45 protein-coding genes and 2 tRNA genes (2 of these 47 running past the window's edge) are annotated in these 57,671 nt (G+C 60.1%); 21 read left to right on the forward strand and 26 right to left on the reverse strand.

The genetic code is table 11. The features are described from left to right. A protein-coding gene (gene pgi, locus H3U90_RS01900; RefSeq protein ID WP_198176825.1) for a glucose-6-phosphate isomerase crosses the window boundary here: on the reverse strand, positions 1–665 show its 5' end (the start). Its footprint begins 1,033 nt before the window's first position; only the first 665 of its 1,698 coding nucleotides appear in the window; it begins with the start codon at positions 663–665; its stop codon lies off the left edge, out of view. A gap of 129 nt (positions 666–794) precedes the next feature. Continuing rightward, the gene (locus H3U90_RS01905) at positions 795–1,919 is read right to left on the reverse strand and encodes a mannose-1-phosphate guanylyltransferase (protein ID WP_198176826.1); all 1,125 of its coding nucleotides are present in this window, start codon (positions 1,917–1,919) and stop codon (positions 795–797) included. A 122-nt stretch (positions 1,920–2,041) separates the two neighbouring features. On the opposite strand from H3U90_RS01905, the gene H3U90_RS01910 reads away from it, so the two are divergent. Continuing rightward, positions 2,042–2,114: transfer RNA gene (locus H3U90_RS01910), tRNA-Thr, on the forward strand. A gap of 40 nt (positions 2,115–2,154) precedes the next feature. Continuing rightward, a tRNA-Leu gene (locus tag H3U90_RS01915) sits at positions 2,155–2,235 on the forward strand. A gap of 53 nt (positions 2,236–2,288) precedes the next feature. Here H3U90_RS01915 and H3U90_RS08265 read toward each other — a convergent pair. The 8 genes from H3U90_RS08265 to H3U90_RS01955 all read right to left on the reverse strand — a co-directional run bounded on the left by H3U90_RS08265 (position 2,289) and on the right by H3U90_RS01955 (position 20,800). After that, positions 2,289–4,130 carry a hypothetical protein gene (locus H3U90_RS08265; protein WP_232341291.1) on the reverse strand — a complete coding sequence of 614 codons (1,842 nt, stop codon included), beginning with the start codon at positions 4,128–4,130 and terminating at the stop codon, positions 2,289–2,291. 1,516 nt (positions 4,131–5,646) lie between these two features. After that, the gene (locus H3U90_RS01925) at positions 5,647–8,577 is read right to left on the reverse strand and encodes a hypothetical protein (protein WP_332460571.1); all 2,931 of its coding nucleotides are present in this window, start codon (positions 8,575–8,577) and stop codon (positions 5,647–5,649) included. Between the two features lie 312 nt (positions 8,578–8,889). Continuing rightward, positions 8,890–11,751, reverse strand: coding sequence for a hypothetical protein (locus tag H3U90_RS01930; RefSeq protein WP_332460572.1), 2,862 nt, complete (start codon positions 11,749–11,751; stop codon positions 8,890–8,892). Between the two features lie 431 nt (positions 11,752–12,182). Continuing rightward, positions 12,183–15,044 carry a hypothetical protein gene (locus H3U90_RS01935; RefSeq protein ID WP_332460573.1) on the reverse strand — a complete coding sequence of 954 codons (2,862 nt, stop codon included), beginning with the start codon at positions 15,042–15,044 and terminating at the stop codon, positions 12,183–12,185. A 435-nt stretch (positions 15,045–15,479) separates the two neighbouring features. Then, positions 15,480–18,434: a hypothetical protein gene (locus H3U90_RS01940; protein WP_198176831.1), complete on the reverse strand. Its 2,955-nt coding sequence runs from the start codon at positions 18,432–18,434 to the stop codon at positions 15,480–15,482. A 174-nt stretch (positions 18,435–18,608) separates the two neighbouring features. Continuing rightward, positions 18,609–19,295, reverse strand: coding sequence for an RdgB/HAM1 family non-canonical purine NTP pyrophosphatase (gene rdgB, locus H3U90_RS01945; RefSeq protein ID WP_198176832.1), 687 nt, complete (start codon positions 19,293–19,295; stop codon positions 18,609–18,611). Positions 19,296–19,330: 35 nt separating this feature from the next. After that, positions 19,331–20,095, reverse strand: a complete 765-nt coding sequence (gene rph / locus H3U90_RS01950; protein WP_198176833.1) for a ribonuclease PH — start codon at positions 20,093–20,095, stop codon at positions 19,331–19,333. 66 nt (positions 20,096–20,161) lie between these two features. Further along, the gene (locus tag H3U90_RS01955) at positions 20,162–20,800 is read right to left on the reverse strand and encodes a Pr6Pr family membrane protein (protein WP_198176834.1); all 639 of its coding nucleotides are present in this window, start codon (positions 20,798–20,800) and stop codon (positions 20,162–20,164) included. 106 nt (positions 20,801–20,906) lie between these two features. Between H3U90_RS01955 and H3U90_RS01960 the strand changes: the two genes are divergently transcribed. Both H3U90_RS01960 and H3U90_RS01965 read left to right on the forward strand, forming a co-directional pair. Beyond that, positions 20,907–22,253: a nicotinate phosphoribosyltransferase gene (locus H3U90_RS01960; RefSeq protein WP_198176835.1), complete on the forward strand. Its 1,347-nt coding sequence runs from the start codon at positions 20,907–20,909 to the stop codon at positions 22,251–22,253. Next, positions 22,253–23,272: an aldo/keto reductase gene (locus H3U90_RS01965; protein ID WP_198176836.1), complete on the forward strand. Its 1,020-nt coding sequence runs from the start codon at positions 22,253–22,255 to the stop codon at positions 23,270–23,272. The genes H3U90_RS01960 and H3U90_RS01965 overlap by 1 nt, the downstream gene beginning before the upstream one ends. Positions 23,273–23,297: 25 nt before the next feature. On the opposite strand, the gene H3U90_RS01970 is transcribed toward H3U90_RS01965, so the two are convergent. After that, complete coding sequence (locus H3U90_RS01970) at positions 23,298–23,609, reverse strand: DUF3039 domain-containing protein (RefSeq protein ID WP_024627652.1); 312 nt, start codon at positions 23,607–23,609, stop codon at positions 23,298–23,300. Between the two features lie 62 nt (positions 23,610–23,671). Between H3U90_RS01970 and coaD the strand changes: the two genes are divergently transcribed. The 8 genes from coaD to H3U90_RS02010 all read left to right on the forward strand — a co-directional run bounded on the left by coaD (position 23,672) and on the right by H3U90_RS02010 (position 31,367). Continuing rightward, a complete protein-coding gene (gene coaD, locus H3U90_RS01975) occupies positions 23,672–24,184 on the forward strand; it encodes a pantetheine-phosphate adenylyltransferase (protein WP_154313169.1) in 513 nt (170 codons plus the stop codon). Continuing rightward, complete coding sequence (locus tag H3U90_RS01980; protein WP_154313170.1) at positions 24,181–24,870, forward strand: cell division protein; 690 nt, start codon at positions 24,181–24,183, stop codon at positions 24,868–24,870. The genes coaD and H3U90_RS01980 overlap by 4 nt, the downstream gene beginning before the upstream one ends. After that, positions 24,867–25,487, forward strand: a complete 621-nt coding sequence (locus tag H3U90_RS01985) for a YceD family protein (RefSeq protein WP_154313171.1) — start codon at positions 24,867–24,869, stop codon at positions 25,485–25,487. The genes H3U90_RS01980 and H3U90_RS01985 overlap by 4 nt, the downstream gene beginning before the upstream one ends. 64 nt (positions 25,488–25,551) lie before the next feature. Beyond that, complete coding sequence (rpmF, locus tag H3U90_RS01990; RefSeq protein WP_015021378.1) at positions 25,552–25,746, forward strand: 50S ribosomal protein L32; 195 nt, start codon at positions 25,552–25,554, stop codon at positions 25,744–25,746. 142 nt (positions 25,747–25,888) lie between these two features. After that, positions 25,889–26,650 carry a ribonuclease III gene (gene rnc, locus H3U90_RS01995; RefSeq protein ID WP_198177576.1) on the forward strand — a complete coding sequence of 254 codons (762 nt, stop codon included), beginning with the start codon at positions 25,889–25,891 and terminating at the stop codon, positions 26,648–26,650. A 217-nt stretch (positions 26,651–26,867) separates the two neighbouring features. Further along, a complete protein-coding gene (locus H3U90_RS02000; RefSeq protein ID WP_198176837.1) occupies positions 26,868–28,808 on the forward strand; it encodes an acetolactate synthase large subunit in 1,941 nt (646 codons plus the stop codon). A 14-nt stretch (positions 28,809–28,822) separates the two neighbouring features. Next, positions 28,823–29,377: an acetolactate synthase small subunit gene (gene ilvN / locus H3U90_RS02005; protein WP_029677724.1), complete on the forward strand. Its 555-nt coding sequence runs from the start codon at positions 28,823–28,825 to the stop codon at positions 29,375–29,377. A 43-nt stretch (positions 29,378–29,420) separates the two neighbouring features. Further along, positions 29,421–31,367 carry an ATP-binding cassette domain-containing protein gene (locus H3U90_RS02010; protein ID WP_198176838.1) on the forward strand — a complete coding sequence of 649 codons (1,947 nt, stop codon included), beginning with the start codon at positions 29,421–29,423 and terminating at the stop codon, positions 31,365–31,367. 2 nt (positions 31,368–31,369) lie between these two features. On the opposite strand, the gene H3U90_RS02015 is transcribed toward H3U90_RS02010, so the two are convergent. Next, positions 31,370–32,095, reverse strand: a complete 726-nt coding sequence (locus tag H3U90_RS02015; RefSeq protein ID WP_154313175.1) for a type 1 glutamine amidotransferase — start codon at positions 32,093–32,095, stop codon at positions 31,370–31,372. A gap of 91 nt (positions 32,096–32,186) precedes the next feature. Here H3U90_RS02015 and cysS point away from each other — a divergent pair, with 91 nt between their 5' ends. After that, a complete protein-coding gene (gene cysS / locus H3U90_RS02020; protein ID WP_198176839.1) occupies positions 32,187–33,764 on the forward strand; it encodes a cysteine--tRNA ligase in 1,578 nt (525 codons plus the stop codon). Positions 33,765–33,768: 4 nt separating this feature from the next. Then, positions 33,769–34,779 carry a LacI family DNA-binding transcriptional regulator gene (locus tag H3U90_RS02025; RefSeq protein ID WP_198176840.1) on the forward strand — a complete coding sequence of 337 codons (1,011 nt, stop codon included), beginning with the start codon at positions 33,769–33,771 and terminating at the stop codon, positions 34,777–34,779. Positions 34,780–34,781: 2 nt separating this feature from the next. Here the strand turns inward: H3U90_RS02025 and H3U90_RS02030 are convergent, their stop codons facing one another. The 8 genes from H3U90_RS02030 to H3U90_RS02065 all read right to left on the reverse strand — a co-directional run bounded on the left by H3U90_RS02030 (position 34,782) and on the right by H3U90_RS02065 (position 43,077). Next, a complete protein-coding gene (locus H3U90_RS02030) occupies positions 34,782–35,906 on the reverse strand; it encodes a glycoside hydrolase family 172 protein (RefSeq protein ID WP_232340623.1) in 1,125 nt (374 codons plus the stop codon). Positions 35,907–36,005: 99 nt separating this feature from the next. Beyond that, positions 36,006–36,887 (reverse strand): carbohydrate ABC transporter permease, encoded by an 882-nt coding sequence (locus H3U90_RS02035; protein WP_198176842.1) that lies wholly within the window; start codon positions 36,885–36,887, stop codon positions 36,006–36,008. A gap of 20 nt (positions 36,888–36,907) precedes the next feature. Next, positions 36,908–37,843 (reverse strand): carbohydrate ABC transporter permease, encoded by a 936-nt coding sequence (locus H3U90_RS02040; protein ID WP_198176843.1) that lies wholly within the window; start codon positions 37,841–37,843, stop codon positions 36,908–36,910. A 31-nt stretch (positions 37,844–37,874) separates the two neighbouring features. Beyond that, positions 37,875–39,185 (reverse strand): ABC transporter substrate-binding protein, encoded by a 1,311-nt coding sequence (locus H3U90_RS02045; RefSeq protein ID WP_198176844.1) that lies wholly within the window; start codon positions 39,183–39,185, stop codon positions 37,875–37,877. Between the two features lie 288 nt (positions 39,186–39,473). Next, complete coding sequence (locus tag H3U90_RS02050; RefSeq protein ID WP_198176845.1) at positions 39,474–39,929, reverse strand: hypothetical protein; 456 nt, start codon at positions 39,927–39,929, stop codon at positions 39,474–39,476. Between the two features lie 19 nt (positions 39,930–39,948). Beyond that, a complete protein-coding gene (locus H3U90_RS02055; RefSeq protein WP_232339242.1) occupies positions 39,949–40,893 on the reverse strand; it encodes a carbohydrate ABC transporter permease in 945 nt (314 codons plus the stop codon). A 1-nt stretch (position 40,894) separates the two neighbouring features. After that, a complete protein-coding gene (locus H3U90_RS02060) occupies positions 40,895–41,821 on the reverse strand; it encodes a carbohydrate ABC transporter permease (RefSeq protein WP_229281630.1) in 927 nt (308 codons plus the stop codon). Then, positions 41,818–43,077, reverse strand: coding sequence for an ABC transporter substrate-binding protein (locus tag H3U90_RS02065; RefSeq protein WP_198176846.1), 1,260 nt, complete (start codon positions 43,075–43,077; stop codon positions 41,818–41,820). Before H3U90_RS02065 ends, H3U90_RS02060 begins: the two co-directional genes overlap by 4 nt. A gap of 312 nt (positions 43,078–43,389) precedes the next feature. On the opposite strand from H3U90_RS02065, the gene ffh reads away from it, so the two are divergent. From ffh to rimM, 5 genes are all read left to right on the forward strand, one after another. Further along, positions 43,390–45,006 carry a signal recognition particle protein gene (gene ffh, locus H3U90_RS02070; RefSeq protein ID WP_198176847.1) on the forward strand — a complete coding sequence of 539 codons (1,617 nt, stop codon included), beginning with the start codon at positions 43,390–43,392 and terminating at the stop codon, positions 45,004–45,006. A gap of 29 nt (positions 45,007–45,035) precedes the next feature. After that, positions 45,036–45,998, forward strand: coding sequence for an endonuclease/exonuclease/phosphatase family protein (locus H3U90_RS02075; RefSeq protein ID WP_198176848.1), 963 nt, complete (start codon positions 45,036–45,038; stop codon positions 45,996–45,998). 171 nt (positions 45,999–46,169) lie between these two features. Beyond that, positions 46,170–46,628 carry a 30S ribosomal protein S16 gene (gene rpsP, locus H3U90_RS02080; protein WP_029677710.1) on the forward strand — a complete coding sequence of 153 codons (459 nt, stop codon included), beginning with the start codon at positions 46,170–46,172 and terminating at the stop codon, positions 46,626–46,628. 35 nt (positions 46,629–46,663) lie between these two features. Then, positions 46,664–46,897: an RNA-binding protein gene (locus tag H3U90_RS02085; RefSeq protein WP_015021362.1), complete on the forward strand. Its 234-nt coding sequence runs from the start codon at positions 46,664–46,666 to the stop codon at positions 46,895–46,897. Next, on the forward strand, positions 46,894–47,499 hold the full coding sequence (gene rimM, locus H3U90_RS02090) for a ribosome maturation factor RimM (protein WP_198176849.1): 606 nt from the start codon (positions 46,894–46,896) through the stop codon (positions 47,497–47,499). The genes H3U90_RS02085 and rimM overlap by 4 nt, the downstream gene beginning before the upstream one ends. A gap of 105 nt (positions 47,500–47,604) precedes the next feature. Here rimM and H3U90_RS02095 read toward each other — a convergent pair whose 3' ends face one another. The 3 genes from H3U90_RS02095 to H3U90_RS02105 are packed head-to-tail and all read right to left on the reverse strand — an operon-like array spanning position 47,605 to position 50,626. Next, complete coding sequence (locus H3U90_RS02095; protein WP_024627630.1) at positions 47,605–48,309, reverse strand: LutC/YkgG family protein; 705 nt, start codon at positions 48,307–48,309, stop codon at positions 47,605–47,607. Beyond that, complete coding sequence (locus H3U90_RS02100; protein ID WP_082069326.1) at positions 48,306–49,811, reverse strand: LutB/LldF family L-lactate oxidation iron-sulfur protein; 1,506 nt, start codon at positions 49,809–49,811, stop codon at positions 48,306–48,308. The genes H3U90_RS02095 and H3U90_RS02100 overlap by 4 nt, the downstream gene beginning before the upstream one ends. After that, positions 49,808–50,626, reverse strand: coding sequence for a (Fe-S)-binding protein (locus H3U90_RS02105; protein ID WP_121914381.1), 819 nt, complete (start codon positions 50,624–50,626; stop codon positions 49,808–49,810). The genes H3U90_RS02100 and H3U90_RS02105 overlap by 4 nt, the downstream gene beginning before the upstream one ends. Before the next feature lie 359 nt (positions 50,627–50,985). Here H3U90_RS02105 and H3U90_RS02110 point away from each other — a divergent pair, with 359 nt between their 5' ends. After that, positions 50,986–52,002, forward strand: a complete 1,017-nt coding sequence (locus H3U90_RS02110) for a YdcF family protein (protein ID WP_232340516.1) — start codon at positions 50,986–50,988, stop codon at positions 52,000–52,002. A 31-nt stretch (positions 52,003–52,033) separates the two neighbouring features. On the opposite strand, the gene H3U90_RS02115 is transcribed toward H3U90_RS02110, so the two are convergent. Then, positions 52,034–53,437 (reverse strand): MFS transporter, encoded by a 1,404-nt coding sequence (locus H3U90_RS02115; RefSeq protein WP_198176850.1) that lies wholly within the window; start codon positions 53,435–53,437, stop codon positions 52,034–52,036. A 281-nt stretch (positions 53,438–53,718) separates the two neighbouring features. Here H3U90_RS02115 and trmD point away from each other — a divergent pair, with 281 nt between their 5' ends. Then, entirely contained in the window at positions 53,719–54,711 is a 993-nt protein-coding gene (trmD, locus tag H3U90_RS02120) for a tRNA (guanosine(37)-N1)-methyltransferase TrmD (RefSeq protein ID WP_198176851.1), read from the forward strand. Here the strand turns inward: trmD and rsmD are convergent. Together rsmD and H3U90_RS02130 are read right to left on the reverse strand one after the other, a co-directional pair. After that, the gene (gene rsmD / locus H3U90_RS02125; protein WP_198176852.1) at positions 54,693–55,292 is read right to left on the reverse strand and encodes a 16S rRNA (guanine(966)-N(2))-methyltransferase RsmD; all 600 of its coding nucleotides are present in this window, start codon (positions 55,290–55,292) and stop codon (positions 54,693–54,695) included. The genes trmD and rsmD overlap by 19 nt on opposite strands. Before the next feature lie 16 nt (positions 55,293–55,308). Beyond that, positions 55,309–57,671: the 3' portion of an ATP-dependent DNA helicase RecG gene (locus H3U90_RS02130; RefSeq protein WP_198176853.1), read on the reverse strand. It continues 115 nt past the right edge of the window; the window shows 2,363 of its 2,478 coding nt (coding positions 116–2,478); its start codon lies off the right edge, out of view — the gene reads right to left on this strand; the stop codon is at positions 55,309–55,311.

A 57,671-nucleotide genomic window follows, 5' to 3' on the forward strand; every position in this document is an offset into this window, starting at 1 on the left:
GTCTCCAGGGTGGTGAAGGTCTTGGAGACGATGATGAAGAGCGTGGTCTCCGGATCCAGATCGCGCGTCTTCTCGGCCAAATCGTTGGGGTCGATGTTGGAGATGTAGCGGGCGCTGATGCCGGCATCCGCATAAGGCTTGAGAGCCTCATAGGCCATGACCGGGCCAAGGTCGGAGCCGCCGATGCCGATGTTGACCACAGTGGTGATCCGCTTGCCGGTCAGACCGGTCCAGCTGCCCGAACGGACCTGGTCGGCAAAGGCGTAGATGCGCTTGAGTGTGTCGCGGACGTCACCCACCACATCCTGGCCGTCCACCATCAGCCGGCCGCGGTCCTCCTCCGGGCGGCGCAGCGCTGTATGCAGGACGGCCCTGTCTTCGGTGTTGTTGATGTGCTCGCCGTTGAACATGGCCTCGATCCGCTCCTCAAGGCCGACCTCGCGGCCCAGCTGGGCCAGCAGGGACAGGGTCTCGGGCTGAATCAGGTTCTTGGACAGGTCAATATAGAGATCACCCAGCTCGAAGCTGAGCTTTTCGGTGCGCTGGGGGTCCTTGGCGAACCATGCGCGCAGATCGATCCCCTGGCGCTGCATGTCGTCGAAGTGCTGGTGCAAGGCCGCCCAGGCCTTGGTGCTGGTAGCGTCCACTGGAGGATTGATGGCCATGGTTGTTCGGGTCCTTTCATGAGGTGATGCCCGGTCTGACGAGCACCCGGTTCTGTAACCCAAACTACTCACAAAAGCAGACAGAAGACAACAAAATCGGTCAATCTTCTTAACCGATCCGGATTGCTCTCAGAGTATGTCGTCACAGCCGTACTGGGCCAGCTTGGCCACCATGTCCTTGACTTCCTGACTGCGGGCCCGGGGGGCCACCAGGAGCGCGTCGGGAGTGTCGACGACAATCATGTCATCCACACCGAGAAGGGCGACCGTGCGTTCGGAGCCTGGCACGACCATGTCTCCAGCGGAATCCAGATACATGACCCGGTCGGCATCCCCAAGAATCTTGATGTTGCGCCTGTTGGAGGACGGCAGCAGACCCGCCACTGAATTGAAGTCGCCGATGTCATCCCAATCGAAACCCCCGGGAACAACCGCCACGCCGCCGGCCGCCGATAGGGGCTCGGCCACGGCATAGTCAAAGGCAATCTTCTCGATGCCCGGCCAATGCTCCTCCATAGCCTGGCTACGGGCCTGCCCGCCCTGATCCCAGACCTGGGCGATGGCCATGACGGCGGCGTGGAGCTCCGGCTTGTAACGACGAAGGCAGTCCAGGAGCACCTGCGCCTGCATGACGAACATGCCGGCATTCCAGCGATACTCTCCTGTGGACAGGTAGGCCTGTGCCGTGGAGGCATCCGGTTTCTCGACGAATTCGCTGACCAGGCGGGCATCAGGGGCACCGGGAATGCGATCGGCCAGGGAGGGGCCTTGGTGGATGTAGCCGAAAGCTGTTGAGGGACGGGATGCTGCGATACCGATGGTGGTCACATAACCGGCTCGGGCCGCTGCCACCGCCTGCCCCACTGAGGCCGCGAATGCCTTGTCGTCTCGTATGACGTGGTCGGCGGCGAAGGAGCCCACGATGATTTCCCCGCCGTGCCGCTGTGCCAGCACAGCAGTAGCCAGGGCAATGGCCGCCGTGGAATCGCGAGGAACAGGCTCGGCGAAGAGCGCGTCCTCAGCCAGATCAGGAAGCTGCTGACGCACCTGGTCCACATGCCGCTGGCCAGTGGAGACGACCACATGGTCGGCCCCGCAGATGCCGGACAGCCGGTCAAAGGTGCCCTGGATCATTGTTCTGCCTGATCCCAACAGATCGTAGAGGAACTTGGGCCGGTCCTGGCGGCTCAATGGCCAGAGCCGGGTACCCACGCCACCGGCCGGAATGACGGCATAGAAATCATCGAGATCCATGCCCTCCATTGTGTCAAGAAGCTTGTACACCCTTGGCCCGAAGCTCAAGGCGTTTTTATCGCGCGCATCCAGTATGATGTAGCATGTTGTCTTCTTCCGGCAGGTCCGGACGGGAGGCGAAGGCCACTTTAGCTCAGTTGGCAGAGCGTCTCACTCGTAATGAGAAGGTCGACAGTTCGATTCTGTCAAGTGGCTCTTCCACCAGTTGCCCTTTCAACGGCAGGGCATATCGTACGCGCGAGTGGCGTAATGGTAGCCGCGCAGGATTTAGGTTCCTGTGTCTTCGGACGTGTGGGTTCGAGTCCCATCTCGCGCACGGGAATTAAGAACAGGGCCTGCAAGAACAGGCCCTGTCTGATGCTTCCCGGCTCAGTGGCGGCTTTCCTGCCTGTTCCTCAGGCAGGCCACGAAGCCGACCAGGCCCAACGCCATAAGCGACAGGATCCTGAGCACCGAAAGCGGCCATCCGCCGGTCAGCGGCAAAGCCGAGTTGGAAGGACGGAACTCCAGCTCATGCGACACCGGGGCCGACTGGTTTCCGCCCTGGAACCCGCCTTGCGCATCAGGACCCTCGGCATCGTCGGAAAGCACCTGAGCAGTAAACTCACCCTGGTTGACACCCTCAGGCGGAGTCGCCTGCCATGAACCCTGGTCCCCCACAATGACATCGGTGCTGCTGCTATTGCCATTGCCGGGCCAGGTTATATGGACCACGGTCCCCTTGGTCTCCGGAACCTTCGTATCCCCGTCCACATATTTATAGGCTTTCCCTGCCACCTGGAAGACGTCGTACCGCTCCAAGGCCAGCGTGGTGGGCGTCATGTCGACCTTCCGCTCGATGGACGCCGAGCCCGAACGGATGTTCATCGGGTTGATCATCTCAACCTGGAAGGTATAGGTCTGCGTCTCGTCGCTGCCGTTGTAGCCAGCGAACTTGTCAGCAGGAATATCCAGCGACCAGGACCAGGTGGAATCCGCCGTTTTGGTCAAGCCCAGCATAAGACCTGTCGCGGAATCCGCGACGGAAGACACAGTGCTGACCGCCGCATCCCTCTGGAAGGTGTTGGCCGAGGTGGTCACCAGGGGCGTCCAGTCCGAGTCAGCATTCTGCTTCATGGAAACAGCCATCCTGGAATCCGTCATCCCCAGCCCTCCCGAGGACCAGGCCGTATACACAGGCGACACCTCACCCTTGAATGTGACCACCGAATCCGCAGGGAGACTCCCATTTACCGTGTGGGGCACGGTGACCGAGAACTTGCTCGCATCCGGGACGTTCTCGCCTGAGACGAAATAAGCCGTGCCGATATTCGAGAAGAAGGAGGTCAGGCCGAACCCGGAGATAGACTCAGTTACCCAGGCATGATAACGTCTGTAGCCGCTGTACTTGTTGCCCGGATCCGGGGACGGATACAGCTTGTTCGTGTCGTGTATCCGCCAGGAACCCCCCTGCTTGCTACCGGTGTCGACCTCGCATGCGGTTTCGCCCAACCTGAATCCCCATGTGTCCGAGCTTTTCACCAGGTCATCGCCATTCGTGCCCTGCCCCTCCGCAATAGGATTATTGGGATCCTCGCCGTAGAGAACGACCTTGTTGGGACGCGCAGGATCCTTGGAGGGCGTACACTCACCGCTGATTACCGGATCAAGCTTGGTCGTATACACGCTCCCAGAAGCATCCAAACCGGCATCCGCGTCATTCTCGATCTTGGTGATCGTAGGATCATCGGGGCGAGGCACATCATACTTATAGAAGGCACTGTTGATTGTCCAGCCCGCAGAAATATTCGTATCCTTCTCCACGGCGGACATACCATCGTTTATCCCTACAAGACCAGCGCTCTTGGGGTCGTACACTTCAGGACTTACGGTGCAAGCGCTGCCATCCCGGTTCGTGGTGACAGGCCAGGTGACCATCTTGAAATAGCCATCAAGATCCTGCTTCTCCTTGGCCACCTTGAAATCAATCCCGCCATCATCCTTCTGAGCAGGCATGGGATTGCCATCCTTGTCAGTGGCAAACAGCACGTTGGGGTTGTCGAGATATTGAGGATCCTTTGGACTCACGTTGAAAGCGGAATACTTACTGACTTGGGCCGCCTTGCTGGTCGTGGTAGTCGCCGTATTGGGAGACGGCTGCTGGCCTGTCACCAGGACCGGCTCGGGGGTCAGCTCATTGACCGGCACCCACTCGCTATCCTTCAGAGCCACCCACTGGTAATAATACGAATTGGTCTCAGAACAGATGCCATCAGGATTGTCATTTGTACTGCCACGCGGATTCAGCCAGTATACGAAGAAAGACCGTGCCGGTGCTGTGCCCGGAGCAGTACCGGCGATTGGCCCAGTAACATTGCTCTTATAATCAGGAAAACCGTAATCCGTCACCATGCCCCAATTAGCCTGATTGTTTTGGTAGAGATTTGGATTGTAGTCCCAACCGACCCAGGAATACGGGCCACTGCACTTCATATCCTCTTTGCTGTCCAAGCAGTAACCCATATACACTTTCATCTGTTTATCCTGGGACATGCTCGCTGTGATATTTGAATATCTATCCTGAGCCTGTAAATCACTCATGGAAGCCGGATCGAAATTTGTGCAGTTATTGGTTGTCCAGGACCAGGAAGAATTGCCGCAGGACAGGGCGGTATTCTGGTCACCAACGATGGCAAAGACATTCAAGGGCTCGGGGTGACCGCCAACCGCAAATTTTGCGGGATCTGGAGACTTATCCTTAATGTTCATATCACCCTCAATGGATATGGTCAGGTAGTCATACAAACCAGAATTGATGATCTTGTGAACGGTGAAGAACTCATCCTGATTCCTGGCCCAGGCTAGGGCGCCATCATAAGCGTTGGCATTTTTATTGCTGTCTACGTAATCGTCCGGGGTAATAGTGTTCATATACCGCACGCGTCTGTAATAGTCAGGATTTTCAGAACCAACAAACTGATATATGAAAGACAAATTGCATTGTGACGGATTTTTGGTATCAGTCCCACCAACACCGACGCAATCCGGTTTAAATTCATTGTGCTTTACGCGCAGTATGAAGTCCATGCGCAGCTCATCCTGGTAGGCATCGATCCTGTCGTTGAAGGCCATCATCCTATAGAGCTTCGGTGTTCTACTGGCTGTTTCGTCCTGTCCATCGACGGCATTGGCCCGATTGGCCGAAAGGGCGCTCAGCCCCAACGGAACAACCATAGCCAGAGTCGCCAGAAGGGTTACCAGAACGGCGATGATCGAACGGCTGACATGCTGCGGACCCTTGACGCTCCGTTCCTGTAATCGCTTCAATACAATACCCCCAAAATCAAGATACAATCATGCTTTAAAATGGCTAGACTTTGCTCTTTTAATCTGTCCCCAATTGCTTCGACTCTATCATAGAGATAAAAAAATAGCATCTTCGCTTTTTCCATACATGCTCCACGAGCACTGGAATTGCAACCATTAGCCGGGATTCCGATAGGGTGTGTCACGACCGGTATTGCGCAACAGTTTATGGTCTTCATCTGGCTGGTCTGGGTTGGAGGTGGAGGCCACTTTGTCATGGAAAGGTCGACAGTTCGTTTCTGTCAAGCGACTCTTCCACCAGTGGGCTTCAGACGTATGGGCACGAGTCCAATCTCATTCACAGGAAACACAAGCAGGGCCTGCCCTCACCCCCAAATTCCTTGGAGATGAGCACAGACCCTGCCTTATGCCCGACGGAGAATCAGTATCGGCTCTCCTGCCTGTTCCTCAGGCAGGCCACAAAGCCGGCCAGACCCAGTATCAGCATCAACAGGATCTTGAGCACGGAAAGCGGCCATCCTCCAGCGAAGGGTAGGGCAGAATTAGACGGCCGGAATTCCAGCTCATGCGACACCGCAGCTGACTCGTTTCCTCCCTTGAAGTTGCCACTTTGAGGATCAATGCTTTCGGCATCATCGGAGGCAACCTGAGCGGTGAATCGCCCCTGATTGATGCCCTCAGGAGGAGTCGCCTGCCATGAACCCTGATCCCCCACGGCGACATCGGTGCTGCTATTGCCGGGCCAGGTTATATGGACCATGGTGCCTTTGGTCTCAGGAACCCTAGTGTTGCCGTTGACATACTTATAGGCCTTGCCCGCCACTTGGAAGACATCGTACCGCTGCAAGGCCAGAGTAGTTGGCGTCATGTCGACCGTCCGGTTGATGGAAGCCGGATCCGAAGGGACATTCAGAGGGTTGATCATCTTGACCTGGAAGGTATACTTCTCTGTCTCGTCATCACCGTTGTAGCCGGTGAACCTGTCAGCGGGTATGTTCAAGGTCCAGGACCAGGTGGAAGCCGTCGTCTTGACAATATTAAGCACAGAGCCCGATGTGGGGTTCGTGGCGGAAGACTTGGTGCCGACTGCTGCATCCCTCTGGAAGGTATTGGCCGGAGTGGTCAGCAAGGGCGTCCAATCCGAAGCAGTGTTCTGCTTCATGGAAACGGCCATCTTGGAATCAGTCATCCCCAGCCCTCCCGAGGACCAGGCTGTATATATAGGTGAAACAGTCCCCTTGACAGTGACGACCGAGTTCGCCGGCAGAATACCGTTTTTCGTATGGGGGACTGTGACAGAGAGCTTGCCGTCCGGAGCATTTTCGTTGGAGACGAAATAGGCTGTGCCTATATTCGAGAAGAAGGAGGTCAAGCCGAACCCGGAGGCGGACTCAGTCACCCAGGCATGATAGCGCCTGTAACCGTTGTACTTGTTGCCGGGATCCGGCGACGGATACTGTTTATTGGTGTCCTGTATCTGCCAGGAGCCTCCCTGCTTGCTCTTGGGATCGACCTTGCATACGGTCTCTCCCAGCTTGAACCCCCAGGAGTCCGAGCTTTTCACCAGATCGTCACTGCTCTTGCTCTGCCCCTCTTTGAAGGGATTGCCGGGATCCTCTCCGAACAAGGTAACCGTGTTGGGATGTGTGTCATCTTTGGAGGGAGTGCACTCACCGCTGACCACCGGATCAAGCTTGCCAGTATAGACGCTTCCTGAGGTATTCAATGAGCCATCGGTGTCATTCTGAATGTTGGTGATGGTCGGATCATCGGGACGAGGCACATCATACTTATAGAAGGCGGTATCGATGGTCCATCCTGCAGTCAGGTTCTCATCTTTCTTCGCGTCAGACATGCCATCATCGATGCCCGCGAGGCCCTTGCGCATTGGGTTGTATACTTCGGGATTGACGTTGCAGTTGTTGTCGGTGCCGGTGTCATTCAGGTTCTTGGTCACAGGCCAGGTAACCAGCTTGAAATAGCCGTCCAGACCCTGGTCTTCCTTGGCCTTCTTGAAGTCAATGGAGCCATCAGCATTCTGAGCGGGCATAGGCTGGCCGTTCTTGTCCGTGGCAAACATCTCATTGGGATTACTCGGTTTTTTAGGCAAATTGAACGCCGCATTATCGTCGACTATTCCTTGGGTCCAATAAGTGGATGTCAGTGTGTTCGGGCTTGGCTTCTGACCCTCCACCAAGATCGGCTCAGGAGTCAGATCATCGACAGGCACCCATTGGGTGTTGTTTTTGAGACCTACCCATTGATAGTAATATGAGGTGGTCTCGGAGCAAATACCCTTGCCGATATTGCCTCCACGAGGGTTTTCCCAGTACACGAAGAAAGAGCGGGCCGGTGCCACCCCTGGTTGAGTACCGTTGACATTTCCAACAATGTTTCCATTATCAACGTCAGAATAGGCGGGAAAGCCATAATCGGTCACCATGCCCCAGTTAGCTTGATTCCCACCGTAGAGCTTCGGCTGGTCATCCCATCCGATCCAAGAGTATGGCCCGCTGCATTGAAGATTAGCATCCGAGCCTAGGCAGTCCCCCATATACAGCTTGAAGTTCTTGCCGTTCGCCGTTAAAGATTCGGTAATATTCGACACCCTGTCCGGCGTATTAATCATGGTTTTAGAATCGAAACTGCCACACTCATCAACTCCGGAATTCCAATTCCACGGAGAACCGGGGCTACCACACGACAGCGCTCCCTGCTGTTGGCCAACGACCGCGAAGACATTTAAGGGCTCGCTTGTACCACCAGCTTTATAGTATGAAGAATCTGAGGAACTATCCCTGAGGTTCAAATCGCCTTCAAGGGAAATGGCAAGGTAGTCATATAAACCAGAATTTATTATCTTATGTACTGTGAAGTATTCTTCTCTATTTTGCGCCCACTTGTAGGCTCCAGACCAAGGCTTACTCGTAGACGATGCTGAAGCTATAGTGTTCAAATACTTTATCCTGCGATACCAGGTTTTATTCTGCGAACCCCAGAACGGATATACAAAGGATAAATTACAAGTGCCCTGGGTATCAGCACCGTTGGTAGCATTGGCGCAATTAGGATTGAAATCGTTGTGCCTCACACGCAAGATGAAATCCATGCGCAGCTCATCCTGCCAGGAATCAATCTTGTCGTTGTAACCAAGCATCTTATAGAGCAGCGGCTTCCTGCTAGCTGTCTCGCCTTGACCAGCGATGGCATTGGCTTGGTTTGCCGACAGAGCGCTGAGCCCGAGCGGAACAACCATGGCCAGGGTCGCCAGAAGGGTTATCAAAAGAGCAACTATGGGGCGATCCACATGCCGTGGACCCTTATTGCCCTGTTCTTGCAATCGGTTCAACACGTTACCCCCACACCTCAATGCAACCATCTCCAGAATCAGATGGACTGCACGCTTGATTGGTCCCCGGTGCAGGCCACGAAACCCTAGAGCACAAGTGCTACATCCTCATTTATGGCATCTTCTCTTCCCCTTACATGCTTTAAGAGTACCGAGGCTGAAAGCGTGATCTGGGATTCAGATAGGGTGTTTCGCGGCCGTCCACCATCTTGACTAAGGACTGTCTGCATGGGTAATGAGGTCGGTTGGGCAACGGCAGGACCCCACCCATCCTCTCAACTCCGTGGGGTGGGGGGACCTGTCTTATGTCCTGGTTCAGTGCCGGCTTTCCTGCTTGTTCCTCAGACAAGCCACAAAGCCAGCCAGGCCCAGGGCCATCAGCAGCATGATCTTGAGCACCGAAAGCGGCCATCCGCCGGTCAGAGGCAAAGCCGAGTTGGAAGGCCGGAACTCCAGCGTGTGCGACACCGGGGCCGACTGATTCCCGCCCTGGAACCTGCCTTGGGCATCAGGGCCCTCGGCATCATCGGAATGCACCTGAGCAGAGAACTGCCCCTGGTTGATCCCCTCAGGCGGAGTCGCCTGCCACGAACCTTCGTCCCCCACAACGACATCCGTGCCGCTGCCGCCGGGCCAGGCTATATGCACCATAGTCCCCTTGGCCTCGGGAACCTTCGTATCCCCGTCCACATACTTGTAGGCTTTCCCTGCCACCTGGAAGACGTCGTACCGTTCCAGGACCAGCGTGGTGGGTGTCATGTCGACCTTCCGCTCGATGGACGCCGGGGCCGAACGGATGTTCACCGGATTGACCATTTCAACGCGGAAATCATACATCTGTGTCTCGTCACTGCCGTTGTAACCGCTGAATTTGTCAGCAGGGATGTTCAGCGTCCAGGACCAGGTGGAAGCTGCTATCTTGGTCAAGCTAAGCGTGAGGCCCGTCGTGGAATCCGAGACGGAAGAAGGGGTGCCGGCCGCCGCGTCCCGTAGGAAGGTGTTGGCCGGAGTAGTAGCCAAGGCCGTCCAGTCCGAGGCGGTCTTCTGCTTCATCGAAACAGCCATCCTTGAATCCGTCATCCCTAGTGCTCCCGAGGACCAGGCAGTATATACAGGCGACACCTCACCCTTGAACACGACGACCGAGTCCTCCGGCAGGCTCCCGTTGACCGTATGGGGCACCGTGACCGAGAACTTGCTGGCATCTGGCACGTTCTCCCCCGAGACGAAATAGGCCGTCCCAACGTTCGAGAAGAAGGAGGTCAAGCCGAATCCGGAGATAGACTCGATCACCCAGGCATGATAACGTCTGTAGCCGCTGTACTTGTTGCCCGGATCCGGGGACGGATACAGCTTGTTCGTGTCGTGTATCCGCCAGGAACCCCCCTGCTTGCTACCGGTGTCGACCTTGCACTCAACTTCACCCAACCAGAACCCCCACGTGTCCGCGGCTTTCACCAGGTCATCGCCATTCGCGCCCTGCCCCTCCGCAATCGGATTATTGGGATCCTCGCCGTAGAGAACGACCTTGTTGGGACGCGCAGGATCCTTAGAAGGCGTGCACTCACCACTGATCACCGGATCAAGCTTCGACGTATACACACTCCCCGAAGCATCCAAAGCACTGTCGGCGTCATTTTCGATCTTGGTGATCGTCGGATCATCGGGACGAGGCACATCATACTTATAGAAGGCACTGTTAATCGTCCAGCCCGCTGAAATATTTCGTTCTATATCCGAGCTGTTCATGCCGTCACGTATCCCGACGAGGCCCTTTTGATCAGGGTTGTACACTTCAGGGCTGACGGTACAAGCGCTGCCATCCCGATTGGTGGTAACAGGCCAGGTGACCATCTTGAAGTAACCGTCAAGATCCTGCTTCTCCTTGGCCTCCTTGAAATCAATCCCGCCGTCAGCCTTCTGAGCAGGCATAGGCTGGCCATCCTTGTCAGTGGCAAACATCTCATTGGGATTATCCGGCTGTTTGGGCAAGTTGAAAGCCGAATACTTACTGACTTGGGCCGCCTTGCTGGTCGTGGTAGTCGCCGTATTGGGAGACGGCTGCTGGCCGGTCACCAGGACCGGCTCGGGGGTCAGCTCATCAACAGGCACCCACTCGCTATCCTTCAGAGCCACCCACTGGTAATAATACGAATTGGTCTCAGAACATATGCCATCAGGGTTAGCTTTGGTACTGCCACGCACATTGAGCCAGTACACGAAGAACGACCGCGCCGGAGCTGTGCCCGGAGCAGTGCCGGCAATGGCCCCAGTAGCATTACTCTTGTAGTCAGGGAAACCATAATCCGTCACCATGCCCCAGTTGGCCTGATTGTTTCCATAGAGATTTGGGTTGCTGTCCCAACCAACCCAGGAATACGGGCCGCTGCACTGAAGATCAGCACCCGTGCCCAGGCATTCTTGCATATACAGGGTGAAGTTCTTGCCGTTGGCCGTCAAGGCTGAAGTAATGTTGGATACCCTATCCGGCGCATTGATCATGGTGTCAGGTACAAAATTGCGACAATTATCGATTCCGGTGCTCCAGCTCCATGGACTACCGGGACGAAGGCAGGATAGGGCGTCGTCCTGTTTACCAACAACCGCGTAGATATTCACCGGCTCGCTGGCCCCACCAGGCTGATAATATGATGCATCGGCAGAATTCTTAAGCGCCAGATCACCCTCGATGGAAATGGTCAGATAGTCATATAAACCGGAGTTGATTATCGTGTGCACAGTGAAGTACTCATCTTGGTTTTGTGCCCACTTGTAGGCTCCGGACCAGGGCTGATCCGAGGATGACGCTGAAGCTATGGTGTTCAGATACTTTATCCTGCGATAAAAGGAAGTGTCATCTGAACCCTTGTACTGATAGACAAAGGCCAAATTGCAATTGCCCTTGGTATCGGCACCCTTGGTACCATCGGCGCAAGAGGGATCAAACTCCTTGTGTTTCACCCGCAGGATGAAGTCCATGCGCAGCTCATCCTGGTAGGAATCAAGCTTGTTGTTGTAGCCCAACATCCTATAGAGCAGCGGCTTCCTGCTGGCCGTCTCGTCCTGTCCATCGATGGCGTTGGCTTGGTTGGCCGAAAGAGCGCTCAGCCCCAGCGGAACAACCATAGCCAACGTCACCAGAAGGGTTACCAGAACGGCGATGATCGGACGGCTCACACCTTGTGAACCCTTAGCGCTCCGTTCTTGCAAACGCTTCAATACAATACCCCCCAGATCACAATGAAATCATGCTCCAGACCAGATAGAACAGATCAACTCTGCTTTTGACTTACCCCCAATTAAGGCAACTGCGCATAGAGCACAACAATGCGTCTAAATTTTTCTTTGCCTTTTCAAGGCTACAGAAATGAAGGGTGAAATCTGGGATTCAAGTCGGGTGTTTTGCGGCCGTTCAAGTTCTTGACCCCGACAGGCCCAGCACCCAGCTGGCGAGAAGCAATATGTTGTCTTCTTTCAGGCTGGTCCGGATTGGGGCGGATGCTGCTTTGGCAACGGCAACAGCATGGGGATTTTTTAAAAAGCAGGACCTGCCCTCATCTGCCAAATTGCTTGCAGGTGGGGACAGGCCCTGCCTTATGCTGCCGGGGTCAGTGGCGGCTTTCCTGCTTGTTCCTCAGGCAGGCCACAAAGCCGACCAGGCCCAACGCCATAAGCGACAGGATCCTGAGCACCGAAAGCGGCCATCCGCCGGTCAGCGGCAAAGCCGAGTTGGAAGGACGGAACTCCAACGCATGCGACACCGAAGCCGACTGATTGCCGCCCTGGAACCCGCCCTTGGGGTCAGCGCTCTCGGCATCATCGGAAAGCACCTGAGCAGTGAACTCCCCCTGATTGACGCCCTCAGGAGGAACCGCCTGCCACAAGCCCTGATCACCAACAGTCACATCCGTGCCAGTATTGTCAGGCCAAGTCACATGCACCACGGTCCCCTTGGTCTCGGGGACCTTCGTGTCCCCGTCCACATACTTGTAGGCTTTGCCAGCCACCTGGAAGACGTCGTACCGCTCCAAGGTCAGCGTGGTGGGCGTCATGTCGACCTTCCGCTCGATGGACGCCGGGCCCGAACGAATGTTCATCGGGTTGATCATCTCAACCTGAAAGTCATACATCTGAGTCTCATCGCCGCCGTTGTAACCGCTGAATTTGTCGGCAGGGATGTTCAGCGACCACGACCAATTGGAATCCGCCGTCTTGGTCAAGCTAAGCGTGAGGCCCGTCGTGGAATCCGTGACAGCTGACGGAGTATTGACCGCCGCATCCCTCTGGAAAGTGTTGGCCGGAGTAGTCAGCAGGCTGGTCCAGTCCGAGGCGGTGTTCTGCTTCATGGAAATGGCCATCTTCGAATCGGTCATCCCCAGCTTCCCCGACGACCAGGCCGTATACACAGGAGATGCCACACCCTTGAACGTGACCGCCGAACCCGCCGGCAGGCTCCCGTTGACCGTATGGGGCACCGTGACCGAGAACTTGCTGGCATCTGGCACGTTCTCCCCCGAGACGAAATAGGCCGTCCCGACATTCGAGAAGAAGGAGGTCAAGCCGAACCCAGAGGTTGTTTCAATCTCCCAGGCATGATAACGCCTGTAGCCGTCATACTTGTTGCCTGGATCCGGCGAAGGATACTGCTTGTTGGTGTCCTGTATCTGCCAGGACCCTCCCTGCTTGCTCTTGGGATCGACCTTGCACTCAACTTCACCAAGCTTGAACCCCCACGTGTCCGCGGTCTTCACCAGGTCCCCGCCGTTCTGGCTCTGCCCGTCACTGATGGGATTGGCGGGATCCTCCCCATAGAGAACAACCTTGTTGGGATGCGCGGCACCCTTGGAGGGCGTGCACTCACCACTGATCACCGGATCAAGCTTCGAGGTATACACGCTCCCCGAAGCATCCAAGCTGCCATCTGCATCATTCTCGATGTTGGTGATCGTCGGATCCTTAGGGCGAGGCACATCATACTTGTAAAAAGCACTATTAATCGTCCAACCAGCAGACAGGTTTCGTTCTATATCCGAGCTGTTCATGCCGTCACGTATCCCGACGAGGCCCTTTTGATCAGGGTTGTACACTTCAGGGCTGACGGTACAAGCGCTGCCATCCCGGTTCGTGGTGACAGGCCAGGTGACCATCTTGAAGTAACCGTCAAGACCCTGCTTTGCCTTGGCCTCCTTGAAATTAATGGAGCCGTCAGCCTTCTGAGCAGGCATAGGCTGGCCATCCTTGTCAGTGGCAAACATCTCATTAGGATTATCCGGCTGTTTGGGCAAGTTGAAAGCCGAATACCTACTAGCTTGGACTTCCGCGCCTACCGTGGTAGTCAACGAATTGGGAGACGGCTGCTGGCCGGTCACCAGGACCGGCTCGGGGGTCAGCTCATCAACAGGCACCCACTGGCCATCCTTCAGAGCCACCCACTGGTAATAATACGAATTGGTCTCAGAACATATGCCATCAGGGTTATAGATAGTGCTGCCACGCACATTCAGCCAGTACGCGAAGAAAGAGCGGGGCGGAGCTACGCCCGGATCAGAACCCGGCATTTTCCCAAGAGTAAGGCTATTGTAATCAGGAAAACCGTAGTCGGTCACCATGCCCCAGTTGGACTGACTGCCTCCATAAAGTAAGGGATTGCCATCCCAGCCAACCCAGGAATACGGGCCGCTGCACTGAAGATCAGCACCCGTGCCCAGGCATGTCTGCATATACAGGGTGAAGTTCTTGCCATCTGCCGTTAAAGTTGAGGTAATGTTGGATACCCTGTCCGGCGCATTAATCATGGTGTCAGGGTTAAAAGTGGCACAGTCATTGATTCCTGCGACCCAATTCCATGAACTACCAGGAACAAGGCAGGATAGCGTCCCTTTCTGCTGTCCAACAACCGCATAGATATTCACCGGCTCGTTGGCCCCACCAGGCTGATAATATGATGCATCGGCAGAATTCTTAAGCGCCAGATCACCCTCAATGGAAATGGTCAGATAATCATATAAACCGGAATTGATTATCGTGTGCACGGTGAAGTACTCATCACGGTTTTGTGCCCACTTGTAGGCTCCGGACCAGGGCTGATCCGAGGATGACGCTGAAGCTATGGTGTTCAGATACTTTATCCTGCGATAATATGCTGGATATTCTGAGCCCTTGTACTGATAGGCAAAGGCCAAATTGCAATTGCCCTTGGTATCGGCACCACCGGTACTATTGGCGCAAGAGGGATCAAACTCCTTGTGTTTTACCCGCAGGATGAAGTCCATTCGCAGCTCATCCTGGTAGGAATCAAGCTTGTTGTTGTAGCCCAACATCCTATAGAGCAGCGGCTTCCTGCTGGCCGTCTCATCCTGTCCATCAATGGCATTGGCCTGACCAGCCGAAAGCGCGCTCAGCCCCAGCGGAACAACCATGGCCAGTGTCGCCAGAAGGGTTACCAGAACGACGATAATCGGACGGCTCACGTGCTGTGAACCCTTGTTGTTCTGTTCTTGCAAACGCCTCAATACAATACCCCCCAAACCACAATGAAATCATGCTCCAGACCAGATAGAACAGATCAACTCCGCTTTTGACTTATCCCCAATTAAGACAACTGCACATAGAGCACAACAATGCATCTTCATTTTTCCATTACGACTTCAAAGCGTACAGAGGTAGAAGGCATGATCCGGGATTAGGATAGGGTGTTTTGCGGCCGTCCACGGTCTTGGACCCGGCAGGCCCAGCAACCTAGCTGACGAGAAGCTATACATTGTCTTTTGCCAGGCCAGTCTGAGTTATGGGCGGATGCTGCTTTGGCAGCGACACAGGAATTTTTTTAAAAAAAAAAACAGGGCCTGTCCTCATCTCCATGGAATTGGAAGGATGAGGGCAGGCCCTATCTAATGTTGCCGGGGTCAGCGCCTACTTTCCTGCCTGTTCCTCAGGCAGGCCACGAAGCCGACCAGACCCAACGCTATAAGCGACAGGATCTTGAGCACCGAAAGCGGCCATCCGCCGGTCAGCGGCAAAGCCGAGTTGGAAGGACGGAACTCCAGCTCATGCGACACCGGGGCCGACTGGTTTCCACCCTGGAACCTGCCCTGCGCGTCAGGGCCTTCAGCGTCATCTGAGAGCACCTGAGCAGAGAACTCACCCTGATTGATGCCCTCAGGAGGAACCGCCTGCCATGAACCATTGTCTCCAACAACGACATCCGCACTGCTATTGCCGGGCCAGGTTATATGGACCACGGTCCCCTTGGTCTCGGGAACCTTCGTATCCCCATTCACATACTTGTAGGCTTTGCCCGCTATCTGGAAGACGTCGTACCGCTCCAAAGTCAACGCCGTGGGCGTCATGTCGACCTTCCGATCTATGGACGCCGGGTCTGAATGAATGTTCATTGGATTGATCATCTCAACCCGGAAGGTATAAGTCTGCGTTTCGTCGTCGCCGTTGTAGCCGGTGAACCTGCCGGCAGGAATATTCAGCGACCAGGACCAGGTGGAAGCCGCCGTCTTGGTCAGGCTCAGCACGAGACCTGTCGTAGAATCCGTGACGGAAGGCGTGGTGCCGACTGCCGCATCCCTCTGGAAGGTGTTGGCCGGAGTGGTCAGCAAGGGCGTCCAACCCGACGCGGTCTTCTGCTTCATCGAAACGACCATCCTCGAATCAGTCATCCCCAACTTCCCCGAGGACCAGGCCGTATACACAGGCGACACCTCACCCTTGAACGTGACCACCGAACCTGCCGGCAGGCTCCCGTTGACCGTATGGGGCACCGCCACCGAGAACTTGGCCGCATCCGGCACGTTCTCGCCCGAGACGAAATAAGCCGTGCCAACATTCGAGAAGTAGGAGGTCAGGCCGAACCCTGACGTGGACTCAACCACCCAGGCGTGATAGCGCCTGTAGCTGTTGTACTTATTGCCGGGATCCGGCGACGGATACTGCTTATTGGTGTCCTGTATCCACCAGGACCCTCCCTGCTTGCTGCCAGTGTCAGCCTCGCACACAGCCTCGCCCAGTCTGAACCCCCACGTGTCCGAGCTTTTCACCAGGTCATCCCCATTCGCGTCCTGCCCCTCCGCTATCGGATTGGTGGGATCCTCTCCATACAGAACAACCGTGTTGGGATGCTTGTCATCCTTGGAAGGTGTGCACTCACCACTGATCACCGGATCAAGCTTCGAGGTATACACGCTCCCCGAAGCATCCAAACCGGCATCCCCATCATTCTCGATCTTGGTGATCGTCGGATCCTTAGGACGAGGCACATCGTACTTATAAAAAGCAGTATCAATCGTCCAACCCGCAGAGAGATTCGTATCCTTCTGCACGGCGGACATGTTATCGTCGATTCCCACAAGACCAGCACTCTTAGGGCTGTACACCTCAGGGCTGACGGCTGTGCATTCCGTGCCATCAGAATTCCTGGTGTCAGGCCAGGTCACCAGTTTGAAATAGCCGTCAAGGTCCTGCTTCTCCTTGGCCTCCTTGAAATCAATTCCGCCATCAGCTTTCTGAGCAGGCATAGGATTGCCATCCTTATCAGTCGCAAAAAGCACGTTGGTGGTATTTGCATACTTTGGGTCGGCCGGATTGACGTTGTAAGCGGCATTGGTATTGACCATGCCCTGCAGTCCGTAGGTGGTAGTCAAAGTGTTGGGACTCGGCTGCTGGCCTGTCACCAGGACCGGCTCAGGGGTCAACTCCTTGACAGGCACCCACTGGCTGTCCTTAAGAGCCACCCACTGATAATAATAGGAACTGGTCTCAGAACATATGCCATTGGTTTTGTTGCCTGGACCACGCAAGTTCATCCAATACACGAAGAAAGACCGTGCCGGAGCCGTGCCCGGGGCTGTGGCATTTATTTTTCCAACCGTACCATCGCTATAAGCCGGAAAACCATAATCGGTCACCATACCCCAGTTGGCCTGGTACATGTTATAAAGTTGTGGCCAATAATCCCATCCAACCCAAGAATATGGGCCGCTGCATTTCAGGTCGTCTCCTCCGCTACCCAAGCAGTTACCCATATACACTTTCATCTGTTTATCCTTCGATAAACTCGCGGTGATATTTGAAGATCTGTCCTGCAAGTTGCTCATGGAGGCCGGATCGAAAGTTGAGCAGGTGTTGGTACCCCATGCCCACGAAGAGCTGCCACAAGACAGGGCATCATTCTGTTCACCAACGACTGCAAAGACATTCAAGGGCTCAGGGTGACCACCAGCCACAAATTTTGCGGGATCAGTAGACTTATCCGCAATGTTCATATCACCCTCGATGGATACGGCCAAGTAGTCATATAAACCTGAATTGATTATCTTATGAACCGTAAAACGCTCCACATGATTCCCAGCCCATGATACAGCTCCATCATATGTATGCCCGTTTTTGTTATTTTCAAGATAATTATCTGGAGTTATACTATTTATATACCTTATCCGATAGTAATCTGCAGGGTTATCAGAACCTACATACTGATATATAAAAGATAAATTACATTTCGCCTTGCCACCGGTGTCCGACTTACCGAGGTCGACGCAATCCGGCTTGAACTCGTTGTGTTTCACGCGCAGGATGAAGTCCATGCGCAGCTCATCCTGCCAGGAATCAATCTTGTCGTTGAAGGCCAACATCCTATAGAGCAGAGGCTTCCTGCTCGCCGTCTCGTCCTGTCCATCGATGGCATTGGCCTGACTGGCCGAAAGAGCGCTCAACCCAAGCGGAACAACCATGGCCAGCGTCGCCAGAAGGGTTATCAGAATGGCGATGATCGAACGGTTCACGTGCAGTGATCCCTTATTGTTCCGTTCTTGCAATCGCTTCAATACGAAACCCCCAAATCCCGATGGAATCATCTGCTAGAACAGATCGACTTTGCTTTTAAGTTGTCCCCAATAACGCCGACTGTATCATAGAGATAAAAAAATCGCACCTTCGCGTTTCCTTGCATGATTCAAGTGCAACCGGCACTCAGGGCATGATCGTCGATGTGTCGCGACCGTTCACCACACGGAAGCTATAAGGATTTATCAGCCTCTAAAGTGGCCGTCGCCTAGCACCCAGCTGATGAGAATCGGCATGATAGCCGCCAAGGCCTTGCCCCTGTGCGAAATGGCATTCTTTTCATCCGAAGTCATTTCCGCCGAGGTCAGCGGCTGCTGGTCGCTGGCACGCCGAGGCTGATCAAGGGGCACGAAGATCGGGTCGTAGCCGAACCCATTGTCCCCCCGTGCCTGGCGGATGATGCTTCCGGGCATCTCTCCGACCCTGTTCACCTGATGCCCTCGGACGGCATACCCTGGCACATCCGGAACGACCAGGGCGGCAGCACAGACAAACCGACCTCCTCTGTGGTCGTCGGGTATGTCGTTCAGCTGGTTCAGCAAGAGCTCCAAGTTGGCCTGGTCGTCGCCATGGCGGCCGCTCCACCGTGCCGAGAGGATCCCCGGGGCGGCGCCCATCACATCAACGACCAGCCCCGAGTCGTCCGCCAGCGCGGGCAGACCGGATTCACGAGCAGCCTGCCCAGCCTTGATAAGGGCGTTCTCCTGAAAGGTGGTGCCGGTCTCTACCGGATCGGACAGACCCAGTTGCCCAGCCGAAACCAGCTCGATCCTCTGACCCTCATCGGCCAGGAAACCGTCGAGTATGCGACGAAGCTCACTGAGTTTGCCCTCGTTGTGCGTGGCTACAACCACTTTTCTGGCCTGCCCCATACCGATCCTCCTCGCTGAAATTCCCGCTCCGGGCGTCAGTCGGATGCCAGAGCCTTGCGCTGAGCGGCCTGAAGCTCCTTGTTCCCCTTGGTTGCCAGATCCAGCAAGAGACCGAGCTCCTGACGGGTGAGTGGGCGATGCTCCGCTGTTCCCTGTACCTCTATGAAGTCGCCGGAGCCGGTCATCGACACGTTCATATCGGTCATGGCCCTGCTGTCCTCCAGATAGGGAAGGTCAAGCATGGGCTTACCATCGATGATGCCCACCGAGACGGCCGAGACGCAATCCTTGGTCACCTTGTCGGCGCTGCGGATGTGATGGTGGTCCTGGGCCCATCTGAGGGCGTCGACCATGGCCACATAGGCACCGGTGACCGAGGCTGTACGGGTGCCGCCGTCGGCCTGAAGCACATCGCAGTCAAGCTGAATCTGATTCTCGCCCAGGGCCTTCATATCCACCACACCGCGCAAGCAACGGCCTATCAGCCGGCTGATCTCCTGGGTGCGGCCGCCAACCTTTCCCCGGACCGATTCTCGCGCAGTCCGGTCGCTGGTGGCCCTGGGAAGCATGGCGTACTCGGCAGTAACCCAGCCCAGGCCGGAGTCCTTGCGCCAACGGGGCAGCGTCGGCGTGAAGGAGGCCGTGCACATGACCCGGGTCTTGCCGCACTCGATCAGCACCGATCCCTCGGGGGCCTCCGTCCAATGCCTGGTGATGACGACCGGTCGCAACTCATCAGCCGCCCTGCCGTCAGGCCGCAGCACGGCACCCTCCTGGAGCATGTCCTTGATAGCAACCATCAGTGATGATCCTTTCCCGTTTCGCCCAGGCTCCCCTGGTCTGGTCCTTATTATTCCGTCAGCCGTCTACCGATCAATGGTCAGCGGTGTCTTGGCCGGCAGAATGCGATCGATCAGGAAGATGACCAGTGACAGGGCGAAGAAGACGACCAGATACTCAGCCAGATTGACCACAAGCTGGGCCCAGCCCAGATGCCCGAGGTCCAAGAAGGCATAGGGATAAGGGTTGCCGTCCGGCTGCGGTCCCGAATGAGGCCAGATGGCGGCCCTGATCAGCACAAAGGCTACATAGAAGGGGAAATAGATCAGCCAAGTCAGCACATTGTGCCAGCGGAAGCGACGATGAGGGTCGAACAAGAGGAAGTCCACCGTTGCCATGATTGGGCTGATGACGTGAATCATCCATGTGGTCCTGATGCCCAGGACCAGTTTGTAGTCCGTGCTGTTCAGCCCCAGGACCAGGATGGCCACCAGCCCGGTGATGACGATGTAGAGCGTCAGGCAGCCCTTGAGCCAGGAGGGGGGCTGGATGCCCTTGAGCAGGGTGGCCGCTCCGGCCCAGAGCATGACCAGACCCAGGGCGATATTGGTCTGGAAGGTAAAATAGACCCACTTATTGCCGATCCCAAGCAGCCAGGCCTCGAAGGTGCCGCCCAGGCAGAAGAAGGCGATCAGCAATCGGTAGATGCCCACGACGAATCTCATGCGGACCAGCTTAGCCCGACCTTGCGAGGACAGGGCGAGCCAGTAGGTCGGCAGAGGATTAGACTGGGGGCCAACCAAGGGCTTTTCCACCCACAAAGGGGAAGATATGAACGCCGAAAACAGTAGTAGGGTCACCGGAACCTCTACGGCTCTGATGACCGACATGTATGAATACACCATGCTGGATGCCGCCCTGCAGGACGGTACGGCCGGGCGACGATCCGTCTTCGAGGTCTACACCCGACACCTGCCGGCGGGGCGCCGCTACGGAGTGGTGGCCGGCACCGGACGGATTCTGGATGCGCTGGCGGATTTCCACCCCAGCGAGGATGAACTTCGCTTCCTGTCCGACCGCCACATCGTCAGCCCGACCACCATCGACTGGCTGGAGCACTTCCGCTTCACCGGAACCATCCGCGGCTACCGGGAGGGCGAGATATTCTTCCCTGACTCCCCCATCCTGCAGGTCGAAGGCGGCTTCGGCGAGTGCACCCTGCTGGAGACCCTGATCCTGTCCATACTCAACTACGACTCCGCCGTGGCCTCGGCCGCCTCCCGCATGGTCACCGCGGCCAAGGGTCGGCCCTGCATGGACATGGGTGCGCGCCGGGCCAACGAATATGCGGCTGTGGCGGCGGCCAGAGCGGCCATAGTCGGCGGATTCCAAGGGACCTCAAACCTGCTGGCGGCCAAGCGATACGGCTTCAAGGCCATCGGAACCGCAGCCCACTCCTTCACCCTCCTGCATGACAATGAACGTGAGGCCTTCCAGGGGCAGATCCAGGCCTTGGGCAAGGGGACCACCCTGCTGACCGACACCTACTCCATCGAGGAGGCCGTCAGAACGGCCGTCGAGGTGGCCGGACCAGAGCTGGGCGGGGTCCGCATCGACTCCGGAGACCTGGGCTCGCTGGCCCAGCAGGTCCGCGCCCAGCTGGACTCCCTGGGAGCCACCAAGGCCACCATCACCGTCACCAACGATCTGGATGAATACGCCATCGCCTCCCTGCAGGACGCCCCGGTGGACTCCTACGGGGTGGGCACCATGCTGGTCACCGGTTCGGGAGCCCCCACCTGCGCCATGGTCTACAAACTGACCGAGCGCGAGAACTCTTCCGGAGTCATGCAGGCCGTAGCCAAAAAGTCGGTGGGAAAGGCCTCGGTGCCGGGACGCAAGCTGGCCTACCGCTCCTACCACAACGGGGTGGCCGACGCCGAGCACGTCATCTCGGGTGCTGAGGATGCGCTGGCAGCCTTTACGCCTGAACAGGACTGGCGGGATCTGCTGGTCACCTATGTGGACCATGGCCAGAGCATGCCAGAGTTCCAGGGCGGGCAGGCGGTCCTGGATGCCCGGGAGCACCGGGCCAAGGCCCTTGAGGAGTTGCCCATCAACGCCCTGAGTCTGATGAAGGGTGAGCCGGTCCTGCCCACCCTGGTGAGGAGCATCTGATGAACACGCAGTCCGAAACCTACCAGCCCGACCCGAGCCGGTACGATGCCACAACCTACCGGCCCTGCGGCGACAGCGGCCTGAAACTGCCGCCAATCTGCCTTGGCTGCTGGCACAATTTCGGCGACACCACACCACTGGACCGTATGCAGAAGCTGTGCACGACGGCCTTCGACCACGGCATCACCCACTTTGACCTGGCCGACAATTACGGGCCCGAACCAGGCGCCGCCGAGCGCAACATGGGGATCATCCTGCGGCGATGCTTCAGCCACCACCGCCAGGAGCTGGTCATCTCCACCAAGGCCGGTTATGAAATGTGGCCCGGCCCTTACGGAAACCTCGGCTCACGCAAGCATCTGCTGTCCGGACTGGACCAGAGCCTGAAACGGCTGGGGCTTGACTATGTGGACATCTTCTACCATCACCGCCCCGATCCGGACACGCCCCTAGAAGAGACCATGGGCGCCCTGGCCCAGGCGGTCACCAGCGGCAAGGCCCTCTACCTGGGACTGTCCAACTACGACGGGCCGACCATGGCACGGGCTGCGGCCATCCTGACCGAGATGCACGTCCCCTTCGTCATCAACCAGAACCGCTACTCCATCTTCGACAGAACCATAGAGGATAATGGTCTCAAAGAGACGGTGATGAAAGAGAAGAAGGGGCTGATCACCTTCAGCCCGCTGGCCCAGGGGCTGTTGACCGACCGCTACCTGCACGGGATTCCCGAGGACAGCCGGATTCGGGCCGACGGCCGCTTCCTCAAGGAGTCCGCCCTGACCCCACAGCGGCTGAAGCAGATTCAGGATCTGAACGAGCTGGCCCGCCAACGTGGCCAGAGTCTGGCAGAAATGGCCTTGGCCTGGCTGCTCAGGGACCCGGCTGTGACCTCGGTGCTCATCGGCGCCTCCAAGCCCGAGCAGATCCTGGACAATCTCAAGGCCGTCCAGTCGGCCGATTTCAGCCAGGAAGAGCTGGAGATGATCGACCGTATCGCCTTGGGCAAGCGGTCCTGAAGCAGCCTGGACCGTTCAGCAACGCTCAGTGGCTGCCGCCGGTCATCTGCTCGTAGATGCGCTTGCAGTCCGGGCAGACCGGGTACTGGGAGGGGTCATGCTTGGGCACCCAGACTTTGCCACAGAGGGCCACGACAGGCCGACCGGTCAGCTTGGACTCGGCGATGCGCTCACGGGAGACGTAGTGGGCGAACCGGTCGGCATCACCCTGGTCGTTCAGCCGGGTCTTCTCAGCGGTCTCGGTGTCCGGACGGTCCAGCACGGCCGTGCCAGTGCCCTGGTCGGGGTTCTGCTCCCGCTCCGGATCCTCCATGCGAATGCTCTTGCTTGCAGTCATGACATCCATGGTACGGCGGTGAGCTACACGTTCGCTCCCTATGACGCGCTACGCTGAGAATCATGACTATCGCTGTATGCCCTGGCTCATACGATCCGGTCACCTCCGGCCACATGGATGTGATCGAACGCTGCGCCTGCTTCTTCGAGACGGTCCACGTGGTTGTGGCCGTCAACGCCGCCAAGACCCCCATGTTCAGCGAACAGGAGCGGGTGGCCATGATTCGCCAGGCCCTGGACGAGGACGGATACCCGAACATCACCGTAGCCTCCACCGATGGCCTGATCACCGACTACTGCCGTAAGGTAGGCGCATCGGTCATCGTCAAGGGACTGAGGCAGAACGGGGACTATGAGGCCGAGCTGGGCATGGCCCTGGTCAATCGCAAGCTGTCCGGGGTGGAGACGCTCTTCCTGCCAGCCGATCCGGTGAGGGAGCACATCTCCAGCACCATCGTCAAGGACGTGGCCAGACATGGCGGGGACATCACCGGCATGGTCCCCGACAGCGTCGTGGACGCACTGATAGGCACATTGCACAGGGACACACCGCACACGGAAAAGAGTCAGAGATGAACGAGCAGACCCAGGAAAGGGACGATGGCGAGCCTATCGACGACTCGACCAGAGCCAGCGCTCCCAAGCCCGCAGTCGACATGAAGGACCTGCCCGACCTGCAGGAGGATCGAAGCGAGAGCGGGAACCCCCGATCGGAATTCACCACCGTCTATGACATCATCGACCGGATCCAGGCCATGCTGGATGAGGCCAAGGCCCCGCTTTTCAGCCCGGGACTGGTCAAGGTGGACAGAGACGAGCTGGCCGACGACCTCAACGAGCTCAAGAAAATGCTGCCGGTGCAACTGGAGCGGGCCTCGGCGCTCATGAGGGAGGCGGAGCGTCGGCTGAACACGGCGCAGACCCAGGCCAACGCCACCGTATCCGACGCCCAGAGCCGGGCTGCGGACATCGTCAAGGAGGCCGGCGAGCAGGCCCGCTTCCTGGCCGGCCAGGAGAATGTGGTGGCCATAGCCCGGCAGAAGGCCCAGACCATCATCGACACGGCCCAGGCCCAGGCAGACCGTCTGGTCCAGGGGGCCGATGGGTATGCCGCCCAGGTCATGGGTGAGCTTGACACCCAGCTGGGCAAGATGAGCCAGGATGTGCGTGCCGGCCTGGAGGTTCTCCACCAGCGTGAGCAGGAGGCAGCGCGTAGCATGAACGCGTCAGTCTCGGACCAGGGAAAGGAGACGCAGGGATGAGCAGACCGGAGGATTCCCCCTGGGCGGTGTCAGTGGCCCAAGTGTCGACGCGGGCAGGACAGAGCACCCGGGTGGACCGCGATTTTCCAGCCCCGGAAGGCATTGGCGACCAGGTGGTAGGCATCCCGGCAGGAACACCCGTGCATGTGAAGGGCGACATCGACTCGCTGGTGGACGGACTTTTATTGCAGGCCCACATCAGCGTGCCCCTGAAGACCGAATGCACCCGCTGCCTCAGGCCTGTGGATACCAGCATCCAGGACGATCCAGTGGTCTTCTTCCCCTACAAGGAGCCCGAGCCGGAGCCGACTCATGGCAAGGAGGAGATCCTGGCCGAACAGGAGGAGGCCAGCGGCCAGACCTATCCTCTGGCCAGCGGGGGCGCCTTCATGGATCTGGAGGCCCTGTTGCGCGACACACTGGTGGAAGCCCTCCCCCTGCAGCCCCTGTGCCGACCCGACTGCCGGGGCCTGTGCCCCCAGTGTGGCATGGACCTGAATGACCATCCCGATCACCACCACGAGATAATGGACGACCGCTGGGCTGCCCTTGAGGGACTCAAGCAGCGTCTGGAGCAGGAGGAGAACCCCGGCAGCGACGGCCGAACTGGCGAATGACCGGAGGTTGCGGTAGACTGCTCTACGCTTAAGCTCGAAGTATTCGATCGAAACAGAGGACAATATGGCACTGCCAAAGTACAAGACCTCGCGCGCCAACACCCATTCGCGGCGCGCCAACTGGAAGACCCAGGCCGCCGCTACGGTGACCTGCCCCAACTGCGGAGCTCCTGCGCTGCCGCACATGGCATGCCCCAGCTGCGGCATGTACCGTGGGCGCGTCTACCGCGACGCCATTCGTTCGCAGTTCAGCAAGTGAGCCGATAAGCGTTCGACACGCAATGAGAGAACCCCGGCCATCGACGGGTGGCAGGGGTTTTTCCATATCATCGGACGGCAAGGCCGAGAAAGCGAGGAGGGCCATGCAGACAGGGCACTCCAGGAAGGATCAGGAAGACCATATGCGGCAGGAGGAACAGGGGCAGGCGAATCCCGGCAACCAGGCGGCTGAGGAGCTCTTCCAGGCCTTGGGCGGCAGAATCAGCCCGGAGCTGCTGGTACACGCCCTGACCCATCGCTCCTTCGCCCATGAGCACCCGGGCATGCCCAACAACGAAAGGCTGGAGTTCCTGGGCGATGCGGTTCTGGAACTGGTGGCCACCGAGACCCTATACAAGGTTCATCCGGACATGACCGAGGGCCAGCTGGCCAAGATGCGGGCCAAGGCAGTCTCCGAGGAGGCCCTGTCGGCCATCGCCCGGCAAAAGCTGCACCTGGGGCAGTATATTCTTCTGGGGCGGGGAGAGAGCGAGAACGGCGGGGCCGACAAGGACTCCATACTCTGTGACACCGTCGAATCGCTGATCGGGTCGGTCTTCGTGGAGCACGGCATCGAGGGGGCCAGGGCCACGGTCCATACCCTTCTTGACGATACCCTGGCCGAGGTGGCCACCGAGGGGCCGGCACTGGATTGGAAGACCTCGATCACCGTCAAGGCCCACAAGCTGGGCTTGGGCGAGCCCCAGTACGCCATGGCGGTCTCCGGGCCGGAATACGCCCAGGTCTTTACCGCCGAGCTGCGCCTGGAGGACGGCGGGACCGTAATCGGCAAGGGCCGGGCCAGCAGCAAGCGGAAGGCCCAGCTGGCTGCTGCCGCCCAGGGGTGGAAGCGGCTGGACGACCAGGATCTGCTTGCAACCCTGCGCGCCGAGCAATCAGCCTGAAGCTCCTGTCGGAATTCCGGTATGCGGTACTTCGCCAACGCCCCGACCAGACCCCTGTTTAGACTATGGGCATAACCCGGAGACACGCCGTCACGAACGGCACAGGTGCCTCCTCCTGATCGGGATTCGTCCGCCCACCCCGCCGACGCTCCGACAGGTTCGTATTTCGACATGCACGGCCGCAGGTCGGCGCGCAGTCTGGAGGTCGAGAGGAAACATGAGTCTGCCGACACCTCTGCAAGCATTCAGCTCGGTACCCAAGAACTGGGACCATGACGACAAGGATGTCCCCGCCCAGGGAGAACCCATGACGGGAGCCCAGGCGCTGATTCGGTCCCTGGAGGATCTGGGGGTCACCCAGGTCTTCGGCGTTCCAGGAGGGGCCATTCTGCCCGCCTACGACGCCATTGACGAGCAGGTGCGCTTCAACTTCACACTGACCCGCCACGAGCAGGCCGCCGGCCACGCGGCCGAGGGCTACGCCGTCTCCACGGGCAAGGTCGGAGTCTGCCTGGTGACCTCCGGACCCGGGGCCACCAACATGGTCACCCCCATAGCCGATGCCATGATGGACTCGGTTCCCCTGGTGGTGGTGACCGGCCAGGTGGGTGTGGACTCCATCGGCACCGACGCCTTCCAGGAGGCCGACATCGTGGGCATCACCTACCCGGTGGCCAAACACTCCTATCTGGTGACCAAGGCCCAGGACATCCCACGGGTCATGACCGAGGCCTACCACATCGCCCGTTCGGGAAGGCCCGGCCCGGTGGTGGTGGACCTGAGCAAGACGGCCCAGAACGGCAAAATGCTTTACTCCTGGCCCCAGGAGATGATCCTGCCCGGCTACAACCCGGTGACGCGGGCCCACGGGCACGTTCTGGACGATGCCGCCCGGCTCCTGGTCCAGTCACACAGGCCCGTCCTCTATGTGGGCGGCGGCGCAGTCCGGTCCGACGCGCGTCGGCAGGTCCAGGAACTCGTGCGAGCCACAGGTGCCCCCATGGTCACCACCCTGCCTGCGCGGGGCATCGTACCCGACTCCGATCCAGCAGTTCTGGGAATGCCCGGCATGCACGGCACGGTGGCCGCCAACGGGGCCATCCAGCACTCCGACCTGCTGGTGGCCGTGGGCACACGCTTCGACGACAGGGTGACCGGCAGCCTGGAGGACTTCGCACCGGTGGCCCGGGTCATCCACATCGACATCGACCCGGCCGAGATCGGCAAGAACCGGCAGGCGGACGTACCCATAGTCGGGGACGTGGGCCAGGTGTTGGACGATCTGATCCCGGCGCTCAAGGCGGCCCAGCGCACCTGGGGCAAGCCCGACCTCAAGCCCTGGTGGCGGCTGATCGACGGCTGGCTGCATGACTACCCCACCACCTTTGAACCCAGCCCGGACGGCACCCTGGCCCCCCAGTGGGTGGTACAGACCCTGAGCAACAAGGCCGATCCGGATACCATCTGGGTATCCGGCGTGGGTCAGCACCAGATGTGGGCCAGCCAGTTCATCGACTTCGAGCGCACCCGTTCCTGGGTCTCCTCCTGCGGGCTGGGAACCATGGGCTACGGTCTGCCCGCCGCAATCGGCACGGCAATCGGCACCAGGGAAGAGGAAGATCCGCGGCCCGTCTGGCTGATCGACGGGGACGGATCCTTCCAGATGACCTCCGAGGAGCTGGCTACGGCCGGGCAGGCGGGACTGCCCATCCGCATCGCCATACTCAACAACTCGGTCTACGGCATGGTCCGTCAGTGGCAGACCCTCTTCTATGGCAGCCACTACTCCCAGACCAACCTGGAGGACGGCGGCGCCAGGCCCACAGACGGCAACGGCATCCCCGACTTCGTCAAGCTGGCCGAGGCCTATGGCTGCCTGGGACTGCGGGCCTATACCCAGGAGCAGGCCCTGGAGGCCATCGATAAGGCCAACGCGGTGACCGACCGGCCGGTCCTGATCGACTTCCGCGTCTGGAAGGATGCCATGGTATGGCCCATGGTCCCGGCAGGCGCTTCCAACGACACCATCATCTACAAGCCGGGCGTGCAGCCCCTGGCCGGCATCCGTCCGGAGCAGGAACAGCCCAAGCCGCGCGAGCAGACCGGAGCCGACCGGGCAGCCATGGCCAGCGACGCCGCCGGGCGCATGAACAAGTAGGAAAGGGGCACCACATGGCCAATTATCCAGCTTCCAAGCCCGGTTCCGAACGACACACCCTTTCCGTCCTGGTCGAGAACCGCCCCGGCGTCCTGGCCAGGGTGGCCGGCCTGTTCGCCCGGCGCGCCTTCAACATCAACTCCCTGTCCGTCTCGTCCACTGAGCGGGACGACATCTCCCGGATCACGGTCACTGCAGACGTGGAGGCCGTCCCCCTGGAGCAGATCATCAAGCAGCTCAACAAGCTCCTGCATGTGCTCAAGATCGTCGAGCTCAAGGGCGATGAGGCCGTGGAGCGCGAGCTGGTCATGATCAAGGTCAAAGCCAACGAACGCAACCGCTCCGACGTGCTGGAGATCGTCAAACTCTTCCGCGTGCGCGTGGTCGATGTCCACCCCGAGTCCCTGACCATCGAGGCAACCGGGGCCGAGGGCAAACTGGAGGCCCTGCTGCGGCTGCTGCGGCCCTTCGGCATCATCGAGCTGGTCCGGTCGGGCGCCGTAGCCGTCACCCGGGGACCCCGGGCCCTGAGTGAGAAGGTGCTGGGCTCCCAGATCACCGATCGCTGATTCCCGGGACTTCCATCCAAGGCTGGCGGTAGATTGGGGAATCATGCCCATCTATGATCTCGGTCTGGAACACGTCGCTCTATCCTTCGCCGCCAAAACCATCTTTACGGATGTGACGCAGGGCATCTTCGAGGGTGACCGGATCGGCATCGTGGGCCGAAACGGCGACGGCAAGTCCACCCTGTTGCACCTGCTGAAAGGCACCCAGGAACCCGAGCAGGGCCGGGTGACCATGCGCAATGGTCTCACTTTCGGCATGCTGGACCAGCGTGATCCCCTGAAGGACGAGGACACGGTCCGCAAGGCGGCCTTGGAGAACCGACAGGACTACGAGTGGGCTGCCGACCCCAGATCCCGCGAAATCGTCGAGTCCCTCCTGGGCGGCATGGAGCTGGAGGCCAAGGTGGGCACCCTGTCGGGCGGTCAGCGCCGCAGGGTGGACCTGGCACGGCTGCTGCTGCGGGACTGGGACATCCTGGCCCTGGATGAGCCGACCAATCATCTGGACCTGCTCACCATACACTGGCTGGCCGAGCATCTGAAGAACCGCTGGGCCAAGAATTCCGGAGCCCTCCTGCTGGTCACCCACGACCGCTGGTTCCTGGACGAGGTCTGCACCTCCATGTGGGAGGTGCACGATGGAACCATCGACCCCTTCGAGGGCGGCTACAGCGCCTATATGCTCCAACGGGTCGAGCGCGAACGCCAGGCGGATCTGGCCGAGACCAAGCGCCGCAACCTGGCCCGCAAGGAATTGGCCTGGCTGACCCGGGGCGCCCGGGCCCGCTCGACCAAGCAGAAGTTCCATGTCAAGGCCGCGCAGGAACTGATCGCCGATGTGCCACCCATGCGCAACAGCCTGGAACTCAAGCGGATGGCCACCTCCCGCCTGGGCAAGCAGGTGGTGGACCTGGTCGACGTGACCAAGATCTATCCGAGGACCGACTCCGATACCGATGGGAACAAGAACGACCGGGTCCCCTCCCCTCATGCCGAGCGCCCTCTGATGGGCTCTGTGACCGTGGCCGCAAATCCCGGCAAGGATCGACCGGGCACTGCAGCGGCCGACACCCTCACCATCAGCGGTCGCAAGGTTCTGGACGACGTGACCTGGCTGATCGGCCCCGGCGACCGGTTCGGCATCGTAGGCGCCAACGGGGCCGGCAAGTCCACCCTGCTGGGTCTGATTGACGGCAGTGTGTCCCCCACAGCAGGACACGTCAAGGTGGGCAAGACGGTCCGCTTTGCAGTGCTGACCCAACGTCTGGATGAATTGGAGAAACTGGGCCGCTATCGCATCAAGGAGGTCCTCAGCCGCTATAAGCCCACCTATTTGGTTGAGGGCAAGGAAGTGTCCCCGAGCCAGCTGATGGAGCGCCTGGGCTTTGAAAGCTCCCAGTTGATGACCAGGATCAGCGACCTGTCTGGCGGACAGAAGCGCCGCATGCAGCTCTTGCTCATCCTGCTGGACGAGCCCAACGTACTGATCATGGACGAGCCGGGCAACGATCTGGATACCGACATGCTGGCCGTCATGGAGGACATGCTGGACTCATGGCCGGGCACCCTGATCGTGGTCTCCCACGATCGCTACCTGCTGGAGCGGGTGACCGACCAGCAGTTTGCGCTGATCAACGGCAAGGTGGTTCATCTGCCCGGCGGTGTCCAGGACTACCTGGATATGGTCGAGTCTGCCGACCGGAATGCTACGGATGCCCCGGGCCAGGCATCAGCCAAGGAGGCCGGGAATTCCAATCAGGCCAAGGCCGAACGAGTTGCCAAACGGAATCTGAGCAAGCAGGCCTCTGCCATCGAACGCAAGCTGGCCAAGCTGGCCGATCAGCGCAAGGATCTTGAACGACAGATGGCCGAGCACGACCCCGGCGACTACCAGGGTCTTAACGAGCTCAACAGCAAGCTCAAGGATCTGACCGGGCAGTCGGACCAGCTGGAGGAGGAGTGGCTGACCATCGGGGAGGAGCTGGAGTAGCCTCAGGCGGCAGCCAGCTGGGCGGCCTGGGTCGAGCACCGGGCCGCAAAGGCGGAGAAGATTGCGTCGGCCAGGGGTTGCATCTGCGGCAACCCCTTAATGAATTCCTCGCGCATTTTAGCGATCTTGGACTTCTTCATCGTGCCGACCATGCCCGGCACCTGCATCCACTCCTCGAAGATGGGGGCCGTCACCTCCAGGTGGAATTGCAAGCCTAGAGCTGACCCAAGCCGAAAAGCCTGAACCTTGGTTGCCTGGGAGCGGGCCAGGAGCTTGGCCCCAGGCGGCAGGGTGACCTGGTCGGCATGCCAGTGCAGCACATCCGTGTTCTTGCTCCACATGGCCACGTCGTCGTCCTGCCCCACCCAGCGGATGGGCCCCATGCCGTATTCGGGCTCCTGGTCCCGCATCAGGGTGCCTCCCAGAGCCCGCGCCAGAATCTGATGACCCAGGCAGATCCCCAGAATGGGCTTGTTGGCGGCCATTGCCGCCTTGGCCAGCTTGGTCTCCGCCTTGAGTCCGGGGTGATGCTCATAATCGTCAGCCGACATGGGCCCGCCCATGATGACCAGTCCCGCCAACTCACGCGAGCGCGGCAGCCTGGGCTTCTTCTCGTCCACGATATTGGTGATCTCGGTGTCCAGCCCGCACTCCTGGAGGTTGTCGAGAATGCGACCCGGCTTCTCCCAATCAACATGCTGGAGCACCAGCACCCTAGGTTTCGCCATGATTCCATTCTTGCACATGTGCCGTCGGACCTGGTCCGCAGGCGCGGCATTTCCTCTTGGACGGTCAGCAAGCCTTGATAGGCTCAAGGATATGGATACGAGTTCGCAACCGCATGATTCCAAGGCTTCAGTCAGTCTGGCCGCAGCTGGTCTGCGTCTGTATGACACGGCTGATCACCAGGTGACCCCCTTCCGACCCATCGAACCGGGCAAGGTTGGCATCTACGTGTGCGGGGCCACGGTGCAGAGCTCGCCCCACATTGGCCATATCAGGACCACACTGGCCTTCGACGTGATCCGACGCTGGCTGCTCAGGCTGGGATACCGGGTGACCCTGATCCGGAACGTGACTGACATCGACGACAAGATCCTGACCAAGGCCGCGGCCAACGGCCAGCGCTGGTGGGAGCGGGCCTACATCTACGAGCGCGAATTCACCCATGCCTACGAGACCATGGGAGTTCTGCCGCCCACGTACGAACCCAGGGCCACCGGACACATCCCCGAGATGATCGACCTCATACAGCGCATCATCGACCATGGCCACGCCTATGTGGTGCCGGACGAGCAGGGCCGTCCATCAGGCAACGTCTACTTCGATGTGGCCTCCTGGCCTGAGTATGGTGCCCTGACCCACCAGCAGACCGGCACACAGCCGACCGACGAACAAGCCGCCGCCAACGACCGGCTGGGACCCAGCATCGACACCGATGAGCAGACTGCCGACACCGATGAGGAGCCCGGCAAGCACGACCCCCGCGACTTTGCACTTTGGAAGGCGCCCAAGCCCACCGATCCGCCCACGGCTCGCTGGCAAACACCCTTTGGCACAGGTCGGCCGGGCTGGCATCTGGAATGCTCGGCCATGAGCCACCGCTATCTGGGTGCGGAGTTCGACATCCACGGAGGTGGCCTGGACCTGCGATTCCCCCACCACGAGAACGAGATGGCCCAGTCGCACGCGGCCGGCTGGGGATTCGCCCATCGCTGGATGCACACGGCCTGGGTGACCCAGAAGGGCGAGAAGATGAGCAAGTCCCTGGGCAACGGGCTGTCCGTGGACCAGGTCCTGTCGCAGCATCCGGCCTGGGTGGTGCGCTACGCCCTGGTCTCTGTGCAGTACCGATCCATGCTGGAATGGTCCGACCAGTCCCTGCAGGAGGCCCAGGGCGCCTACGAGCGGATCAGCAACTTCGTGGACCGGGCCGGACGAATCCTGGGAGCACAGCCCGAGCGTGACCGAGTGGCTGGGCTGGGCGCGGACGATCTGCCAGAAGACTTTGTGCAGGCCATGAATGACGACATCAACGTCTCCGGCGGTCTGGCTGCCCTCTATGCGCTGATCCGTCAAGCCAACGCGGCAATGGATGCCGATTCTGAAACGCCGGACCGGAAGTGGCTGGCCAATACCCTGCTCCAGGTCAGAGCAATGCTGGATGTCTTCGGACTTGATCCACTCGACCCCCACTGGGCCAGGGCGGCAGCCGACCATGACGATCGGGCCATGGATACCCTGGATGCCTTGGTAGGCCAACAGCTGCAGGAACGCGAACAGGCGCGAAAGGATCATGACTTCGCCCGTGCCGATGCCATCCGGGACCAGCTGATGGCGGCCGGCGTGGCCGTTGCGGACACACCCGCTGGCAGTACCTGGGATCTGAGCCGCTGAACCCATGTCCGACATACGCGACGTCGCCAGAAGGGCCGGGGTCTCGGTCAGTACAGTATCTTATGCCTTCTCCGGCAAGCGCCCCGTCTCTCCGGAAACCTACCAGCGGATCATGCAGGCCGCCGACGAACTGGACTACGCCCCGGATGCCGGCGCCCGGATGCTGCGGGCCAAGCGCAACCAGATCGTCGCCCTGAGCGCCCCCCTGCGCCCCGGACAGAACCGGGCCTCCTACGCGGATTACTTCATCGAGATGGCCAGCTGCGAGCATGCTCGCGGCTACGACTCCCTGCTGCTGACCGCTGAGAATGGTGTTGAAGATATTCGGCGGGTCACCCGTAGCAATCTGGCTGACGGGGTGGTCCTGATGGATCTGGTGGACGATGACATCCGTGCCGCCCAGGCCGCCTCATACGGACGCCCCTGCGTGGCCCTGGGAGTGCCTCGGCAGCACGCGGCCTGCGCCTGTGTTGATTTGGACTTTGATCTGATGGGCCGCATGGCGGTGGAAGCCATGGCCCGAGCGGGGCGCAAACGCCTGCTCTTTCTGGAGGACCTGGAGGGCGAATACCGGCGCGGGTCCGGCTTCCGCCTTATCCTGCTACGCAGTCTCAAGACCTGGGCCCGTCGCCTGGGCATGGATCTGCAGCTTCAGCCGGGACCTGCCGGCAGCGACCTGGCCTACACCCAGCAGGTGCTGGACGTCATCCATCACGGCCACATCGATGGCCTGATTGGTCAGATCCGCCCCTCCCTGCTGGACACTGTGGTGGTCCGCATGCGCTCGGACGGCATGAGCATTCCCGATGACGTGGCCGTTCTGTCCTGCGCTGCAGGCAAGGTCAGCCCTACTCTTGAGCTTCAAGGCATCTCCGAGATGCCCCTCACGCCCCGTTCACTGTGTGCCAAGGCTGCGGATCTGCTGACCCAGGCTGTGGAGGAGGGGGCTTCCCTGGCCGGTCGGGTCCAACTGGAGCGACCCAGGCTGATCGACCGCTCCTCCATCAGCCGATAGACTCAACGGGGCCGACGATCCCGCTCCCCTGTCTCCAGCACATCTTGCGGGAAGGGCTGATGGGGCTCCTGCTGGTACCAGTAGGCCACGCTGGCCAGGTCGTCCTGACGCTCGAAGTAACCCTGTTCGTCCACACCTATCTGTTGCAAGGTCACCTTGATGTCGCTGCTGAAAATAATGGGGTCGGGGATGTGCCAACGGTAGAACCCCCTGGTCACCGGGGTATCAGCATCCCAGTACTGGGATTCGCGGTTGTCCAACTGCCGGGAATGGAAGGGAAATCCCATGTAGGCCCCGCTGTAGGTGACCTCGTGCATCCGGCCATCAGGATCCTGCCCGGCAAAGCTCCAGGCACCGCCGAAGTAATCCTCGCTGCCTGTGGAGCACCAGGTGGGATAGTCCTTGTCCCCGTCCAGGTAGACCTTGACCTCGCCCTCGCCCCACCAGCGGCTCTCCAAAGCGGTCAGAGCCAGATAGGTGCCCACGTAGGAGCCCCGGCCATGCACCCCATCCAGGATCACGTAGTCCTGACCCAGTTCGGTGACACGCTGACGGCGCCACTGGGCATGGAAGGTCATGACCTCCTCGGGCAGCTCGTCCTTCTCCACGTAGTCGATCTGGTAGAAGAAGGCCTCGATGGGTTCGTTGTGCCGGTTGCGCAGGACGATCCGGGCCCCGTCGTGGAAGGGCATGGGCCAGTAGCAGTTGAAACCCCGGCGCGGGTAGACGGCCACAGGCACGGACTCCACCCTGCAGGCCTGGGCGTGGCCGCAGCAGAAGAAGTCGCCCAGAGGCACGCAGACGGAGGGTGTCTGCTCGCCATCCCAGTAGCATTCCAGGATCAGATTGCGCAGGACGTTGGGTCCGGTGGGCGAGGTGGCATCGGTCACGGTCATCCAGATATGGCGGACCTCGCCCGCGCCGGACAGGTCGGCCAGGACCATGTCCTGCCCGGGAGGAATGTTCCTGAGGCAGGGGGTCCCCTTTCTGGATGGACCGAGATTGCTGGCCGTCATGGCTGCACTGCCCTTGCCTCCACGAGGGTTCTCGGCGTTGACGCAGCGGGTGCGGTCTGCGGATGGGCGGGTCAGCGCCTCAAGACCGTTGGTGATGTTCGGCATGGTCATACCCATGGTTGTGATTGCCTTTCATATCCGGGCCGCCCGCTCCCCTCCTCCGCCTTCTCGTAGCGGGCGACCATGTTCAGTGTACTTATGCGGCGGCGATTATTTGACAGCGCCCGCCACTATCCCCTGCGAGAGCTTCCTCTGGAAGAAGATGAAGAAGATGATGGTGGGGATGATGCTGAGCAGCGAAGCGGAGGCCAGGTCGGTGGCAGCCATGGTGTGCTGCCCCTGCATGGTCGCCAGGGCCAACGGAATGGTCTGCGTCTTCTCGCTCATCAGGAAGGCCATGGGGATCATGTACTCGTTCCAGGTCCAGATGAAGAAGAAGACGAAGAGGACGCTGATGGTCGACCAGGACACCGGCAGTACGATCTTGCGCAGAATCTGCCAGCGCGAGGCCCCGTCGACGGTGGCAGCCTCCAGGATGGCCTGTGGGAAGGTCCCGTAGACCGAGGAGAGCAGGTAGGTGCCGTAGGCGCTCTGGATGATGGTGAAGATGATGATGATGGACCACTGGGAGTTATAGAAGCCCATCCACTTGAACATGACATAGAGCGGGTAAAGCAGGGCCTCCTGGGGAACCATGTTGGCCAGCATGATGAACAGGAGGATCAGCGTGTTGCCCTTGACCCTGCCGATGCCCAGGGCGAAGGAGTTGAGGACCGACAGCAGGACCCCGACCACCGCAACCACCAGGGAAATCAGCAGGGAGTTGCCCAGCTTGAGAGGGAAATTGCTCTTGTTCCAGAAGGAGATGATGCCGTCCATGCTGAAGTGGGCGGGCACGGACAAGGGGCCCGTGGCGTTGTAGTCTGCCGTGGTCTTGAACGCGTTCAGGACCAGGATCAGCAGGGGGAAGAGCATGATTACGGCTCCGACGATCAGCAGGATCAGACCGACCCAGTTCCCCCAGGTGCGGATTCTATGGGCGTGCCGGGAGGACACCCGGGCGTCGGCTTGCAGTGTGGCTTGATTATTCATGATGTGCTTCCTAGCCTTCCTCAGGCGATGCTCTTTTGCACGCGCTTCTGCACGATGGTGAAGACGATGGAGAAGATGACGATGACCACGGTCAGGGATGTCGAGATGGCGGCGCCGTAGCCCACCTGCTGCACCTGGAAGAACTGGTTGTAGGAGTAGTAGGAGGGAACCATGGTGGATGTTCCGGGCCCGCCCTTGGTCAGCAGATAGACCGGGGCGAAGGTCTTCAGGGCGCCGATGGTGGAGGTGAGGATGACCACCAGCAGCTCGGGAATGATGGAGGGCAGGGTGATGACGCGGAACTTCTGCCACCAGTTGGCCCCGTCCAGGCTGGCCGCCTCGTAGAGCTCGGGGTCCACCCGCTGCAGTCCGGACATGAAGATGACGATGGGGTAGCCCAGCTGGATCCAGATCAGGATGACCATGAGGATGGGCAGGGCCGTGGTGGTCGAACCCAGCCAGTTGTGGGCCAGGCCACCCAGGCCGATCTTGGCCAGCAGGTCGTTGACCGCACCGTCTTCAGGCCGGAAGATCCAGCCCATGATGATGGTGGCCACGGCCACGGGCAGAACCTGGGGCAGGTAGTAGAGGGCCCGCAGGGTCGAGGAGGTGTGGGGGCCGAACTTCTTCTGGATCACGTCGGTCAGGGCCGATGAGATCAGCAGGCCCAGAACCGTGGGAATGATGACGATGGCCACGATGATCCAGAGGGTGTGCCCGAAGGAGACCCAGAAGGTCGAGTCGCCCATGAGCCGTCGCCAGTTGCGCAGACCCACCCATTTGGTCGGCCCCACCCCCCTCCAGCGGGTGAAGCTCAGGTAGATGTTCCAGAAGATGGGCACGATGACGATGGCCACGATGCCTATCAGACCGGGAATCAGATAAGGGACGAACCGCGAGGGCGCACTGCCCGGGATGCGGGACTGCGCCTTCTTCATGCTATGTGTGTCAGACATGCTTGTACTCTCCTTGGCGGATTGACGCAGCTCAGTCGTCATCCAGATCGAGCTGGGCGACGCCGTCGTCGTAGTTCTTATGCAGGGTGTCCAGAACCTGGTCGGGGCTCTTGGTGCCGTTGACCAGCTCTTGGAAGGCGGCCGGCATAGCGTCGGTCAGGTTGGGCGCAGGGTAGTCGGGATAGTAGCTCATCCGGCTGGCGTCCGAGGCTTTGGTGTACTCGTTGACCAGATCACGGCTCTTGGGGTTGGTGATGGCTGCCGTATCGGCCGCCACCGGCACGCCGCCTTTGTTGCCGATGTAGTTCTGGACCTCCTTGGACAGGACCACGTCGATGTAGCGGGCCGCGGCATCCTTGCGCCGGGACTTCTGCGGGATGACCAACAGGTTGCCCGCGCAGCCCTCGACCATCTTGGCCCCTGGGAAGATAGAGGCGGTCCAGTCGAAGTTCTTCACCTGTTCCATGAAGCGGGTCTGGTTCCAGGTGCCGGTCTGGTAGATGGGATAGGTCCCCTTGATGAATGCCGTGGTCGTGTCCTCGGCCTTCATACCGGTGGCGTTCTTGGAGATGTATCCCTTGTCGATCCAGTCGCGGATGGTGTTGGTGGCGAAGGTCAGCGGCTCGCTGCGCCAGTTGACCGGATGCTTGTAGAGCTGCCAGTCGTCGACGAAGCGGGCATCGGCCTTGGTCATGGCCAGCTGCCACCAGAGCCAAAGCACCCCGTATTCCTGGGCATCGGCCGCTATGGGCGTGACCCCGTGGCTCTTGAAGGCCTTGAGGGCTGCCACGAACTGGTCAAAGGTTTGCGGGATGGGAATCTTGTACTTGTCAAAGAGATCCTTGTTGTAGTAGACCCGCTGCATCTCCGCATAGGAGGAAACCCCGTACCAGGTATCCCCGTCCATGACGCCGCGCTTGTCGTACTTGCCCACTGCCGCCGCCTGGCCGCGCACCTTCTTGTCCCAGCCGTACTTCTGCACATAGGGCTTCAGGTCGGTCAGCAGCTTCAGGGTGGACAGGACCCCGGCCGAGCCGTTGCCTCGATTGGACTCCATGACGTCCGGGGCGTCGTCCGAGTTGAGGAACTGGCTGCCGTTCTGGGCGATCTGAGTGAAAGACTTGACCTCGAAATCCACCTTGATACCGGTCTGTCGGGTAAAGATATCGGCAGCCTTCAGCCAACCCTGGGCCTGCCCGCTGCTGGGCTCCTCGTAGTACCAGATCTTGATGCTGGACGGATGGGCTTCCTGGGGGGCATCGCCCCCAGATCCGCAGGCCGCCAGCGGCAGGATCGACATGGCCAGGGCCAAGGCCGCCCCGATCCCTCTTCTGATCTTCATGATGGCTCCTAACTTCCTTGCATCCTTGCATCCAGTTACCGCGATTCGACTTGTCGAAAGGTTTCGACTCCGGGCGGACTGCAGGGCACTAACCATCTCCGTCGATGCACCCGAGATGTCGAATCGTTTCGATTCAGTATAGAAGACTTTCATGGGTCATGTCAACAGGGCGCGCGAAGAAGACTGCCTCAAAAACCAAAATCCCCTCTACATTGCCCGATGGCTTCGTACAATGCAGAGGGGGTTGAAAGCGCAGCGATTAGGGGCGCCGCAGGCCCCAGGAGCTGGTCACCTCTGACTCGACGAGATCCGGCGGATGGTCTTGTTCCTGGCTATATAGGTGACAAAGGCCAGGCCGTAGGCGATCAGCGATAGCCAATCCGCCGTGGCCAAGGAAAAGACCATGCAGAAGATCATCCAATACTGCACCCCCCGAACGATCGTCGAGGGCCGCATGGCCCGCAGAGCCACAATAAAGGAGACCGCCCCAAGGATGAGCAGCAGAAAACCATAGGACTGGGCCACTGTGGCCGCGCCGTTGACTGTGGCCATGTCGTCGGCCAGACGTCCGGCACGGCCGAGGATGGCATAGCCCTCGTCCTTGAACCAGGGCGAGTAGATGAACATGGTGACCGAGGCCATGATCACGTTGATGGCTGCCGCCACCAGGAGGATGATCTTCTCGGTCCTTCTGCTCGCTACGTCCTTGCCCGCCAGATGATCCCTACGGTTTTCCTTTGCCATTGTTGCCGCCTTTCCTGATTCAGCCCTTGAGACCCGAGGTGATGTTCAGCGACTGCAGGAAGTAGCGCTGGGCGAACACGAAGAGCAGCAGGGTCGGGATGATGGCCAGGCAGGTGGCCGCGCAAAGCGTGCCCATCTGGTTGTACTGCATCATCTGGTTGCCCAGCAGCTGCAGGCCGGCCGTGACCGGGGTCTTCTTGATGTCGTTGAAGACCAGGGTGGGCCAGAGGAAGTCGTTCCAGGCGCCGGTGAAGGCGAACAGGAAGATCACGATCAGGATTGGGCGGATGGAGGGCAGCATGATGCTGCGGAAGATGCGGAAGTCGCCGGCGCCGTCAATCTCGGCGGCCTCGTCGATCTCCTTGGGGATCCCCTTCATGAAGTTGCGCACCAGGAAGATGTTGGCCACGTTCCCCAAGCCGGGGATGATGCAGGACCAGTATGAGTTGATCCAGCCGAAGGTGGCCACGATGCGGTAGGAGGGAATCATGTTGACCACGCCCGGGAACATCGAGATGAGCAGGAGGACGAAGAAGAGCGTGTCCCTGCCCTTGAAGTTGATGCGGGAGTAGCCATACCCCGCCAGGGCCACCACGCAGACCGCCAGGATGCCGTGCGACAGCGAGATGATCAGCGAGTTGCCCAGCCAGTTGAAGACCGGGTAGGAGGCCGAGGCCTGCAGCAGGGTCAGATAGTTGACGGTGACCCAGTGCGCGGGCAGGAAGTTGTAGGCGTTCTTCAGGAACTCCTGGGGTGACTTGAACGATGTCGTGATGGTGTAGACCACAGGAATGATCCAGACCACAGCCAGGACGATCAGCACCGCATAGATGGCCACCAGCGAAGGCTTGAGCACCTTGTGGTGGTTTTCGGGCACGTTCTCCCCGCCGGGAACCGTTGCGCTGGGGCCAGGAGCCTTGAGCCCCTTGCCCAGGGATGGCATATCAAGGGTTGCCGAACTCATGTCAGTCCTCCTTGTTCATGAAGAATATCTGGACCAGGGAGATCAGCATGAGGATGATCCCCAGCAGCAGGGCCATTGCGGAGGCCATGCCAGCAGCCGAAGGCCCCTGCGGGAAGGCCAGGTTCCTGATGTCCATCAGCAACACCTGCGAAGTGTAGGCAGGACCGCCGCCGGTCAGCATTTGTGGCTGACCCCAGACGTTGAAGGCACCGCCCGTGGTCATGATGGTCGTATAGAAGAGCGGCAGCTTGATGGCTGGCAGGGTGATGCTGAAGAACTGCCGGATGGGTCCGGCGCCGTCCACCGAAGCCGCCTCGTACAGATCCTGGCTTACCCCGGACAGGGCCGACCGGTAGATGATCAGGTTGCCGCCGATACCTCCCCAGAGGCTGAGGACGAAGATGGCGATCCAGGCCCAGGGCTGCTTGCCCAGCCAGTTGATGTCCCACCGGAAAGTGGTGTTGAGCAGGCCGAACTGGGAGTTGAAGACCAGCCGCCAGACCAGGGCTCCTGCGGCCACGGAGATCAGCCCGGGCACGTAGAAGATGGCCTGGAAGAGCCCCACTCCCTTCAGGTGCTTGGTCTGCAGGGCCCATGCCAGCAGCAGGGGGACGATGATGGTCAGGGGCACGCTGATCAGCACGAAGATGATCGTGTGCCACATGTCCCTCCAGAAGATGGAGTAGAAGTAGGTGGACTTGTCGAAGATCAGCTTGAAGTTGTCCAGGCCGACCCAGGTGGGGGAACCAACCAGGTTCCACCTGGTGAAGGCCAGGTAGATGCCGAAGAAGATCGGGATGACTCCGAAAATGGCGAAGACCACCATGTGCGGGGCGATGTAGGGGAAGGCATGCCAGAAGGACTTCTGTCCCAGCGGACGACGCTTGCCCCGTCCATCCATGACTGCGGTTGTGCCGTGTGCGCTCATGATTGCTCCTGAATCTGGATCTGGCCCTGGGTCATAAGATCAAGCGTCTTCAGACCTTCCTCCAGGGAGATGTTCCGATAGACGATGTCCATGAAGGATCCCCATCCGGCTGTGGCATAGCCGCCATAGATGTAGTTGGATGTCTTGATCCATTGCCGTTCACGCTTGTCGTTGGTGAAGGAGGCCTGGATGAGCTTCTGGTATTCCGGGTTGTTCAGGTCACGGTAGGCCGGCGATATGGATCCCACGTCCGACCACATCATCCAATGCTTGTAGACGAAGTCCACAAAGTCGGCGGCCGCTTTGACCTTGGCCTCGGGCCGGTTCTTGTCCTTGAGCTGGAGCCAGTTCTGCTGGTACAGGAAGTTGGAGGGATGCTCGGTGCCATACTGGAGGGTGTTGATCTCGCCAACCTTGTCCTTGCCCAGGGTGGAGGACATGTTGCCCTGCGCCCAGGTGCCCAGCATGCCGAAGACCGCATGACCGGAGGCGAAGACCTGCTCACCGTCGCTGTCGATGGGCGAGAGCATGCCCTGGTCGTTGAGGTCGCGCAGCGCCTTGAGCGGCTTGCGCCAGCCTGGACCGGTCATGTCCTTGACGCCATCCTCGATGTTGGTGCCGGTGCTGTATAGCAGAGACATCATGGCCCAAGGCAGGTTGCCCAGGCAGAGCCCGTAGACGTCCTTGGGCAGCTTGCCCTTCATGGAGGCGATCTCATCGGTGGTGACCAGCCGGTCGTCCAGGATATAGTCCAGGCCGTACTTGTGGATCAGATCCTTGTTGTAATAGATGGCCATCTGGAACATATACAGGGGGATGCCGTAGGACTTGCCCTTGACCACGGTGTTCTGCCAGGCCTGCGGCAGGAAGCTCGACTCCTTGAGCTCCGGGTGGTACTTGGTCCACACCGTCGAGGGGTTGAGCAGCCCCTGGCTCTGCAGTACCGAAGTGGAGAACGAGTCGTTGATGACCAGATCGGGGATGTTCTTCCCGGTCTGCATGACACTGTAGATCTTGGTGGTCAGATCCCCGCCGTTCATGGGTTGGAAGACCACCTTGTACTCGGGGCTCTGTGCATTGAAGGCCTTGATGATTTTCTGCATGGCCGGGCCGTCATCGCCGGTCAAACCATTCCAGAAGTAGATTTCCTTGGCGGATTGATCGCCGCCGCCACAGCCTGCGGTCGAGACCACCATGCCACATATGGCCGCCAGGCTCAGCAACAGCCTGAGCCAACGCCGCGCAAACAGGGGCATGTGGGTTCCACCTCCCCCGTGTCTTTCTCCCTTGAAGACACTCACAATCCCTCTTGCTCCTCTCGATGGGACCGGCACACCCGTATGCCGGCAACCCTGCATCGTTTCTTCGGAACCCGTCGGCCCCCGGGCATCGAACATCGACACCCTGCGAGCCGGACCGACCGGTTCATAGTGATTTGCAACGTTGCAAATTCAGGGTAGCATGCATTCTGCAACCGAACAAAATCGTTGTTCCATATCAGAACCATCCAGGTAGGCCTTACGGAATCAACAGCCAATCTCCCGGCTGACAGGTAGACTTGGGGCACTATGGCAGCATTTTCATCTTTGACCGATCGGCTCTCCCAGGCCTTCACCCACCTGCGCTCCAAGGGGAAGCTGACCGAGGCCGACATCGACGGCACAATCCGCGAGATCCGCCGCGCCCTTCTGGATGCCGATGTCTCCCTGGACGTGGTGCGCTCCTTTACCGGACGCATCCGGCAACGCGCCCTGGGCGAGGAGGTCTCCAAGGCTCTGAACCCGGCCCAGCAGGTGGTCTCCATCGTCTACGACGAACTGACCGGCATCCTGGGCGCGGGAGTGGATCGACCGCTCAATTTCGCCAAGAACCCGCCCACGGTCATCATGCTTGCCGGCCTGCAGGGTGCAGGCAAGACCACGCTGGCAGGCAAGCTGGGCTACTGGCTCAAGGACGCCGGCCACACCCCCCTGCTGGTGGCGGCCGACCTGCAGAGGCCCAACGCGGTCACCCAGCTCCAGGTGGTAGGCGAGCGCGCCGAAGTGCCGGTATATGCACCCGAGCCGGGCGTGCAGACCAGCGGATCCGAGCTGGCGGCCCCCGGACAGGTCACGGGCGATCCAGTCAAGGTGGCGGCCGACTCGATCAGGGTGGCCAAGGACAAACTCTACGACGTGGTCATCATTGATACGGCCGGACGACTGGGTGTGGATCAGGAGCTGATGGAGCAGGCCCGCAATATCCGCGACGCCGTCCACCCCGACGAGATCCTCTTCGTCATCGATGCCATGATCGGCCAGGACGCGGTCGCCACAGCCAAGGCCTTCGACCAGGGTGTGGACTTCACCGGCGTGGTCCTGTCCAAACTGGACGGCGATGCCCGCGGCGGCGCTGCCCTGTCGGTGGCCTCGGTGACCGGCAAGCCCATCCTCTTCGATTCCAACGGCGAGGGCCTCAAGGACTTCGAGGTCTTCCACCCTGACCGGATGGCCTCCCGCATTCTGGACATGGGCGACATCCTGACCCTGATCGAGCAGGCCCAACGCCAATTCGACGAGGAGGAGGCCCGCAAGGCCGCCGGGAAGATGTCCGAGGGCAGCTTTGGCCTGGACGACTTTCTGGAGCAGCTCCAGCAGGTTCGCAAGTTGGGTTCCTTCAAGAGCATCCTGGGCATGATTCCAGGCATGGCCCAGCACCGCAAGGAGCTTGAGCAGTTCGACGAAAAGGAGGTGGATCGGACCCAGGCCATCATCCAGTCGATGACTCCCCAGGAACGACGCGACCCCAGCATCATCGACGGCTCACGACGGGCCCGGATCGCCTATGGCGCCGGCACCACGGTCTCGGCCGTCAACGGACTGCTGCAGCGGTTCGAGCAAGCGGCCAAGATGATGAAGCGGATGACCAATGGCAGCCGTTCGATCCCAGGCATGGGCGGCATGGGCGCCGGCGGCGGCAAGAAGGGCAAAAAGGGCAAGAAAGGCCGCAAGGGTTCCCGTTCAGGCAATCCCATGAAGCGGGAGGCCGAAGAGAAGGCTTTACGCGAGCGCCTGTCCGGCAAGGGCAAATCCTCCGGCGGTTCGGCCTTCGCCAAGCGCCCCGAGACTCCGCAGATGCCCGAGGGCCTGCCGGACCTGCCCCCCAACCTCGGCGGCGGACTGGGCGGTCTCTTCGGCGGCCGCTGACCCCTCACTCCTGCAGGAGACAATGCCACGTGAACACCCTTCTCTGGATTCTCCTGGGGCTCATCGCCTTGTGGATGGCCCTGCGTTTCCTGCCAGCCGGGGCTGACCGGCACCGCCCCCTGGTGGAGCTGATCGCCCTGATCGACTTGCTGACCGCTCCCCTGTTGGTCATACTCTTGTGGACGGTCTTCGCGCGCGTCTGGCCCCAATGCCTGCTGGCACTGATAGAACTCACTCTGGTCAGCTGCCAGCGCCTACGATACCGGCTGCCTCCAGAAGACCGGGCCAGCCATTCATCATCCGACCATGGACTGAGCGTCATGACTCTGAACTGCCGCTTCGGCCGGGCCGATCCTGAAGAGGTCGTGCGTTGCGTGCGCGCCTATGGGGTAGAAGTGCTGGCCCTGCAGGAGGTAAAGGACAAGCTGCTGGAATCGCTTCAGGCTGCGGGCCTGAATCAGCTCCTGCCCTGTCTGACGCAGGGGGTTGCGAGCCCTGACGACAACGGCGGCCACAACGTTATTTTCTCGGCCAAGCAACCCGTCAAAGCCTCGCCATCGGCCCTGGACCTTCCGGCGGCTGCAGTCCCCCTGGTCGAGCTCGAGACCGGCTCTGGACTGATCCGAGTGGCCAGCGTCCATCCCAAATCACCCCAACGAGGCGCCAGACAGTGGGGCATGGGCATCGCCGCCCTGGCCAGGCTGACCCATCCGCCCGTACCCACCATCGTTATGGGCGATTGCAACGCCACCCTGCAGCATCCGACCTTCCGGGCCATGCTGGCCAAATCCGGGCTGCATGACGCTTCTTTGCATCTGAAAGCCGGCAGCCATCCGACCTTCCCCTCCGCAAGCGCGCTGCCCCCGTTGATTGAAATCGACCATATTCTTACGGACGGTGGCCTGGTCCCGCAGTCCATGCATGCCCTCCGGATTCCTGGCAGCGACCACCGGGCTCTGGTGGCCCGGCTGACTCTGCCTCGTCGGCTCTGAACACCGTACAGGCTCACCACCCGCCATATCCCCCGGTAGAGGTATACTTTTGCTGTTATTCATGTCCGAAGGAGCCCTCTCATTCCGACGGCCGTGAGGAACACGCCAGGAGCGCCACCATGCCCCACATGGAGACGCCGCCGGGCACACCAAGTACCAAGGAGAGCCGTTTTGGCAACCAGAATTCGTCTGAAGAGAATGGGCAAGAAGTTCTACCCCTTCTACCGCGTGGTCGTGGTCGATTCCCGCAAGAAGCGCGATGGCAAGGTCATTGAGGAGATCGGCACCTACGATCCCAACACCCAGCCCTCTTCAATCAAGATCGACTCCGAGCGCGCCCAGTACTGGCTGGGTGTGGGCGCTCAGCCCAGCGACCCTGTCTTCAACCTTCTGAAGATCACCGGCGACTGGCAGAAGTTCAAGGATCTGCCCGGCAAGGAAGGCACCCTTAAGGTGCCGCAGGCCGAGGTCGACGCCCAGGCCCGCATCGAGCAGGCACAGAACGAAGCCCAGAAACTCAAGGCCGCCAAGTCCGAGGCTGACGCCAAGGCCAAGGCTGAGGCGGAGAAGGAAGCCCCCAAGGCCGATGAGTCGGCGGATGCCGCCCAGGCCGAGCAGGCTGCTGAGTAAGGCACATTCACCAAGGATTGGAAGGACCGGCTATCATGCTTGCACAGGCCGTTGAGCACCTGATCAGGAACATCGTGGACTTTCCCGATGACGTGTCGGTCAAGTCCCACGAGAACTCTCGCGGAGAGCTGTTGCGGGTGCGGGTCAACCCCGAGGACATCGGCCGCGTGATCGGCAGGGGCGGCAGGACCGCCAACGCCATCCGCACCGTGATCCAGGCGCTGGCCGACCACAAGGTGCGCGTCGACATCATGGACGTGCGCCGGTGAGCCCCAGCCGGTCCACCAATCACGACCCGCAGGGTCCGGACCCTCAGCAGCAAAGGTTGCTGAGGGTCTGCCGTATCGGCCGCGCCCAGGGACTCAAGGGCGAGGTCAACGTCTATGCCTACACCGATGAGCCCGAGCGGCGCTTCGCCCCCGACACCCAGTTGCAGACCAAGGACGGGAAGGTTTTCACGGTGGTCTCATCCCGCCGCTTCAAGCAGCGTTGGATCGTCCTCTTCAAAGGGGTGGAAGACAGGAACGCATCCGAAGCGCTGAATGGCATCGAACTGTATGTCCAGGCTGATCCAGCCGAGGGGCTGGCACAGGAGGACGCCTGGTATCCCGAGGATCTGATCGGGCTTGAGGTTCGCATGGCCCCGGGCAACTCTCTGGGTGAACCATCCGGACGAGTGGTCGGCCAAGTCAGCGACGTGCTGGACGGTGTAGCCCAGCAGCAGCTGCAGATTCGCATGGCCGCCGAAGAAGGCGAAGAGGAAGCGGAAGGGCTGATACCCTTCGTCGAAGCCCTGGTGCCCCAAGTTGATATTGAAAAGGGGTACGTGGCCATTGATCCACCTGGAGGACTCCTGCCTGGACTGGGCTGAACCTATCTTTTAGCACAACCGTATGTTGGGAGTCAGCGGCTCGGAAAGGACACTGACTCCCCACATACGGGAGATGCGCCTGCCTAGGCAGGAAATGTCATCGAGCTACATGTCTTCGACCACAAGATATGTCATATCCAGGGGACCATGCACGCCCACCACAATCACCATCTCGATGTCGCCCGTGTTGGAGGGGCCGGTGATGAAGTTGATGTTGGAGGTCTTGAGCTCGCCTGAGACCAGAGCCGGGTCGTAGTAGTCCATGGCCTGCCGGGTTCGGGGCAGGATCTTGGACTTGCGGATGATGCTCAGATAGTGCACCGGCAGGAAGTGGAAGGCACGACCCTGACCCGGGGTGGTAGCCACGGTGATGGTGCCGGACTCGGCCAGCAGGAAGTCCGCAAAGGCGATGGCCGTTCCGGACTCGTCAGCGGTCTTGATGTTCTCCTCGCGACTGGCCCCCGGCTTCCAGAAAGTGGCGGGCGGGTTCAGGCCGTCCCTCCACTCCTCCAGACCGAAGTCCGCAAACAGGTCGGAGGTGGGCAGCATCACATGGTCGCTGTCATCTTTGCGCGAGTCGATGAACTCATCCAAGGCGGTGGGTAGACCGGCCTTGGTGCAGGTACGGAAGTCCACATGGACGGCCTCGCTGCTCTTCCGGGCGATCTCCAGCAGCTCGTCCTGGGTATGACCCGACAGGGTGGTCTCCGGCAAATCGTTGACCGGCACCAGAGGATGATCCTTGAGCTGGTGGCGGGGCCGACCGCTCTTCTTGGCCAGATAGTCCAGGAATACCTCACGATCGGTCATGCCTGCTGCTCCTTCTTGTGATGAGCGAACCAACTGCGGAAGTTCTCCCCGTGCTTGGGCGGATCCGGCAGATCACGTACCTTGGTCCATCCGCCGAAGACGAAGGGCATCCATTCCACATGCCGATCACTGGCGAAGAGGTTCTTGGCCGTCTCCGGCTGCTTCTTGGATATGGGGGTCAGCATGGTGTGATCCACACCCAGGGCAGTGCGGAAGAGCGAGGAGTGGCCGGTTCCCAGACCCATGACCCTCATGACCGTGTCGTCGATCAGATTGGCCTGGGACTGGTCATCCATCATGATCCGCCGGTGCTCGATCATGAGCTGATGCAGGGGGATCTTGACCGGGCAGGTGGCCGTGCATGCCGCACACAGGCTGCAGGCGTAGGGCAGGTCCCCGAAGTCGTCGTAACCCCCGTCCAACACCGGCGAGAGCACCGAGCCCACAGGGCCCGGATAGATGGATCCATAGCCGTGACCGCCGATATGCCGGTAGATGGGGCAGACGTTCAGGCAGGAGGCGCAGCGGATGCACTGGAGGATGGGCTCGAAGACCGTTCCCAGCGCGTTTGAACGGCCGTTGTCCAGGATGACCACATAGACATCGTCCGGTCCATCCGACTCCTGGTCTGTGCGTGGCGCAGTGTAGGTCAGGTAGGAGGTCAGCTTCTGGCCGACAGCGGACCGGGCCAGCATGTTGTCCATGGTCTCGGCCTCCTTCATGGTCGGCACCAGACGCTCCATGCCCATGACCACCACCTGGGTCTTGGGGATGCACATGGCCAGGTCGGCGTTGCCCTCGTTGGTCACCAGGTTGATCATGCCCGTGTCGGCCACGGCGAAGTTGCAGCCGGTGATGCCCATGTCCGCCTCAAGGAAGTGCTTGCGCAGAACCTTGCGCGAGAACCGAGCCATGTGCTGGGGGTCGTTGTCACCCTTGTAGCCCAGCTTCTTTTCGAAAACCTGCCGAACCTGCTCGCGGTTCTTGTGCAGGGCGGGGAAGACCAGATGCGTGGGCTGGTCCCAGTCGTCCTCCTCCAGGATGAACTCGGCCAGGTCGGTCTCCAGCACCTCCAGGCCGGGCACAGTCATCAGCGTGGGGTCCAGGTTGATCTCACTGGTCACCATGGACTTGCTCTTGACGACGTGCTTGGCCTTCTTTTCGATGGCGATCTGCTTGATGTACTGGGCAGCCTCATCGTCGGTCTGGGCGAAGAAGACATGACCGCCGCGCTTCTCCACGTTGTCGGAGAACTCCTCCAGGTAGTCAGGCAGGTAGCGGATGACGTGCTGGCGAATCTGTTCGCCCAGGTCGCGCCACTGTTCCCAGTTGCCCAGTTCCTGACGGGCGGCCTCCCGCTTGACCCACTGGGCATCCTGGGCCTTGGCCACCGCCTGCTGGGCGAATTTGTCCTGCTCGGACTCCTTGACCCTGGTCAGGAAGGGAGCCTTGCTGGTCCGCAGATATTGCGCGGCCTTCTTGCCATTGACCATGCTGCTCATACCAGAGCCCCCTCTTCCTTGGCAGCCCTGACCGAGCCCACGGCCCCATCGCCGGCAGAGCGTCCTTCCACATACTTGACGCGGCTCATGTCCACGTTGTGATTGAGCACCTCAGCCAGGTGCATGATGGTGATCTTCTCGCCGCGCCGGTTGAAGCGGCCGCCGATGTTCATCAGGCAGCCCGGATCGCAGGAGATGAGGACGCTGGCCTTGGTGCTGAGCACGTCGTTTACCTTCTCATCGACCATCTGCTTGGAGATCTCAGGCTCCTTCATGGAGAACATGCCGCCGAACCCGCAGCAGTTCTCGATGTGGGGCAGGGGGACCATGGTCAGTCCCTTGACATGGTCCAGCAGGACGAAGGGGCTGGTCCGCTCCCCCAGCAACCGGGTCATGTGGCAGGAGCGGTGGTAGGTGGCCACGGCATCGAGCTCGGCACCCGCGTCCAGCACACCCAGCACCCTATAGAGGAACTGCGAGAACTCATAGGTCTTGTCAGCCATGGTCTGGGCCTTGGCCGCATAGACCGGGTCGTTCTTCAGATGGAAGGGCAGCTCCTTGAGCATGTTCACGCAGGAGCCCGCCGGACCCACGATGTAGTCGGCATCCACGCTCAGCAGGGCATCGACCTCGTTGCGCATGACCTGCATGCTCTCCTTGACATACCCGCTGTTGAAGGTGGGCTGGGCGCAGCAGATCTGCTGCTTGGGAAGGTAGGTGTCGCAGCCGAACCGCTCCAGCACCTCCACCATGGCCTTCCCCACGTTCGGAAACATGAGGTCCACCACACAGGTGGAGAATATCACTACTTTCATTACCGCACCTCTCTACAACCTTGCACGCCAGGTCCGAACCATCCCCGGATCGCGGAGAAACCCAACATCACTTCAACCCCTAATCCTTCCAACGCATCGCTGCCTTGCGACCGACCACGTCCATGCGGACACTGATGCGCAATCCTTGAAAGGACCCATCATTATCATGGCCTCGACCTGGAATTCGCACCGTCGGGAATCGCCCACACTCAGCTTCCGAACGTGTGAGATTTACCACATATATGTTACCACGGCGGTCTGGGAATCCTGGGCATGTCAAGGATGGGAGGTGACTGGCCGATTCGCTACAGTGGAGTAAGACCCTACGCGGCCATTCTCGTGAAAGGGGCAATCGGCGCATGTCCAACCACCTGCAACTCCTCCTGCTCTATGCACCCGCCATCATCTTCGGCCTGCTCTTCCTCTGGGACCTGCACAAGGAGCCACGGCAGTTCCGCAATGCCATCTGGCTCCTGCTCCTGCTGCTGACCCTGGGCGGAGCGCTTCTTCTGCAGTTCGGGATGCGCTGGCTGATTCTGCCCCTGGTCATCCTGCTCATCCTCTCCCCCCTGCTGGTGATCTGCTTCCTGTTGGCCAATACGGTCATCGTCATCCGGCACGAGGGGGTCTCCCTGACCACTTTGCTGCCCGGACTGCTGGCGCTGGCCGTGGTGGCCTACATGATTCTTTCGCCCCTCCTGGCTGGGTTTGGCGCCCCCTCATGGCTGCAGAAGCTGGCCGGGCTGATCGACCTGGAAGCCACCTGGTTCTTCTTCTCCTTCCTGGCCCTGCTGCTCTATTCCAACTTCTACAGGATGCTGCCCCGCAAACGTCGCTACGACTACATCATCATCCACGGAGCCGGCCTGCGCGGCGAAGAACCCACGCCTCTGCTCCGGGGACGGCTGGACAAGGCTGTGGACCTCTGGAAACGACAGGGACGAAACGGGCGCTTTGTAGTCTCAGGCGGTCAGGGTCCCGACGAGGCTATCAGCGAAGCCAGGGCCATGGCTCAGTATTTACGCAACTCCTGTGGGGTGCCGGCCGAGGCCATCATCATGGAGGACAGGTCGACCACGACCCTGGAGAACCTGCGCTATTCCAAGCAGATTCTGGATGACCGCTACGAGATGGGCACCGGGCCAGAGCATTACCGGGTGGCCCTGGTCACCAGTGACTACCACGTCTTCCGAGCCAGCGAATATGCCAGCAAGGTCGGGCTGAATGCCGACGGAATCGGCTCACACACCAAGGGCTACTATTGGCCGACCGCCTTCATCAGGGAGTTCGTGGCCATCACCCGCATGCACTGGTGGCCCTACCTGGTCCTTGCAATAGGCTGGGCCGTCTGGGCCGGCATCTCATTGCTGAATTAAGACCAAACGGCTTTCCAAAAGGAATCAGGCATCACACAACCTGAACGCCGCCTCCATCCCGACCGGCCAGGCTGCGTTCCAGGAACCAGGCCACCAAGAGGATGCCCAGGACGATGAGAAAGACGAAGACGAAAGCCCAGACTGCTCCGAACTGGAAGGCCTGAGCGTCGGCATGAATTCCACTGGCCTTGGGCATACCCGTGATGATGGCGGCCAGAACGCCGGTCGAGGCGGCACCTGAATACTGCTGAAGGGTGTTGAAGAGCGCGTTGCCGTCGGGCACCAGTTTGGCTGGGATATGCTGCAGTCCGACCGTGAGCAGGTTGTTGAAGACGCAAGCCTGACCGACCATGTAGCAGGCGTAGAGAAGAATCATCAGCGGAACGGTCAAGTGCCGGCTGAGGACCAGGAAGCCCAAGGCCGAGAGGAAGAAGGCAGTGCTTCCCACCGCGAGCAGTCCCCGCAGGCCATGGCCGTCCAAATAGCCTCCTGTGATGGGCTGGCAGAGGGCCGAGAGCAGGCTCCCCGGCAACAGAAGCAGGCCAGCCACGGTGGAGGTCTCTCCCAGTACGGACTGGGCCATGTTGGGCAGGATGAATGTCAGGCCAATCTGGACAAACTGGACCAGGAAGTAGAGGATCAGGGCCAGGGTGAAGGTACGGTTCCGAAAGACCGCGATGTCGATCAGCCTGGTGCTATGGTGGGCAAGAGCCCAGACCCCTGCAACAAGGGCCAGGGCCCCGATAAACAAGGACAGCCAGGTTATAGGACCATGCACATCCAAGGTGCTCAGACCCATGGTCAGACCGGTCAGGAAAATACCCAGAAGAAGGAACTGGAGCCAGGCGAAGGGACCGACGTGGGCGCTCTCCCTGTCAACCGAGATGAGGGCGATGAGCCCGAAGACCAGCTCGATGGGCAGCACGATCAGGAAGATGGCCCGCCAGGATGAGGTCTGGATAACGGCTCCGCCGAAGGTCGGGCCCAGGGAGGGTGCCAGAGCCACCGCCATGCCGGCGCTGCCCACGTAGCGGCCCTGGATGTGCAGAGGAACCTTTTTCATAATCAGGGAAAAGACCAAGGGAAGAGCGATACCGGTGCTGATGCCCTGCAGGAGGCGCCCCGCCATAAGAACGGGAAAGCATGGGGCGAGGATGCACATCAGGTCGCTGCCCAGGAATATTCCCACGCTGGTCAGGATCAATGTGCGGGTCGTGAATGAATGCTCCATCCAGGCGGCCGCCAGAACCGTCAAGGCCACCACCAGCAGATAGCCGGTGGTCAGCCATTGGACCGTGCCCAGCCCGGTTTTGAAGTACCGGGTCATCTCCGGGAAGGTGACGTTGAGCGACGTCTCCAAAAGGACCCCGCAGAAAGCGAGCCCGGCAGTGCCGGTAATCAGCAGTTTTGTTTTCTTGTCAACATGGTCGACCATGGACCGTCCGCTCCTCACAAATCAGACTGTTCGCATAGCCATCACCACGGATCCGTACGGCATGGCATCATCCGATGCCGCTCTCATTGCTGTTTACGCAACGGTTATAGCTCTCTGGCTGCGTTGATGACATCTTCCAAGGTGACACCGGGCTGACAGCCGCATGCTGTGGGATCCGGTTCACCTCCACAAACTTTTGAAGACCAAGCCAGTGTAACACCCTCAGGCGTACCTATCCGGACACACGCCTTACCCGAACAGGCTTGGGTAGAGTTGGTCACATGCAAATCGATATCGTTTCCGTCTTCCCCGAATATTTTGACGTAACCGGACTCAGTCTGCTGGGCAAGGCCCAGGAGAAGGGCCTGGTGACCATACGCGCCCACAATCTGCGCGACTGGACCCATGACGTGCACCATTCCGTGGACGATACGCCGGTGGGCGGCGGAGCGGGCATGGTGATGAAACCCGAAGTCTGGGGCCGATGCCTGGACGATTTGTTGAACATTCCAGACGGATCGGCTCTGCAACAACCCACCACCGACCAGACAGCCAACACTGCCGATGCCGAAGAACGAAAAGAAGCAAGGAAGAGTTCCGGCGACGAAAGCTACGGCACAGCATCCGAGGCAGGTTCATCTGCAGACAGCCACGAGGCCGGCGCGGCCGGACCAGTTCTGATCTTCCCCAACCCATCAGCCCCCCTGTTCACCCAGGCCGATGCAACAGAGCTGTCACGGGCGAAGAGGCTGGTATTCGGCTGCGGCCGCTACGAAGGGTATGACGCACGCATCCCCGTCTACTACCGGAATCAGGGGGTCGACGTCAGAGAGTATTCCATCGGCGACTACGTGCTCAATGGAGGCGAGGTGGCCGTCTCGGTCATGCTGGAGGCCATCACCCGGCTCCTGCCCGGCTTCATGGGCAATCCTGAATCCATCGTGCAGGAGTCCTACACCGGGGATGAGCCGCTGCTGGAATATCGCCAGTACACGCGTCCCACCACCTGGCGTGGCATGGCCGTGCCCGAGATACTGACCAGCGGTGACCACGGAAAGGTGGACCGTTTCCGGCGCGACGAGGCCATCAGGCGAACCAGTCGAATCCGTCCCGATCTGATTGCCCGATTGGACTGCCCCGCCCTTGATAAGCAAGACCGTCGTCTCTTGGAGGACCTGGGCTGGGACATGCAGGAAACCCATCCGAAACCTCTGGATCAACCATCTGGTCGATCAACCCTCAAACGCAGCGATAATCAGCGGGCCGTCAGATAGTAGACTGCTGTTTCCCCATAGGTACGAGCCTGATCAATAGCCCATCCGTCAGGAGCCGTGGGCGACGGGGTGCGTGTCGATCGCTCCAGAACGATCATGCCTCCATCGTCCACCATTCCTCGACCGGTCAGGCCGGTCATGATGCTTTGGCAGTCCGCAGTCGACAGGTCATAAGGCGGGTCCATGAAGACCAGGTCGAAGCAGGCCTCGGACAGACCTGCATCCTCATGACCGGAGGAAAGAGGACGAACAAAGCGCTCGGCACGGTTTCTGCTGACCCGAATATCCATGGCTGAATCCCAGGCCGGATGGTGACGCAGCCCGGCGGCTGAGCGTGACAGCAGTCCGGCGACACGACCGGAAGACTCCACAGCCACCAGGCTCTGGGCACCGCGGGAAAGGGCCTCGAATCCCAAAGCCCCGGTGCCGGCGAACAGATCCAGGACCCGAGCACCGGACAGCAGGCCTTCGGACTCCAGGTGGGAGAAGATGGCCTCCTTGGTCCGATCGGTGGTGGGCCGGGTACCCTTGAGGGCTGCGGGAATGGGGAATCCCTTGAAGCGGCCGGCGATGATGTGCATAGGGTCTGTTGTCCTTTCAGCTGGAGACCAGGAAACCTTCGTTGCCCCTCATGAAGTCCAGGACGGCGCCAGCCAGCTCGGGCTGACCGGCCAGGGTGGGGTCAGACTCCAGGAGTTGTCCCGCCTGGGTTCGAGCACGGGCAATCATGGGCGCATCGGTGACCACCCGCAGAAGCTTCAGGGAGGAATGGCCACCGGACTGGGCATCCCCCAGCACGTCGCCGGCTCCCCTGATGCGAATGTCCTCCTCGGCGATTTTTACCCCATCGGTGGTGTCGCGAATGACTTCAAGCCGCTCCGCAGCTGGGGAGTCCGCAGGGGCGCGCGAAATCAGGAAGGCCCAGGAGTCCGTGCCGCCGCGCCCCACCCTGCCGCGCAGCTGATGAAGCTGGGAGAGCCCGAACCGATCGGCATCGAAGATGACGATGCAGGAGGCTTGGGGCACATCCACCCCCACCTCCACTACAGTGGTGGCCACCAGCAGGGGGGTGCGACCCGAGGCGAAGTCCGCCATGACGGCATTCTTGGTGGCGTCGTCATCCCGACCAGTCAGCGTGGCCATGGCAATGCCCTGGAACTGCGGCAGGGCGGCCAGGCGCTGGCTCATTTCGACCACCGAGTGCAGAGGCGGACGCTGGCCATCACCTTGGTCCTCCTCAGCAAGAAGCTCAGGTTGGGAATCGGATCCGCCGGATTGGCCGGGCCGGTCAGAGGCAACCGAGGGGTCGTCCTCCTCGTCGATGCGGGCGCAGATCACGTAGGCCCGCTCCCCAGCCTCGATCCGTCGACGCAGGTGGAGAAACATGGCGCCCATGGTCGCTCCGTCAGACTCGGCGATGACGTGGGTGCGCACCGGTTTGCGGTTGCTGGGCAGCTCGTTCAGGGTGGAGATATCCAGATCGCCGAACCAGGTCATAGCGGCTGTGCGCGGAATGGGCGTAGCGGTCATGATCAGCAGATGGGGAACGCGTTCGGATTTGCGGCGCAGCTCCTCGCGCTGCTCAACCCCGAAACGATGCTGCTCGTCAATGACCGTCAGGGCCAGATTGGGGGCCTGGAAGGTCTTGGAGAAGGCCGCATGGGTGGCGATGACAATGCAGGGACGACCCGAAGCCGAGACAGCCAGGGCAGAGCGGCGCTGGGCAAGTCTCATACCGCCGGTCAACAGCACCAGAGGAAGAACCAGCTGATCCGTCATACGAATCATGGTGACGTTGTCCACAGGCTTATGGCGGCCTTCTACGGCAGTGGCGGTCACATCGGTGCCCATGGCCTTGAGCATGTCGCCGATGGAGGCGTAGTGTTGCTCGGCCAGCACCTGGGTAGGAGCCACCAAGACAGCCTGATGGCCAGCCTGGACCGCCTGGAGCATGGCCGCCAGGGCCACCACGGTCTTGCCGGAGCCGACCTCGCCCTGCAGAAGCCGCTGCATGGGCTGATCCTGGGCCATGTCGACGCCTATATCGTTGATGACCTGACGCTGGCCATCGGTCAGCTGGAATGGCAGGGTGTCGATGAAACGGGCAGGCAGGGTGTCCGGACGGTCAGCGCCCGAATCCGCGCATGGATACGTGGGCTGCTGTTGGGTCTGGCGGCGGGTCTGTAGAAGTGCCGTCTGCGAGACGAAGGCCTCCTCATAACGCAGGGTCTTCCGTGCTGCAGCGAAGTCCTCAGGACTGTCGGGCGCATGCATACCCAGCAGGGCACGGGCACGATGCATCAGCCCCTGGTCGACACGGACCTGCTCGGGCAGCACATCGGGTATGGACCGGCCCAGCGCTTTTGGATCGATGCGGACCTCGGCGCTGGGCTGACCCTCTTCGGCGGCACCGGCCACAGGAGTGGGGTCAGATGCATCTTCGGCCTGCACCAGCAGACGCAGAAAACCCAGAATGACATCGTGAATATGGTCCGAGGAGATGCGGGAACTGGCGTGATAGACCGGTCGCGGCCGACGGACACGTTCCAAGGCCTCGTCAAGGCTGGCAGCATCAGGCCGAGAAGCGTCCGCCGAAACCCCCTGATCGGCATCGGCCACAACCAGGGTCTCTGGATGGGTGAACTGGAGCTGGTCCATGTAGACACCGGGCTCACCGGCCACGACCAGATCCGCCCCCACCTGCAGCCGACGGACCATCCAGTCCATATAGGGCTTCTTATGAGAAAAGAAGACCAGTCTGACCGCCAGCGGAGTGCCGCCCCGACCACTGACGAAAACTGCATCGTCCACCATCACGTCCAGCCGAAAGCCCCGGTGCCCGCTCAATGGCACCAGACGCACCTGATCAACCCGGGCGGCGAAGGCGCAGGGCTGGCCAAGGCGAATGCCGGCAATAGTGGTGACCTGCATGGGATCAGTGATGCGGAAAGGATAGTAGG

It is taken from the genome of Bifidobacterium sp. W8103 (genome assembly GCF_016100775.1).
In the GTDB taxonomy this organism is placed as follows: Bacteria; Actinomycetota; Actinomycetes; order Actinomycetales; family Bifidobacteriaceae; genus Bombiscardovia; species Bombiscardovia choladohabitans.

Bases quoted from the DNA above. Each gene is read 5' to 3' on its own strand.
- H3U90_RS02110 (WP_232340516.1), top strand. From the start codon at position 50,986: ATGTCCAACCACCTGCAACTCCTCCTGCTCTATGCACCCGCCATCATC.
- H3U90_RS01980 (WP_154313170.1), top strand. From the start codon at position 24,181: ATGAACGAGCAGACCCAGGAAAGGGACGATGGCGAGCCTATCGACGAC.
- H3U90_RS02095 (WP_024627630.1), bottom strand. From the start codon at position 48,309: ATGACCGATCGTGAGGTATTCCTGGACTATCTGGCCAAGAAGAGCGGT.
- H3U90_RS01905 (WP_198176826.1), bottom strand. From the start codon at position 1,919: ATGGATCTCGATGATTTCTATGCCGTCATTCCGGCCGGTGGCGTGGGT.
- ilvN (WP_029677724.1), top strand. From the start codon at position 28,823: ATGGCCAATTATCCAGCTTCCAAGCCCGGTTCCGAACGACACACCCTT.
- H3U90_RS01985 (WP_154313171.1), top strand. From the start codon at position 24,867: ATGAGCAGACCGGAGGATTCCCCCTGGGCGGTGTCAGTGGCCCAAGTG.
- H3U90_RS02115 (WP_198176850.1), bottom strand. From the start codon at position 53,437: ATGGTCGACCATGTTGACAAGAAAACAAAACTGCTGATTACCGGCACT.
- coaD (WP_154313169.1), top strand. From the start codon at position 23,672: ATGACTATCGCTGTATGCCCTGGCTCATACGATCCGGTCACCTCCGGC.
- ffh (WP_198176847.1), top strand. From the start codon at position 43,390: ATGGCAGCATTTTCATCTTTGACCGATCGGCTCTCCCAGGCCTTCACC.
- H3U90_RS02100 (WP_082069326.1), bottom strand. From the start codon at position 49,811: ATGAGCAGCATGGTCAATGGCAAGAAGGCCGCGCAATATCTGCGGACC.
- H3U90_RS02055 (WP_232339242.1), bottom strand. From the start codon at position 40,893: ATGAGTTCGGCAACCCTTGATATGCCATCCCTGGGCAAGGGGCTCAAG.
- H3U90_RS01940 (WP_198176831.1), bottom strand. From the start codon at position 18,434: ATGATTCCATCGGGATTTGGGGGTTTCGTATTGAAGCGATTGCAAGAA.
- H3U90_RS01955 (WP_198176834.1), bottom strand. From the start codon at position 20,800: ATGAGATTCGTCGTGGGCATCTACCGATTGCTGATCGCCTTCTTCTGC.
- H3U90_RS02085 (WP_015021362.1), top strand. From the start codon at position 46,664: ATGCTTGCACAGGCCGTTGAGCACCTGATCAGGAACATCGTGGACTTT.
- H3U90_RS02035 (WP_198176842.1), bottom strand. From the start codon at position 36,887: ATGAATAATCAAGCCACACTGCAAGCCGACGCCCGGGTGTCCTCCCGG.
- H3U90_RS02105 (WP_121914381.1), bottom strand. From the start codon at position 50,626: ATGAAAGTAGTGATATTCTCCACCTGTGTGGTGGACCTCATGTTTCCG.
- rpmF (WP_015021378.1), top strand. From the start codon at position 25,552: ATGGCACTGCCAAAGTACAAGACCTCGCGCGCCAACACCCATTCGCGG.
- H3U90_RS02015 (WP_154313175.1), bottom strand. From the start codon at position 32,095: ATGGCGAAACCTAGGGTGCTGGTGCTCCAGCATGTTGATTGGGAGAAG.
- H3U90_RS02040 (WP_198176843.1), bottom strand. From the start codon at position 37,843: ATGTCTGACACACATAGCATGAAGAAGGCGCAGTCCCGCATCCCGGGC.
- trmD (WP_198176851.1), top strand. From the start codon at position 53,719: ATGCAAATCGATATCGTTTCCGTCTTCCCCGAATATTTTGACGTAACC.
- H3U90_RS02050 (WP_198176845.1), bottom strand. From the start codon at position 39,929: ATGGCAAAGGAAAACCGTAGGGATCATCTGGCGGGCAAGGACGTAGCG.
- H3U90_RS02025 (WP_198176840.1), top strand. From the start codon at position 33,769: ATGTCCGACATACGCGACGTCGCCAGAAGGGCCGGGGTCTCGGTCAGT.
- H3U90_RS01960 (WP_198176835.1), top strand. From the start codon at position 20,907: ATGAACGCCGAAAACAGTAGTAGGGTCACCGGAACCTCTACGGCTCTG.
- H3U90_RS01970 (WP_024627652.1), bottom strand. From the start codon at position 23,609: ATGACTGCAAGCAAGAGCATTCGCATGGAGGATCCGGAGCGGGAGCAG.
- H3U90_RS02045 (WP_198176844.1), bottom strand. From the start codon at position 39,185: ATGAAGATCAGAAGAGGGATCGGGGCGGCCTTGGCCCTGGCCATGTCG.
- cysS (WP_198176839.1), top strand. From the start codon at position 32,187: ATGGATACGAGTTCGCAACCGCATGATTCCAAGGCTTCAGTCAGTCTG.
- H3U90_RS02065 (WP_198176846.1), bottom strand. From the start codon at position 43,077: ATGCCCCTGTTTGCGCGGCGTTGGCTCAGGCTGTTGCTGAGCCTGGCG.
- H3U90_RS02010 (WP_198176838.1), top strand. From the start codon at position 29,421: ATGCCCATCTATGATCTCGGTCTGGAACACGTCGCTCTATCCTTCGCC.
- H3U90_RS02000 (WP_198176837.1), top strand. From the start codon at position 26,868: ATGAGTCTGCCGACACCTCTGCAAGCATTCAGCTCGGTACCCAAGAAC.
- rsmD (WP_198176852.1), bottom strand. From the start codon at position 55,292: ATGCACATCATCGCCGGCCGCTTCAAGGGATTCCCCATTCCCGCAGCC.
- rph (WP_198176833.1), bottom strand. From the start codon at position 20,095: ATGGTTGCTATCAAGGACATGCTCCAGGAGGGTGCCGTGCTGCGGCCT.
- rnc (WP_198177576.1), top strand. From the start codon at position 25,889: ATGCGGCAGGAGGAACAGGGGCAGGCGAATCCCGGCAACCAGGCGGCT.
- H3U90_RS02030 (WP_232340623.1), bottom strand. From the start codon at position 35,906: ATGACCATGCCGAACATCACCAACGGTCTTGAGGCGCTGACCCGCCCA.
- H3U90_RS01965 (WP_198176836.1), top strand. From the start codon at position 22,253: ATGAACACGCAGTCCGAAACCTACCAGCCCGACCCGAGCCGGTACGAT.
- H3U90_RS02060 (WP_229281630.1), bottom strand. From the start codon at position 41,821: ATGAGCGCACACGGCACAACCGCAGTCATGGATGGACGGGGCAAGCGT.
- rdgB (WP_198176832.1), bottom strand. From the start codon at position 19,295: ATGGGGCAGGCCAGAAAAGTGGTTGTAGCCACGCACAACGAGGGCAAA.